Annotated in this window: 48 protein-coding genes, 2 tRNA genes and 5 pseudogenes (2 of these 55 running past the window's edge); 28 read left to right on the forward strand and 27 right to left on the reverse strand. The window is 59.5% G+C overall.

Going from position 1 to position 57,671, the window contains the following annotated elements:
- The 4 genes from kaiC to ACMDCM_RS10010 all read left to right on the forward strand — a co-directional run.
- A protein-coding gene (kaiC, locus tag ACMDCM_RS09995; RefSeq protein WP_412773423.1) for a circadian clock protein KaiC crosses the window boundary here: on the forward strand, positions 1 to 849 show its 3' portion. 636 nt of this gene lie to the left of the window's left edge; the window shows 849 of its 1,485 coding nt (coding positions 637–1,485); its start codon lies beyond the left edge, outside the window; its stop codon occupies positions 847 to 849.
- 48 nt (positions 850 to 897) lie between these two features.
- A complete protein-coding gene (locus tag ACMDCM_RS10000; protein ID WP_412773424.1) occupies positions 898 to 2,781 on the forward strand; it encodes a response regulator in 1,884 nt (627 codons plus the stop codon).
- 286 nt (positions 2,782 to 3,067) lie between these two features.
- Positions 3,068 to 4,054, forward strand: a complete 987-nt coding sequence (locus ACMDCM_RS10005; protein WP_412773425.1) for a cytochrome c oxidase assembly protein — start codon at positions 3,068 to 3,070, stop codon at positions 4,052 to 4,054.
- Positions 4,032 to 4,493: a copper chaperone PCu(A)C gene (locus ACMDCM_RS10010; protein WP_412773426.1), complete on the forward strand. Its 462-nt coding sequence runs from the start codon at positions 4,032 to 4,034 to the stop codon at positions 4,491 to 4,493. The genes ACMDCM_RS10005 and ACMDCM_RS10010 overlap by 23 nt, the downstream gene beginning before the upstream one ends.
- 112 nt (positions 4,494 to 4,605) lie before the next feature.
- On the opposite strand, the gene ACMDCM_RS10015 is transcribed toward ACMDCM_RS10010, so the two are convergent.
- Positions 4,606 to 5,295 carry an SCO family protein gene (locus ACMDCM_RS10015; protein ID WP_412773427.1) on the reverse strand — a complete coding sequence of 230 codons (690 nt, stop codon included), beginning with the start codon at positions 5,293 to 5,295 and terminating at the stop codon, positions 4,606 to 4,608.
- Positions 5,296 to 5,576: 281 nt separating this feature from the next.
- On the opposite strand from ACMDCM_RS10015, the gene ACMDCM_RS10020 reads away from it, so the two are divergent.
- A complete protein-coding gene (locus ACMDCM_RS10020) occupies positions 5,577 to 6,782 on the forward strand; it encodes a cytochrome c oxidase assembly protein (RefSeq protein WP_412773428.1) in 1,206 nt (401 codons plus the stop codon).
- 468 nt (positions 6,783 to 7,250) lie between these two features.
- On the opposite strand, the gene ACMDCM_RS10025 is transcribed toward ACMDCM_RS10020, so the two are convergent.
- Positions 7,251 to 8,606, reverse strand: coding sequence for an MFS transporter (locus ACMDCM_RS10025; protein ID WP_412773429.1), 1,356 nt, complete (start codon positions 8,604 to 8,606; stop codon positions 7,251 to 7,253).
- A gap of 853 nt (positions 8,607 to 9,459) precedes the next feature.
- On the opposite strand from ACMDCM_RS10025, the gene ACMDCM_RS10030 reads away from it, so the two are divergent.
- On the forward strand, positions 9,460 to 10,221 hold the full coding sequence (locus ACMDCM_RS10030) for a Crp/Fnr family transcriptional regulator (protein ID WP_412773430.1): 762 nt from the start codon (positions 9,460 to 9,462) through the stop codon (positions 10,219 to 10,221).
- 175 nt (positions 10,222 to 10,396) lie between these two features.
- Here ACMDCM_RS10030 and ACMDCM_RS10035 read toward each other — a convergent pair whose 3' ends face one another.
- From ACMDCM_RS10035 to ACMDCM_RS10055, 5 genes are all read right to left on the reverse strand, one after another.
- On the reverse strand, positions 10,397 to 11,584 hold the full coding sequence (locus ACMDCM_RS10035) for an FAD-binding domain (RefSeq protein WP_412773431.1): 1,188 nt from the start codon (positions 11,582 to 11,584) through the stop codon (positions 10,397 to 10,399).
- Positions 11,585 to 11,733: 149 nt separating this feature from the next.
- Positions 11,734 to 11,976, reverse strand: coding sequence for a class I tRNA ligase family protein (locus ACMDCM_RS10040; protein ID WP_412774721.1), 243 nt, complete (start codon positions 11,974 to 11,976; stop codon positions 11,734 to 11,736).
- A 179-nt stretch (positions 11,977 to 12,155) separates the two neighbouring features.
- The gene (locus ACMDCM_RS10045; RefSeq protein WP_412773432.1) at positions 12,156 to 13,262 is read right to left on the reverse strand and encodes an AAA family ATPase; all 1,107 of its coding nucleotides are present in this window, start codon (positions 13,260 to 13,262) and stop codon (positions 12,156 to 12,158) included.
- A gap of 65 nt (positions 13,263 to 13,327) precedes the next feature.
- Entirely contained in the window at positions 13,328 to 14,410 is a 1,083-nt protein-coding gene (locus ACMDCM_RS10050) for an ABC transporter substrate-binding protein (RefSeq protein ID WP_412773433.1), read from the reverse strand.
- Positions 14,411 to 14,442: 32 nt separating this feature from the next.
- A complete protein-coding gene (locus ACMDCM_RS10055; protein ID WP_412773434.1) occupies positions 14,443 to 16,758 on the reverse strand; it encodes a TonB-dependent receptor in 2,316 nt (771 codons plus the stop codon).
- A gap of 116 nt (positions 16,759 to 16,874) precedes the next feature.
- Here ACMDCM_RS10055 and ACMDCM_RS10060 point away from each other — a divergent pair, with 116 nt between their 5' ends.
- Together ACMDCM_RS10060 and ACMDCM_RS10065 are read left to right on the forward strand one after the other, a co-directional pair.
- A complete protein-coding gene (locus tag ACMDCM_RS10060) occupies positions 16,875 to 17,744 on the forward strand; it encodes a winged helix-turn-helix domain-containing protein (RefSeq protein WP_412774791.1) in 870 nt (289 codons plus the stop codon).
- On the forward strand, positions 17,720 to 18,022 hold the full coding sequence (locus ACMDCM_RS10065) for a hypothetical protein (RefSeq protein ID WP_412774722.1): 303 nt from the start codon (positions 17,720 to 17,722) through the stop codon (positions 18,020 to 18,022). The genes ACMDCM_RS10060 and ACMDCM_RS10065 overlap by 25 nt, the downstream gene beginning before the upstream one ends.
- 113 nt (positions 18,023 to 18,135) lie before the next feature.
- Here ACMDCM_RS10065 and ACMDCM_RS10070 read toward each other — a convergent pair.
- Positions 18,136 to 18,360: pseudogene (locus ACMDCM_RS10070) on the reverse strand (CopG family transcriptional regulator); the annotation flags it as partial.
- A 401-nt stretch (positions 18,361 to 18,761) separates the two neighbouring features.
- Positions 18,762 to 18,865: transfer RNA gene (locus ACMDCM_RS10075), tRNA-Arg, on the reverse strand.
- Between the two features lie 223 nt (positions 18,866 to 19,088).
- On the opposite strand from ACMDCM_RS10075, the gene ACMDCM_RS10080 reads away from it, so the two are divergent.
- Positions 19,089 to 19,880: a lytic transglycosylase domain-containing protein gene (locus ACMDCM_RS10080; protein ID WP_412773435.1), complete on the forward strand. Its 792-nt coding sequence runs from the start codon at positions 19,089 to 19,091 to the stop codon at positions 19,878 to 19,880.
- A 119-nt stretch (positions 19,881 to 19,999) separates the two neighbouring features.
- Here the strand turns inward: ACMDCM_RS10080 and ACMDCM_RS10085 are convergent, their stop codons facing one another.
- On the reverse strand, positions 20,000 to 20,182 hold the full coding sequence (locus ACMDCM_RS10085; RefSeq protein ID WP_412773436.1) for a hypothetical protein: 183 nt from the start codon (positions 20,180 to 20,182) through the stop codon (positions 20,000 to 20,002).
- 392 nt (positions 20,183 to 20,574) lie between these two features.
- Here ACMDCM_RS10085 and ACMDCM_RS10090 point away from each other — a divergent pair, with 392 nt between their 5' ends.
- Positions 20,575 to 21,099 carry a hypothetical protein gene (locus tag ACMDCM_RS10090; protein WP_412773437.1) on the forward strand — a complete coding sequence of 175 codons (525 nt, stop codon included), beginning with the start codon at positions 20,575 to 20,577 and terminating at the stop codon, positions 21,097 to 21,099.
- A gap of 53 nt (positions 21,100 to 21,152) precedes the next feature.
- On the forward strand, positions 21,153 to 22,517 hold the full coding sequence (locus ACMDCM_RS10095; RefSeq protein ID WP_412773438.1) for a hypothetical protein: 1,365 nt from the start codon (positions 21,153 to 21,155) through the stop codon (positions 22,515 to 22,517).
- A gap of 130 nt (positions 22,518 to 22,647) precedes the next feature.
- Here the strand turns inward: ACMDCM_RS10095 and ACMDCM_RS10100 are convergent.
- Positions 22,648 to 23,079 (reverse strand): annotated as a pseudogene (locus tag ACMDCM_RS10100) (IS5 family transposase); the annotation flags it as partial.
- Positions 23,040 to 23,441 carry a transposase gene (locus tag ACMDCM_RS10105; RefSeq protein ID WP_412773439.1) on the reverse strand — a complete coding sequence of 134 codons (402 nt, stop codon included), beginning with the start codon at positions 23,439 to 23,441 and terminating at the stop codon, positions 23,040 to 23,042. The pseudogene ACMDCM_RS10100 and the gene ACMDCM_RS10105, both read right to left, overlap by 40 nt.
- 520 nt (positions 23,442 to 23,961) lie before the next feature.
- Between ACMDCM_RS10105 and ACMDCM_RS10110 the strand changes: the two genes are divergently transcribed.
- Positions 23,962 to 24,159 (forward strand): hypothetical protein, encoded by a 198-nt coding sequence (locus ACMDCM_RS10110; protein WP_412773440.1) that lies wholly within the window; start codon positions 23,962 to 23,964, stop codon positions 24,157 to 24,159.
- Positions 24,160 to 24,490: 331 nt separating this feature from the next.
- Here the strand turns inward: ACMDCM_RS10110 and ACMDCM_RS10115 are convergent, their stop codons facing one another.
- The 7 genes from ACMDCM_RS10115 to ACMDCM_RS10145 form a co-directional block, all read right to left on the reverse strand.
- On the reverse strand, positions 24,491 to 25,774 hold the full coding sequence (locus ACMDCM_RS10115; protein ID WP_412773441.1) for a DUF2130 domain-containing protein: 1,284 nt from the start codon (positions 25,772 to 25,774) through the stop codon (positions 24,491 to 24,493).
- Between the two features lie 119 nt (positions 25,775 to 25,893).
- Positions 25,894 to 27,510 (reverse strand): AAA family ATPase, encoded by a 1,617-nt coding sequence (locus ACMDCM_RS10120; RefSeq protein WP_412773442.1) that lies wholly within the window; start codon positions 27,508 to 27,510, stop codon positions 25,894 to 25,896.
- A complete protein-coding gene (locus ACMDCM_RS10125) occupies positions 27,507 to 27,893 on the reverse strand; it encodes a hypothetical protein (protein WP_412773443.1) in 387 nt (128 codons plus the stop codon). Before ACMDCM_RS10125 ends, ACMDCM_RS10120 begins: the two co-directional genes overlap by 4 nt.
- Before the next feature lie 73 nt (positions 27,894 to 27,966).
- Entirely contained in the window at positions 27,967 to 28,737 is a 771-nt protein-coding gene (locus ACMDCM_RS10130) for a metallophosphoesterase (RefSeq protein ID WP_412773444.1), read from the reverse strand.
- A complete protein-coding gene (locus ACMDCM_RS10135; RefSeq protein WP_412773445.1) occupies positions 28,734 to 29,321 on the reverse strand; it encodes a hypothetical protein in 588 nt (195 codons plus the stop codon). Before ACMDCM_RS10135 ends, ACMDCM_RS10130 begins: the two co-directional genes overlap by 4 nt.
- A gap of 168 nt (positions 29,322 to 29,489) precedes the next feature.
- Positions 29,490 to 30,059: a hypothetical protein gene (locus ACMDCM_RS10140; protein ID WP_412773446.1), complete on the reverse strand. Its 570-nt coding sequence runs from the start codon at positions 30,057 to 30,059 to the stop codon at positions 29,490 to 29,492.
- Positions 30,059 to 30,385, reverse strand: a complete 327-nt coding sequence (locus ACMDCM_RS10145; protein WP_412773447.1) for a hypothetical protein — start codon at positions 30,383 to 30,385, stop codon at positions 30,059 to 30,061. Before ACMDCM_RS10145 ends, ACMDCM_RS10140 begins: the two co-directional genes overlap by 1 nt.
- 158 nt (positions 30,386 to 30,543) lie before the next feature.
- Here ACMDCM_RS10145 and ACMDCM_RS10150 point away from each other — a divergent pair, with 158 nt between their 5' ends.
- Positions 30,544 to 30,753, forward strand: coding sequence for a hypothetical protein (locus ACMDCM_RS10150; protein WP_412774792.1), 210 nt, complete (start codon positions 30,544 to 30,546; stop codon positions 30,751 to 30,753).
- A gap of 31 nt (positions 30,754 to 30,784) precedes the next feature.
- On the opposite strand, the pseudogene ACMDCM_RS10155 reads toward ACMDCM_RS10150, so the two are convergent.
- A pseudogene (locus tag ACMDCM_RS10155) lies at positions 30,785 to 31,074 on the reverse strand (IS66 family transposase); the annotation flags it as partial.
- Between ACMDCM_RS10155 and ACMDCM_RS10160 the strand changes: the two are divergent.
- Positions 31,075 to 31,357: pseudogene (locus tag ACMDCM_RS10160) on the forward strand (DUF2130 domain-containing protein); the annotation flags it as partial.
- 245 nt (positions 31,358 to 31,602) lie between these two features.
- On the opposite strand, the gene ACMDCM_RS10165 reads toward ACMDCM_RS10160, so the two are convergent.
- Positions 31,603 to 35,547: an ATP-binding protein gene (locus ACMDCM_RS10165; RefSeq protein WP_412773448.1), complete on the reverse strand. Its 3,945-nt coding sequence runs from the start codon at positions 35,545 to 35,547 to the stop codon at positions 31,603 to 31,605.
- A 238-nt stretch (positions 35,548 to 35,785) separates the two neighbouring features.
- On the opposite strand from ACMDCM_RS10165, the gene ACMDCM_RS10170 reads away from it, so the two are divergent.
- Positions 35,786 to 39,463, forward strand: a complete 3,678-nt coding sequence (locus ACMDCM_RS10170) for a DEAD/DEAH box helicase (protein WP_412773449.1) — start codon at positions 35,786 to 35,788, stop codon at positions 39,461 to 39,463.
- A 150-nt stretch (positions 39,464 to 39,613) separates the two neighbouring features.
- Here the strand turns inward: ACMDCM_RS10170 and ACMDCM_RS10175 are convergent, their stop codons facing one another.
- Complete coding sequence (locus ACMDCM_RS10175) at positions 39,614 to 41,239, reverse strand: type IV secretory system conjugative DNA transfer family protein (RefSeq protein WP_412773450.1); 1,626 nt, start codon at positions 41,237 to 41,239, stop codon at positions 39,614 to 39,616.
- A 346-nt stretch (positions 41,240 to 41,585) separates the two neighbouring features.
- Between ACMDCM_RS10175 and ACMDCM_RS10180 the strand changes: the two genes are divergently transcribed.
- Both ACMDCM_RS10180 and ACMDCM_RS10185 read left to right on the forward strand, forming a co-directional pair.
- A complete protein-coding gene (locus ACMDCM_RS10180) occupies positions 41,586 to 43,205 on the forward strand; it encodes a DUF2130 domain-containing protein (RefSeq protein ID WP_412773451.1) in 1,620 nt (539 codons plus the stop codon).
- Complete coding sequence (locus ACMDCM_RS10185) at positions 43,198 to 44,145, forward strand: ParB/RepB/Spo0J family partition protein (protein ID WP_412773452.1); 948 nt, start codon at positions 43,198 to 43,200, stop codon at positions 44,143 to 44,145. Before ACMDCM_RS10180 ends, ACMDCM_RS10185 begins: the two co-directional genes overlap by 8 nt.
- Positions 44,146 to 44,657: 512 nt before the next feature.
- Here the strand turns inward: ACMDCM_RS10185 and ACMDCM_RS10190 are convergent.
- Both ACMDCM_RS10190 and ACMDCM_RS10195 read right to left on the reverse strand, forming a co-directional pair.
- On the reverse strand, positions 44,658 to 45,971 hold the full coding sequence (locus ACMDCM_RS10190; protein ID WP_412773453.1) for a hypothetical protein: 1,314 nt from the start codon (positions 45,969 to 45,971) through the stop codon (positions 44,658 to 44,660).
- Positions 45,968 to 46,258 (reverse strand): hypothetical protein, encoded by a 291-nt coding sequence (locus ACMDCM_RS10195; protein ID WP_412773454.1) that lies wholly within the window; start codon positions 46,256 to 46,258, stop codon positions 45,968 to 45,970. The genes ACMDCM_RS10190 and ACMDCM_RS10195 overlap by 4 nt, the downstream gene beginning before the upstream one ends.
- 141 nt (positions 46,259 to 46,399) lie before the next feature.
- Here ACMDCM_RS10195 and ACMDCM_RS10200 point away from each other — a divergent pair, with 141 nt between their 5' ends.
- Positions 46,400 to 47,062 carry a hypothetical protein gene (locus ACMDCM_RS10200; RefSeq protein WP_412773455.1) on the forward strand — a complete coding sequence of 221 codons (663 nt, stop codon included), beginning with the start codon at positions 46,400 to 46,402 and terminating at the stop codon, positions 47,060 to 47,062.
- Between the two features lie 36 nt (positions 47,063 to 47,098).
- On the opposite strand, the gene ACMDCM_RS10205 is transcribed toward ACMDCM_RS10200, so the two are convergent.
- A tRNA-Arg gene (locus tag ACMDCM_RS10205) sits at positions 47,099 to 47,175 on the reverse strand.
- A 230-nt stretch (positions 47,176 to 47,405) separates the two neighbouring features.
- Positions 47,406 to 48,884 (reverse strand): ATP-binding protein, encoded by a 1,479-nt coding sequence (locus tag ACMDCM_RS10210; protein ID WP_412773456.1) that lies wholly within the window; start codon positions 48,882 to 48,884, stop codon positions 47,406 to 47,408.
- Positions 48,885 to 49,198: 314 nt separating this feature from the next.
- On the opposite strand from ACMDCM_RS10210, the gene rpmH reads away from it, so the two are divergent.
- The 10 genes and pseudogenes from rpmH to ACMDCM_RS10260 all read left to right on the forward strand — a co-directional run bounded on the left by rpmH (position 49,199) and on the right by ACMDCM_RS10260 (position 57,193).
- A complete protein-coding gene (rpmH, locus tag ACMDCM_RS10215; RefSeq protein WP_006609582.1) occupies positions 49,199 to 49,333 on the forward strand; it encodes a 50S ribosomal protein L34 in 135 nt (44 codons plus the stop codon).
- Between the two features lie 22 nt (positions 49,334 to 49,355).
- A complete protein-coding gene (rnpA, locus tag ACMDCM_RS10220) occupies positions 49,356 to 49,691 on the forward strand; it encodes a ribonuclease P protein component (RefSeq protein ID WP_412773457.1) in 336 nt (111 codons plus the stop codon).
- 73 nt (positions 49,692 to 49,764) lie between these two features.
- Positions 49,765 to 51,597, forward strand: coding sequence for a membrane protein insertase YidC (yidC, locus tag ACMDCM_RS10225; protein ID WP_412773458.1), 1,833 nt, complete (start codon positions 49,765 to 49,767; stop codon positions 51,595 to 51,597).
- Between the two features lie 155 nt (positions 51,598 to 51,752).
- Entirely contained in the window at positions 51,753 to 52,406 is a 654-nt protein-coding gene (yihA, locus tag ACMDCM_RS10230; RefSeq protein ID WP_412773459.1) for a ribosome biogenesis GTP-binding protein YihA/YsxC, read from the forward strand.
- The gene (locus tag ACMDCM_RS10235; protein ID WP_412773460.1) at positions 52,403 to 52,792 is read left to right on the forward strand and encodes a DUF423 domain-containing protein; all 390 of its coding nucleotides are present in this window, start codon (positions 52,403 to 52,405) and stop codon (positions 52,790 to 52,792) included. Before yihA ends, ACMDCM_RS10235 begins: the two co-directional genes overlap by 4 nt.
- A gap of 89 nt (positions 52,793 to 52,881) precedes the next feature.
- Positions 52,882 to 53,778 (forward strand): acetylglutamate kinase, encoded by an 897-nt coding sequence (argB, locus tag ACMDCM_RS10240; RefSeq protein WP_412773461.1) that lies wholly within the window; start codon positions 52,882 to 52,884, stop codon positions 53,776 to 53,778.
- A complete protein-coding gene (locus ACMDCM_RS10245; protein WP_412773462.1) occupies positions 53,775 to 54,485 on the forward strand; it encodes a pyrimidine 5'-nucleotidase in 711 nt (236 codons plus the stop codon). The genes argB and ACMDCM_RS10245 overlap by 4 nt, the downstream gene beginning before the upstream one ends.
- Positions 54,486 to 54,554: 69 nt before the next feature.
- Positions 54,555 to 55,399: pseudogene (dapD, locus tag ACMDCM_RS10250) on the forward strand (2,3,4,5-tetrahydropyridine-2,6-dicarboxylate N-succinyltransferase).
- A 67-nt stretch (positions 55,400 to 55,466) separates the two neighbouring features.
- On the forward strand, positions 55,467 to 56,636 hold the full coding sequence (dapE, locus tag ACMDCM_RS10255) for a succinyl-diaminopimelate desuccinylase (RefSeq protein ID WP_412773463.1): 1,170 nt from the start codon (positions 55,467 to 55,469) through the stop codon (positions 56,634 to 56,636).
- The gene (locus ACMDCM_RS10260; RefSeq protein WP_412773464.1) at positions 56,633 to 57,193 is read left to right on the forward strand and encodes a phosphorylase family protein; all 561 of its coding nucleotides are present in this window, start codon (positions 56,633 to 56,635) and stop codon (positions 57,191 to 57,193) included. Before dapE ends, ACMDCM_RS10260 begins: the two co-directional genes overlap by 4 nt.
- Positions 57,194 to 57,337: 144 nt before the next feature.
- Here the strand turns inward: ACMDCM_RS10260 and truA are convergent, their stop codons facing one another.
- Positions 57,338 to 57,671, reverse strand: partial view of a tRNA pseudouridine(38-40) synthase TruA gene (truA, locus tag ACMDCM_RS10265; RefSeq protein WP_412773465.1) — the 3' end only. Its footprint extends 404 nt past the window's final position; only the last 334 of its 738 coding nucleotides appear in the window; the start codon falls outside the window, past its right edge — the gene reads right to left on this strand; it ends in the stop codon at positions 57,338 to 57,340.

A 57,671-nucleotide genomic window follows, 5' to 3' on the forward strand; every position in this document is an offset into this window, starting at 1 on the left:
CGCACGATCGAGGTGCTCAAGATGCGCGGCAGTCACCACGCGGAAGGAGAAGCTCCATTCACGCTGCTGGAAAATCAGGGCGTCGTCGCGGTGCCGCTGTCGTCGCTGCGTCTGGAGCAACAGTCGAGCATTGTACGGGTGACAAGCGGCAATCCATCTATCGACGAAATGTGCGGCGGCGGCTTCTTCCGCGACAGCGTCACCCTGGTCAGCGGTGCTACCGGCACGGGCAAGACCCTGCTGGTGACCAACTTCCTCGCCGGCGGGGTCGCGGCTGGAGAGAAAGCGTTGCTGTTCGGCTACGAGGAGAGCAAGGGGCAACTGTTTCGCAACGCGACCGGCTGGGGAGTCGATTTTGCGCAGATGGAGGCCGAAGGAAAACTCAAGATCATCTGCCTCTATCCCGAAGCTCAGAGTCTTCCCGACCATCTGCTCACGATCCAGGCTCTCGTCGACGAATTTCAGCCGAGCCGGATTGCCATAGACAGCCTCTCCGCCCTGGAACGTATCGCTTCCGACATCGGATTCCGCGAGTTCCTGATCAGCCTCACGTCGTTCATCAAGAAGCGGGAGATTGCCGGGCTTTGCACGGCGACCAGCAAGTCACTCATTGGCGGCGAGAGCGCGAGCGAACAGCATATCTCGACGCTGACGGACTCGATCATCCTGCTGCGCTACATCCAGAGGAAAGAAACGATGCACCGGGGTCTGATGGTATTGAAGATGCGTGGCAGCGAGCATGCCAAGGAAATCCGGCGATTTACCATCGACAGCACCGGCATGCACCTGGGCAGTCCATTCGAAGAGGTGCCGAACGTCTTCACGGGCGGAAATATCGCAAATCAGTAGAGGGACGTCGACTGTCTTCCATGTTGCAAGGCGATTTCGACCAAAAACATGCCAAGCCTCCTCCCGAGTAACAATATCGATCAGACCGACATCAGCTTTCTTATTGAGAAGAACGCGGATGGTATCATCGTCGTCGATGATGACGGCGTCGTTTTGTTCGCCAACCCCGCGGCCGAACAGCTTTTCGCGCGTCCCGCTGATGAACTGGTTGGCACCTCGATCGGCATTCCGTTTCTGGCCGGTGAAACGACAGAGATCATCGTACACCAGCCAAATGGGAGCCGGATCTCTGCGGAAATCCGAGCCGTCGCGACGGCTTGGAATCATCGCCCCGCTCGGCTTGCCAGTCTTCGCGACATCTCCGCTCGCAAGGCCACCGACGAACGGTTACGGCATTCAGCCAAGATGGAAGCCATCGGGCAACTCACGGCGGGGATCGCTCACGATTTCAACAACGTGCTCACCGTAGTGCTCGGTAACATTGAGAACGCGCAGCGGAAAATCGGAGCAACGGACGGCGGGCTCGCACGAGCGCTCGAGAATGCCATGCATGGCGCACGGCGCGCAGCGGTGTTGACAGAACGCCTGCTGACATTTGCCCGTCGCAAGCCGCTTGAGCCCAAGGTGTTTGACCCGAACGTGCTCGTGTCCGGGATGTCCGATTTGCTCCAGCGCACGCTTGGCGAAACCATCAGCGTACAGACGGCGCTCGCTGCCGATGCTTGGAGCGTGGATGTCGACCCGGCGGAATTGGAGGCGGCGATTCTCAACCTCGCGGTCAACGCTCGCGATGCCATGCCGTCCGGCGGCAAGCTGACTATCGAAACCTCGAATGTGGAACTCGACTCCGCCTACGCCTCCACCAACATCGAAGCTCTTGCCGGACCTCACGTGCTCATCTCCGTCACAGATACGGGGAGCGGGATGGCACCCGATGCGCTCAGGCGGGCTTTCGAACCGTTCTTCACGACAAAAGCAGGCGGACAAGGGACCGGCCTGGGGCTCAGCCAGGTCTATGGCTTTGTCGCGCAGAGCGGCGGTCATGTGAAGCTCCACAGCGAACCTGGCACCGGCACCACGGTCCGCATCTATCTGCCGAAGGCGCAGCAGCCCCAAACTGTCGCGGGACGGCAAGGCGCAACACTGACGGAAAGGATGCAAGCTCCCCAAGGCCGGCCAGGTGAAACGATCCTGATCGTTGAGGATGACGACAATGTCCGCAGCTATGCGGTCGGAAGCTTGCGCGAGCTTGGATACGCGGTGCTGGAAGCCATCGATGCCGCATCCGCTCTCGATATTCTTAAACGGAATACGAGAATCGATCTCCTGCTTACCGATCTTGGCCTTCCTGGCGGCATTGACGGGAGGGTCTTGACGGAACGCGCCCGAGGCCTTCGCGCCTCGTTGAAGGTGCTGGTTATGACAGCTTATGCCGGTACAGCGCTGGTCCATGACGGCCGCCTCGATCCGGGCGTCGAATTGCTCAGCAAGCCATTTTCCTTCAGCGGGCTCGCCGCGCGGGTTCGCCAAATCCTTGACAATCGTCGGGATCCCCCTCGCCTTCTTATCGTGGAAGATGAAGTGCTGTTGCGCATGTTTGTCGTCGACGCACTCACAGAAGCGGGATGCCTTACGGAGGAGGCGGGCAACTTCGCGGAGGCCATGACCAAGATGCAGGACATTGGAGATTCGCTTGCAGGAGCGATCATCGATCTTGGTTTGCCGGACAAACCCGGAGATGAATTGGCGCTGGAAATACGCAAGCTGCGTCCCGATCTTCCGATTGTGCTTGCGACTGGACTGGCCGATGAGCGCGTGTATCGGCAGTTTGGTTCAGACGGCCATGTTCGGGTTCTTACAAAGCCGTTCGAGCCAATGAGGTTAATCGCCACGCTACGCGACCTTGGGATTCAAATCGGAAAATCTGCGTGAATATCGAGAACCGCCGTGGCGCGCGCTACCGCGGCGGCAACGCATCCACCACCAAGATGGTGACGAACGCAGACCAACCTCTGAAGACGCGGAGCATGCGAACTCATGCGCCTTGGCTTTTCGGATCATCGCACGGAATCGAGAACGCCCGCTGAAAACGTCGCAGAAATGCATATTCGGCGTCGTTGGCTCGATTTGCCGCCGCATCACAATTTAATGATCGGAAAACGTCTCCGACCTTCCCGATCTTGCACGAAGATCACAAAAGCGCTAACCGCTCTTCGTCATGACTCAGGCTGAAAACCATAGTCCCTCCACTATCGTTTCGAGTGCAGCCGTCGGGGCGTATGGGAGCGTGTATTTCGCCATTGCAATAGCTGCATGTATCCTGTGGTGGCTTACCCGGAACCATGCGTCGCTCCTGCCGCTATGGGCACCTTGGGAATTTTCCTGGTTAGAATTCCTGTCCGCGTGGCTGACGATCTATTGGTACATTCGCGGCGTTACTTCGATAACGGCCGCTGAACGTCCCTCTCTCCTGCGGCGAGTATCTTTTTTTGCCGGAATGCTCGTGATCTATGCAGTGCTCGAGACTCACTTCGAGTACCTGGCCGAACATCAATTCTTCTTCAACCGTATCCAGCATGTCGCCATGCATCATCTCGGGCCATTGCTGATTGCCCTGAGCTGGCCGGGCGCAGAAATTAAACGCGGTATGCCCGCCTCACTGCGACGTGTTGTCGAGCATAGAATCCCAATCAGAATCGTTCATATTCTTCAGCAGCCGATATTGGCGGCATTTCTGTTCGTCGGGTCATTCTTTTTCTGGCTCATTCCCTCGATCCATTTCCACGCCATGATCGACCCGCGTCTTTTTGCGCTGATGAACTGGACGATGGTGATCGATGGCATCCTGTTCTGGTGCCTAGTGCTCGATCCACGTCCATCGCCTCCGGCGCGCGTATCGTTCGGCTGGCGCGCCGCGCTTGCCACGGTGGTCATGTTCCCGCAAATTCTCGGTGGCGCGATCATCGTGTTCAATCGACATGACCTTTATACGTTCTACGATCTCTGTGGGCGCATCTATCCCAATATTGGAGCGCATTATGATCAAACCATTGGCGGCCTGATCACCTGGATCCCACCGGCGATGATGAGTGTGGTCGCTCTCGTGTTGGTCCTGAACGCCATGCGGTTGTCGGAAGAACGGAATCTTGCCAATGACACCAAAAAGATGGGTCCTCCCCTTAATGCCAGCCCGTGGACGGGGTAATAAAACGATTGTTCTTGGCGGCGTGGCCGCGCTCGCCTGTCTCATCTTCGCGGCGAGCACGGCGGCCGTTGCGAACGGTATCACCATCGATAAGCCGTGGCTGAGGTTCATCATCAAGGATCGGCCGGCTGGCGGCTATTTCACCTTGCACAATGGTACTGATCGAAACGTCGAACTGACCGGTGCGTCCTCCATCGGCTGCCGCATGATGATGCTACATCAGAGCAAGGAAATCGGCGGTGTGGAGAAGATGCTTCCTGTCAAAAGCGTCACCGTGCCGGCGCATGGCACTTTGAACTTCACTCCCGGAAGCTATCACCTGATGTGCATGAACCCAAAAAGTACAGTCATAGTCGGTAGGACCGTGCCTGTTATTTTGAGATTCGCAGACGGCACGACGATAAGCGCCGACTTCCCCGTAAAAGGGCCCGACCGATAGAGCGTTTTCAAGCGGAGTGGCTTACCGGTTCGCTTAAAGAAAACGCGTCAAATCAAAAACACAGAGCCCGCTTCTGATCTAATCAGAGGCGGAAAGGCTCTGGTGCGGCCGATCAGATCGTATCCTCGATCCACTGCCACAAGCTAAAGCGGCCGGACTGCGATACCAGTTGCCGCAGGTCAGCGGTCATACCGGTGAGCTTGGCATTCGGTGCCGCGAGACCCGTAAACAAGAGTCGCATCGCGCCGTTCCGGTCAAATACATAAACTGCTGAACCGTGAGTAACCTCGGGAGGATTACCATTGCTTGCCGGCTGCACTGAATAGGCAACGCGATAGCGCTTGGCAAGGGTAGCGAGCTGATCGGGTGTGCCGCGCAAACCAACGACCTGCGGCGCAAACGCGGCCACATAGCTTTTCAGTACGGGCAATGTATCACGGCCGGGATCTACCGTGACAAACAACACCCGCACATCATCCACCTTCTTTCCGAGGGTCTTGAGCATGGTGCCGATGTCAAGCAACGTTGTCGGACAAACGTCGGGACAAGATGTATATCCGAAATAGAGCAGAACGACCTTACCCTTGAAGTCTGCCGACGTGACCGTTTTGCCGTCCGATGCGCGCGTCATCGTAAAATCGAGCGACGGAAGAACGCCGGTCATATCGGTCGAATTCCAGGCTTTTGCCTCGGGCCCCGCGATCAGCAGCGCCGCGAACAGACCAGCGGCAAATATTGTACAGATCGTCTTGCGCACCGAGCACCACGAATCCGGTCTCTGCGAGACCGTCAGATTTGACATGAACCTCTCCTGCGCAACGTGAACTCCCAATTAACCGCGGCAGTCGATCCAATCAGCCGTTCGACGCGCCTATCGGTACGGGGTCGTACCCTTTGATCTATTTAAGGGGTAGAACATCTTCACCTCGTAAAGCGATAGGCCAATCAGTGCAAAGCCCTGATGAGCGGTGAGGATCAAAAGACCGTGTTATTGGCCTGCTAACCCGCATTTGCATTGCTTCACCCCCACTTCGGGGTTTACGACGCGTCCGGGGCTGCAATCACCAGCGCGAGCATATGCCATTGTCCAGCGTCGCCGACTGTCCTTCTCAAAAACGCCGATTGCCGTATTTTCTTCGCAAGCCGATTTTGTGGCTATGCGCAATCGCCATGATCCTCGCGTTGCTGGCTGAATTGAGTTGGATGCAGTTCACACGCGAGGGCCTCGTTTGGCATAGCCGGACGTTCAATCAGGTCATCATTATTCTTGCGGCTGCCTTGGTCTGCGCTATCTACGCAATCGGAGTAGCGCGCGGTGCCACATCGAACTTTCCGCAGCGGCGCTGGCGTCACGCTGCTTTTGCTGTCGGCATCGGAACGGTGCTGTTGGCATTTGAGGCGCCGCTGGGCACGTTGGCACGGCAACTCTTTTTTGCGCGACAGCTACAGGATCTGCTGCTCGGCGTTGTAGCCCCTATCCTGATCGTGCTCGCGATGCCCAGGAGAGCGCTTATCGCCGGCATTTCTAGAGAAACGCCGAGTAACGCGTCTCCTTTCGAAGTCGATGACACCGAACTGCAAGCCGATTCTTTTTGGTGGAACGCGGCCGCAACGGCATTGTCTATCGGGGTCCTATATATGTGGCTCTATCCGCCGTTTCAAAACGCGACGGTCACAAGCTTGCCGATCGAATTGGCTTTAAATGGGATGACTTTCGGCGCTGCACTTCTGTTCTGGGGGTTCATCCTCGATTTTCGCCCGCTCCCGGCGGGGGCAGGCTACGGTAGCCGCCTCATGATGTTGTGGATCATGTCCCTCTCGCATATCGCAGTCGGCGCATACTTAACGATAAAAACAGAAGTCCTCTATTCGGCGTATGGAATGGGCGAGCGGCTTTTCGGCATCAGTTCGCTCACGGACGAGGTAACCGGCGGTTTCATTATCTGGGTTCCGAGCGCGCTGCTCTGCCTCGCCGCAATCATCATGGTGATCCATCTATGGGGACTGCATGAGGACCGGGTCTGGGCAAAATATTCAGGATGGTCATCCTCGAATTCTGCCGCCCTGTTGTTTCCGACTACCGGCGAGCAACTCATCACCCTGGCGCGGCCAAAAAATCGGGCGATGGCTATAGTTGTGATCAGTTTCGTCATAGGGGTATTCGGTTTTACGATTCTCGGAGGCATCCTCAATCACATCAACAACGGACGCCACACCGCCGCCCGTGACGTCCTGATCGGACAACATCTGGTGGCGGCACATTCGACGGCTGGCCACTCAATGGAATGAGACGAGAACTGAGCTCTGCCGGGGAGCTTAACCAAAAAGGCAACCGAGCCCCGTTGCCGGATCCCTCCCTTCATGCCTAATCGGACGTCTGCCGCACGACCGGAACCGACCACGCCTTCGGCATATGTGAGATGCCGCAGGCGCCAACCACCACGGCCAAAAAAGCGCGTCTTCGCCATATCCGCGCAATGACATCTCGCAGCCGTAGACGCTGTTGCTGTGTCTCTTACAGCCGCCATCTCAATGCAGCGCGCCGAACCCGCTATGCCGGATGTTTCCTTGCTTGCTGGCGTGATCGCGCTCGTTCACCGCTCTTGCGTGCACGGCCGTAATTAAGGTGCACCGGAGTCGCCGACGAAATGAGAGCTAGAGCCTTTCCGCTTCTGATGGAATCAGAAGCGGGCTCTATGATTTTGATTTGACGCGTTTTCTTGACGCGAACCGGTAGCCACCTCGCTTGAAAACGCTCTAAGCCGCGCTGGTAAGTTCTTCCACCTTCGCTGGATCGAAGGATTTGGAATCGACTTTGAGATAGGCAAGCTTTTCCTCTGCGATCACAACAGCATCGGCCACGCCCGGTATTTGCCGCAGCTTGTCGGCAAGGCTCTCTGAGCTTGCGGCCTGGGCCTCAGAGATCCGCACGAGATGCGTTATCAAATAGCTAGGACGCGCCATCGTCGCCGTGGCGGCCAGCCATAGAAGCGCAAGGACGGTCGATAGTATGAATACACCGGTGTCGCCCGCATTCTGGTGCATCCACCCGCCTGCGGCGCCACCTACGAAAATTCCCAGGAATTGCGAACTCGAATATACCCCCGCCGCCGTGCCCTTCGCGTCGGGGGGCGCGGTCTTTGTGATGAGCGAAGGCAGACTCGCCTCCATGATGTTGAAGCCCGAAAAAAAGATCGTTATCGCCGCGAGCAGAACATAGACATCGTGGCCGTTGAAAACGAGCATGATCTGACTAACTGCGAGCATCCCCACGGCGCTTATGAACACGGTTTTCATGCGCCGGTATTTTTCGGCGACGATGATCGCCGGAACCATCACCACGATGGATAGAAGCAGGACCGGCAAATAGACGATCCACTGGCTGCGGCTCGTCACGTTGAGCCCTTCGTGCAGGAGTTCCGGCACGACGAGGAAACTCGCCGTCAGCATGGCGTGCAAGGTGAAGATACCAAAATCAAGGCGGAGCAGCTCCGTATTTTTCAGCACGGATCCCAGCATAGCTGGCACCGTCTCGGTATCGCGATGCAGACTCAGGCGACGCGGGCTTGGCACGATGAATAGAATGATGCCAATGCCGAGCAACGCCAAACCTGCCGTCAGCCAGAAGATCCCAGCGATACCGGCAAGACCAGCGACAATGGGTCCCGTGACCAGAGCAATCATGAATGAGGTTCCGATGGTGATACCCACCATCGCCATTGCCTTGGTCCGGTTTTCTTCCGAGGTAAGGTCCGCCACCAGAGCCAGGATGACCGAGCCAACCGCACCTGAACCTTGCAATACCCGTCCGATAATCACACCGTCGATTGAGTTTGAGACGGCTGCGACTGCACTGCCAACGCCAAATACCGCGAGTCCCAACACAATTATGATCTTGCGGCCGATCTTATCGGACAAAACACCGAAGGGTATCTGCAGAAGTCCCTGGCTCAAGCCGTAGATGCCGAGCGCCAGCCCGATCTTGTACGCCGTTGCCCCTGAAAGATCGCGCGCGTAAGCAGCAAGCACCGGATAGATCATGAATAGGCCGAGAAGCCTTACCGAAAAAACTGCGGCAAGCGAGGCAGCTGCACGAAATTCCCGTTTATCCATGATATCTGTTTCGCGAAGAGAAAGCCTGAGTATCACCTTAAGAAGCTTCGAGCACCTCTTGGACCGTCTCGAATATGTCCTCAGCGGTCCCCTCTATTCTGTCACAGATCCGGAAGACCCTGGCATGAACTGTTTTTCCGATGGCGCGTGCGGCACGGAGCAAAGGCCTTTTTAGACGCCGACGTACTACGCATCTATACAAGTCGATTCAGTTGCCTGCCAGGCAATTTCCTCAATCGAGGTAGACAGCAGGATGAGGATCACGTTTCGGGCTTCTCCTTTGACTGCTCCCTTTTACTGTCAAGACAGAGCGAACGCACCATTTGCTTCCCGTTGATGGCCACCGCTCATATCAACGAAAATTGAAGCGCAGATCAGTACGAAATCGCACCGCGTTCCGTATCGGCCAAGCGAGCGACCCAGCGCTGGCTTCCGGCGTTACGGCGGTGCCGTTCGATTTCTCCGGCCTCCGCGGCGACCGACGTGCGGCGGCGAGCCAGGCGGGCGCGGCAGCGCCTTGATAGAGTGGCTCCGCTTTCGGAATTGAGGCCGCGGCGGGCGCTCAGGCCTGGCTAACCGAACATGGGCTCGGATTAGCCGCCACCGATTGTACGTTATCGTACCTGGCGATCCAGCGTTCGCGATCGCACGTGGCTGCAACCCTTCGTACTCCGGCATTCCCATGCTTTTAGGTTGATGCGAGAGGGGCTCTGACAAGCAGCCGAGCGTCTCGCGGCAAGATGCTGCCGCTTTATGTCCAGGCAAGCCTTGCCTGAGTGCGCAACAGACTCTACGCTTTGTCGCTGATGCTTACGCCTATTATCTCCGGGCAGGGCAACCGAAAGAGCGAACGGTGACAGAGGTTCGGAACAAGCTGCTTCGTCTCATTCCAGACGACGAGCTCTCTCGCATTATCGGACTTTGCGAGCGTATTCCGCTTCGGCCGCATCAGGTTCTTCATCACCATAGGCTGCCGATGGAGCATGTCTACTTCGTCGAAAGCGGACTGGTGTCGGTCGCAGCGTGCGTAGGTCACGAAGAATTCGTTGAGGTCTGGTTGATCGGGTCAGAAGGATTGGTCGGCGCGCCGGTCTTGCTGGCGCCTAAGACTGTGCCTCTGCACCGTAGAACCGTCCAGGTGAACGGCGAAGCGCTACGAATCAGGACGGTTGATTTCTCGAAGATTCTCGACGATCTCCCTCACTTGCGTTCAGTCGTGGAACGATATCTCGCCGCCGTTCTGGTGCAGACCTCGCAATCGGGAGCTTGCAATGCCTACCATGGTGTCAGGCAGAGGCTTGCCCGCTGGCTGCTTGTTGCTCGCAATGCTCTGGGCAAGGACGAGATGCCGCTCACGCATGTAATGCTAGCCGAACTACTCGGCGTCCGGCGCGCCAGCGTGACTGAGTGCCTTGAAGTCCTCCAGAAAGCAGGGATGATCTCAACCAAGCGAGGCTGGGTGACGGTGGAGGACGCTGTTGGATTAACGAAGCTGTGCTGCGATTGTTTTGGCCTAATTGAACGCGAATATCGCCGCCATCTGCTCTCGGCTGATCATACCGACTCCCGTCCTGAGGAGGACGCCGCGATCACCAATACGGTTGCCCGGAGATGATTAGAGCGTTTTCAAGCGAAGTGGCTACCGGTTCGCGTAAAGAAAATGCGTCAAATCAAAATCATGGAGTCCCGCCTCTGATTCCATCGGAAGCGGAAAGGCTCTAGCTGTGTTCTAGCGTCGTGGGCGTAAGACAGAAGCGACTTGCCGGCGTACGGATGCGTTGGGCCAGCAACTAATAACGGGGAAGCGTCAATGGGTCGGTCAGGAGACCTCGCATGGCAAGCTTCGCAACAAACGGCAACGCCATCAGGCGCGTGACCTGATTGCGGACGAAGATACCCCATCTTGTCTTCGGCGCGAAAGAACTGGCGAACCTCTCGGCGGAGCGCTGTTTCCCGGCCATGACGGATTGGAGCATGCTCTCATACACCTTGAAGGCGACGCGGTAATCGCCCTCCGCTTTGCTCAATTCCCCTGCCAAAATATAGGCAGCGCCCATCGCCAGCGACGTCCCCTGCCCGGCCAACAGCGAGGGGCAAGAGCAGGCATCCCCGACCAACGCCACCCTTCCGGCCGTCCAAGACGGCATGCGTATCTGGCTGACGGAATCAAAATACAGATCGTCTGTGTCGTCCAAGGCTTTCAGGATTGCAGGGCACTCCCACCCGTCCCGTCCGAAGACCTCGCGCAGAGTCTGCTTTTGCGCCAGCGTGTCGTGCGGAGCGATTTTCAATCTCTCCTCCGTCGCGAACACAAAAAAGAACACTGTTCGGTCCCCGCGCAGGGCATAGCGTGAGACCTGGCGGCCGGGCGGCGCGTAGCCGACGTAGGCGCGGGAATCGCGGTGAGGATAGCCGGTCACCACGAAAGACGCAGTGTAGTATCCGAGGTATTTCTCGAAGCGCTCTTCGGGACCGAACACGATCTCGCGGACGGGCGAGTGCAGGCCACCGGCGCCGATGACGAGATCGAAATTTTCGGCCGGTGCGTGCCTGAACGACACGCGCACACCGTTTTCATCCTGCTCGATGGCGGTAATCGTATCACCGAACATCGTGCGCACCTCTCCATGGAGCGAGTCATAGATCAGCCGCGCCAGATCGCTGCGCAGGATGCTCAGGAAGCGATCTCCCAGCACGGATCTGATGGCGTTGGCGCTAAAACCACCGGCTTTCCGGCCGTGCTCATCGACGATGCGGACCTCGTCGACGTCGTAGGCATCACCGTCGAGCGCAGGCAGCAAGCCCATTCTGTCGGCTACCTCGAATCCCAGCCCCCAAAAATCCACAAGATAGCCGCCGGTGCGCAGCGTGGGCGCGCGCTCAATAAGGACCGGCTCGAAACCATATTGGCGAAGCCAGTACGCAACGCTCGGGCCGGCGATACCTGCACCCGATATGAGAATCTTGCGATTGTTCATCACACGCGGTTAGCCACCTGAAAGAGCCCGGCTTAGACCGAGAGTATGAAGCGAACCGCGGCGGTCGGTCAAATTGCCCCGGCGCTCCCGCATTGCCAATCATCGACTTTCGGGCCGCCCCGCTTAATCTGAAATCGCGGAACACGGCGTTATAAGATAGGCGGGAGCGGGTTGGTATACGCCTCGCATTGATCGCCCCTCGCACACCTCGAGCCGCAACAGGGACATGTCCCGATCACGTATCGATCCGGCAGGAAGCGCGCATCCTCACCGCTTTCCGAAGCCCAAACTACGATAATTTTATTATCTTCATGGCACCTCACCTCTTCAACGAACCCGCGCGGCACCAGTCTGAAGCGGTGGAGCCGGCATATCGTTGATCCTTCTCCCATCAATGCGCAGACATCCCGAACTGCATTGATGATCGACGGCCTCCGATCGGCTTTAATATGATGTGCTTTTACCGGTTCGCGACTTCCTTACAAGCTCGGATTGCAGCTCCAGGAGATCCTGCTCAACGCCGCAATGCGCTCGATTCTCCGACAGCGCACAACCGGGGAAACGCTAAAGGTCATGCAACCGCTGCGTTCCGGACACCTCGATCGGCTCCTCCGCCGCCGCCGATGGCGGCGTAAAGCTGCGCCAATGGTGTCGGCTTGGCGACCGAGATATCTGATCCGCGTTCACGCAGCCAGCGGTTGGCCGCCTCCACGGACAGCGGTCCGAATTCCAGTTCCGAAAGGCACCGGCCCGGACGCACGACCGCCGGGTGCATCGTGGCAAGCGGCTCGTTGGTGGTAATCAGCACCATGAGGTTGAGGCCCTGTCCCATCAGGCCGTCGGTGAGGTTGAGAAGACGGGACAGACCCTGGCCGATCATGGACCGCGCCTCCGTCGTCATCAGCTCGCCGGCATCCTCCAGGATAATGAGCTTGCTGCGCTTGGCCGCCAGCGCCCCAGCACGCCCGCCACCAAAACGCGCAACCTGGAACACATAGGTCGGCGCGCCGCCGACGAAACGCTCGGCATCGGTGATGAACGCGGCATCGCACCAGGATTGCCACTCCCGCAAAAGCGCGCGCAGCGCATGGGTCTTGCCGGTTCCCGGCTGGCCATGCCAGAGAATCAACCGTTCCTTCGGACATGACCTGAGCGCGAACAGCCGCTCCATTCCCTTCGCGACGCTGCCGTCGTAGTTACCTGACAGCTCGGCCCAGCGCGGCGCCTCCAGTCTGCGCATGAACGGCATCGGGTACTTGTCGGGATCGGCCGCCCAGAACGTCACCGGCACCATCGGAGTTTCTTCACCGCTGTCGATCTGCTTGATCAGGGCGGCGGAGACACGTCCGACCGCCTCGGCATCGTTACCGGCGGTGAAAATCTCGGCCCAGCCGTCCACGATTTCGACAAGGGAGATCAGATCGGTGTCGTGTCGCAGGATCAGGCTCTTGCGCTGGCCTTCCCAGATCTCGCTGGCGTGGAGCGCCTTCCTGAACTCACCCAGCAAATCGAGCGACCAGCTATCGAGCGTCAGCTTTTCATGAACAATATGCGGCAGCGGCTTGCCTTGGACTTCGCGGAAGAAGAATGCCACCGGGTTGTCATGAACCCACGGCTGAACGCGCCAGTAGACTCCCGCTCCCGCCATGTTGCCGCTTTCGGGTATGCTGTTGTCCATGTGGCTCGTCCTTCCTGACAGGTGTTAGAACTTGGCGATGAGCGAAACCGGGTCGTTCGGTGGTCTTAGGGCGCTGCACGAAATCTTTCATATCCGGCCGATACGCTATTTGCAACTATATACAGCGCGGCATCGATCTCGTCATCCGTAAGATTGTGATGATAGGCCTGCGCGTAAATCTCGCGATAGGCGGCGCGGGTCGTATGCGGCAAGGACGGATGCAGAATTTCGGCGAGCCAGACCAGCGTCAGGGTTCGATCAACGAACTCATTGTTGAATGATGTCCTTGGCATCAGATACACGCGCTTATCGCGGACGGCGCGAAGCGCTTGCCAGAGGGGATTGCCGTAAATGCTGCCGAGATTGTCATCGGCATCATCGCCCGGAGAAACGATCACATCGGGATCGTAAAGCAGGATCTCTTCGGGGTCGGCGGGCCCATGATAGGGGATCTCTCCCGCCGGATTGATGCCACCGATTTGTTGAAGCAAGACGTTGAGAAAATAGCTTTTCTGGCCCACCCATAATCTGCCGTCGTCGTACATCCCCATCGGCAGCACCTTTATCGGCGCTCCGGACGGCAGCAGGGCCTCCAGCTTGCGGCGCCTGGCCTCGGCGTCCCGCCACAGGCCGGCGGCGCGCGCTTTCCGACCGGACACTCTCCCCAGAATGTCCCATATCGTCTTCAACCGATCCGGCGACTCCCAATCAAGCTCGACGAGCCCCGGATACCCCGTCTTGCGCAGCGGTTCGGACTGGCTCTGCCAGGCAATAACGGCGTCAGGATTGACGTGCAATACCAGCTCGGGATCGGGAATGGCCCCATTGACCCCGACCAGCGGCAATATCGCGATCTGCGGAAAAAACTGTCCGAAGAGACCCTTCTCGGTCCTCCGGCGCACGAACTTCGAAACGGCCGCCACATGATCAAGGCCTTGATCGATCGCGGCATAGGATGTGAGAACCGGTGCGAGAACCGCCACGCGACGCGCGCCTTCAAACCCGGAATGCGGCGTATCGGCGCGAGCCATCGATGCGCCGGACGCAACAGAACTTCTCGTAACGTGCGGCGGGACCGCGCCGACAATCATGCCGAACAGACCAACGGCGACAAAGAGAAGTGAAACGCCGGGTCCGTTTCCCACCATGTCCTGCCTTTATCCCATGACCCATGTACCGATCAAAACTTGACCTGACCGGAAAACGAGATGGTTCGGGGTGCGCCAACCAAATTAGGAGTCATCCAGTATGCATGATCCGTCAGGTTGGCGACGTTCATCCGCAAGATCAACTCCTGGCCCGAGGGGATCCTGGTCCGATAACGCAGTCCGAGATCCTCGGTGACATATGACTTGATGAATGCCGAGTTGATCTGATCGACCGCCTGCGGACCGTAGTAATAAACGCCACCGGTCAACGTCAATCCCGGGATAAATGGCAGATCATACTCCATCGTCATTTTCGCCATCCGGTCCGAGACGCCGACCGGGCGTTTATCGTCAGTAATCGGACTTGAGGTTTGCACCACGCGCGAGTCCATCAGCGTGACACTGCCCAGGACTCGCAGATCCGGCATGATCTTGCCGGTCGCGGTGAGTTCGATGCCCTTGTGTATTTCGCGTCCGTCCTGAACGTATGTCAGCGTGCCGTCCCCATTATTTTGAACAAACTGATTGGCTTTGTTGATCTGGAACAGAGCTCCAGTCAGCAGCATCCCGCCGACGTTGGCCTTGGCCCCGAGTTCATACTCGTCGCTGAGGTATGGAGGCAGAATCTGGCCTGCGTTTGTAAACGTAGGAAGCGCCGGCACGATTGCGCCCTGCTGAAAAGACTGGCTGTATGTGACGTAGGTCGAAGCCCACGAAACAGGCTTAAAAACCAGAGATGCGGTGGGCGTCAGCTTCGTTTGGGCTTGATCAGATTGCAATGCGAAAGGCGGAGTCCTGTTGAAGTCCGTTTCGGCAATCCTCGCGTAATTTCCCCCAATCAGTGCGGACCACTGATCGTTGAACCTGATGTCGTCGCCAATAATCATATTGGTTTGAGTGACAGTATAAAATTTGTACCAGGTCCCATAATATGAAGTCGAAGCCGCATTCGGTGGAAATGGAGGTTGATTAATATAGACCGGCCCTGCTCCAATATTGAAAACGGGGTCAATAAAGTCGGTATTCCCCGCTTGCATGTCGAGGGATGTCGAGTTGCCGTAAGCGCCGAATGTAAGTTTGTGTTCGACGGAGCCAGTGTAGAAATTGGCATCGATAAACGTATAGCCCGAGTGCGTATTGTTTCGTGAAGCCGAGCCAAAATAGAGGTATTGATCGTAATTACCGTGATTGTCGTCCCAATAGTTTTGTCCGTAAGGCGCCCCGCGGTCCAAGCTGGTCTCAAACGAATACGCGGCCCGAACAGATATGACATCGTTGAGATGCGATGAGAATGAAACCTGGGCCCGGTCAACCGTGTCTGAGGTGCTGGCCCATTGTTGCAGCCACAGCTTATGTGGATCCGGAACACGAGTGTAGTCGAAATCGCCGCCGGGATACCAAGTTGGGGTGACTCCCCGAATCAACTGGTCCTGATGTGACCCAACGAACTCGAGCTTTGTATCGGGAGTGATGTTCCATGTGAAAGCGCCGGTGATCAGCCCCCGCCGGATCGACTGGAAATCGACTGGCGTCGAACCGTCCTGACCGACAATGTTGAGCCGGTAACCGAACTTCCCTTCCTTGTCGATGGGGCCGCCGATATCGAGGTGCGTAAAGCCCTGCAGATAGCCGTAGTCTCCAACAGTCAGGCTGTAATAGGGAATCGGCGTCGGCTTCTTGTAGACAAAATTGACCATTCCGCCGACATCGGTGCCGCCGTAGAGAAAGCCTGTCAGGCCAGTCAGCACCTCGACGCGTTCTTTGTCCTCCAACGGCGTTATCCCAGAGAAACCATCCCTCATCCCATCGATGGCTTTGGCGGTTAAAGCGAAGCCTCGCAACATTGTAGATGGAGATCCATATCCGGCGAACGAGGTGGGTGGTCCGGCTACGGGACTGTACTTGAAAGCGTCTTGCGGCTGGGCGGCAAGTCGGTTTTCAAGGAAATCTGTCGACAGCACGTTGACCGAGTATGGGACATCAAGAATCGGCTTCTGCCCGAACGGGCCGAAGTTGGTGACTGTCGCGGGCCGGTAGCCTTGCGCCTCGCTGCCCTCGCGCGTGCGATAGGCTTCCGCCGCCGCTGCGGCCTGCTGCGCGGCCACATCGACCGGCGGCATCCGCCGGTGCTCCCCCCGCCGGGCTCGCCGCGGCTTTGCGTGTTGATTCGAAGCCGATCGTGGGATCACCGACGCCGGCCGATGAGCCGGCGGCTCGACAACGACGGGCGGTAACGCAGGCTGCGATTGCTGTTCCTGACTGACTGCCGCTCTGGAAAAAAGCAGGCTCATTGCCGTCGCACAAAGAAGCACGGCGCCCCGCGCCTGCCGTTCTTGAGATTTAAGCACCGAAGTCCCCCTTCTTCATGCACTATCTTGCGGGCGCGCTTGTCCGCCGGCGCACGACATGGTCGCGGCCTCTTCGCTAGCTGGATTTCGATTGGACGCTTTACTGCGAGCGGAGAGTGAATGCGTCTATTCAGCGTCTCTCACCGACCGCAACCCACCTGACAAAGGGCGAATCTGCGGAGAACCGCTATGCTGCTCTATTCGCGCTGCCGTCTATCTTCCGCCACGCCGGTCTCCCCGAAGATCCCCAAATCGCTATATTTGATGAGATACCGCGTGACATTAGGGTTGGAATTCCGGATGTAAATGGAAAAAATCACACTATTTTCGGATGCGGCTGCGCGAAAAGAAAGCGACGGATGCCCCTGAACACATTTCTGCGTCTCGAATTCACGAAGCCAGCCGCGTATTGCTCCGGCATCGGCGGCTATATAGCCTCGCTTCTCGAGGCTGTCGCCACATTCGGGTCGGTCTCCGCGGCCGCGCGCGTTATGAAAGCCGATCCGCCTTTCCTGCGGAGGATGGTTCGCTGCATCAATGAAGACTTTGGAGGCATCATCGTCCTTAAACGGGGACGTTCGGGAGGCGCCTTTGTGACGGGCAAAGGTCTGGCGCTGCTGCAACAGTACAGAATGATTGACGAAGGTATTCGACGAGTCTTCGCCGAGGACCTGCGTGAAATTGAGAAGCTTATAGGCAGCGACCCGCAAATGCCGCGACATTTGATGGAATATGACCGCTGGAGACAACTTTCGCCGCCTAAAACTGAAAACTCCAAACGTCGGGCGCAGGCGACGAAATCGACGATCGTAAATTCGGTCCCGCTATCAGTTCATGTCTATCTGGCGCTTTTCTCGGAAAAACTATGGATCGGCGAAAGAAGCATGATCCTGCTTCGGGCGATGCCGAGCATGGATCAATCGCAGCCGCCGCACGCGCGACGGATTGGACCTATTATCGCGTGCAGAAGAGGATTAGATCGCTGAACCGGGATCTGGACGAAATCGTTCTCACCCACCGCGGGCGCGGTGGCGCGATTTTGACGACCCGAGGCGCGGAACTCGTCGAACGTTTTTACAAGATCCAACGCGGTATATACGACAAATTTTCCAGCGAGCTTGCATTCGCGGCGCATCTTGCCGGCGGTGATAAGAAGGGCAACAAAATTTCTCCTCGCGACGCCCGATGGATGGAAGCCAGAGCCAAGCTGGGCGCGTGTGACGATATATGTATTCGAAGCGGAGTCGGAATGGCGAGCCGTTGATCCCGCCGGAACTAACGCCCAACAGTCGCTTCATGCGAGCACCATTCCGGTGTCTATTTGCGTTCATGAGGATCCGATAAATCCGACGCGACTTTCGCGTTGCTATATTATTGTCATGGGTCTGGCGTTGATCCGTCGACACCGTCCCCGATCTCCTGACACAGCTTCGGTCCCCTGGCGAGTCGACGCCCGAGCGTTTCCAAAAACTTGTCATATCGCTCGCCGCCCTTGGCGTGGGCGGCAGCCTGGGCCATTTCCGGCAAGGACGCGGTCGATGTCAGCCAGGCGCGGATGAAGATGGCGAAGGCTTCATTGGCGATGCCCGTATCGCGCTCCAATGCCCATAAGGGATTAATTCCATCGCCCATACTCGACCTACATGGCGCACGCCATGCTTCCGGCTTCTCTTTGACGGTTCATGCTTCGTTATCGCCGTCGCGGCTGTTCGCTGTCGCGCATTCTTTTCTTGCAGGTTAGGTCCATGCCCTCGGCTTTCTAGTCGCCGCCGGGCTTGCCCTGTTCAACAGGTCGATTAGCTTGCAAGATGCCCCTACCTTTCAGAAGGGACGCCAGAACGGCGGTACAGAAATTGCCAAGTTCCTCAAATTAGGACTCATGCTCGTGTTATCGTCGGTTAACATTGGGACCGAATAATTCACCCATCAGCCACGCAGTTTAGTATGCGGCTATATGACAACCAATATTTCCCAATTGGCTGAGTGCCCATTATTATCCCGACTGGCGCGCCCGAAGAGATTCGAACTCCTGACCCCCAGATTCGTAGTCTGGGAAAGATCATTGAAATTATTGTAGCTCGTTACCGTAAGAACAGAAAATCATCGCCGCGCATTACTTATGCCACCTTTTGCCGTTACCGAATAGAACGACGAAACGGGACGTTGGCTTGGTCTTGTAAGCGGGCGGAAGCGGCCGACGGTCCGGCTCGATCCACGGGCCATCCTTCGGGGCCGGGAGTAGTCACCTGATGCCACGCCCGATCTTCGACTTTGGGAAACGTTAAGGCATTCCGCCATACCACTGCCGGGGTCCTGTCTCCCGGATCAGTATGTCCCGAACATCAAAACGTTTCGCCTCGCACCTGCGCCGCTGGCGGCGCCGCGGAACGCGGGCGTGTCAGAAGATCGCCAAGGCGCCACGATCTGTCCGGATCGCAGGCGCTGTGGCGGTCGTGCTCGCCACCGGCGTGACGACGAACCTCATTTATCAGATAGTCCGTAAACCGGCCGAGTTGTTCTTCTTCATCGGTCACAGACTCGACAAGGAGCCCGCCGAGACGTGGCGGCATTACGGACAATTGTTTCGGACATATGCGACCCGCTCGATCTCGCCGGAATTGTTGGCAGCGCTCGCTCAAGTTGAGAGTTCAGGCAATCCGGTGGATCGGACCTATTGGCGCTGGCAGTTCAGTTTCAATCCTTTCAAGATCTATCAGCCGGCATCCAGCGCCGTCGGCCTATTCCAAATGACTGATCCTGCCTATTCGGAGGTCGCACGTTTCTGCATCCGAGCAAGATTGGTCGAAGATACTGGTTGTGGTTTCGGCCCCTATATCCGCGTCATACCCAGCCATGCCGTCGAGCTGGCATCAATATATTTGGACCGGAACGTAGCTGCCGTCCTCACCCGGGCGGGCAACGTACCGGCTAACGAGCGGCAAAGGCAGGATCTTGCCGCCTTCATCCATCTCTGCGGCGGAGGCCCCGCCACCGCATACGCACGACGTCACTTCCAGATGAACGCTACCGAACGATGCGGGGACCATCTCGTTGCGGCGTACATTTTCAAGGTCGATACGATGAGACGACGATTTCAACGCCTTGCCGCCAACGACGTGTGAATAGGCGTCGGAGAGTGACCCCTCCCGCGCCAAGCAGATCAATAGCTTAGCGCGCCGATCGGCGTCCGGACCCCGCGCCGATTAACACCAAAGGTACCGTGTGGACGTTTCCTCCCTGACTAGGGGCACTCGTTGTTCCGCGTCCGCTTGGATATTGAGTGATCAGTACGCGCGACCACGGCCCCGATGAAATCGACGATTGCATCGGCGCGCGTACAGTGGCGAAAGCCGCGTCCGACGCCGGGCTGTTTCGGATATTCGCCGGCGAGATGCAGATCGGAGATCACGTAGACGCGACGCAATTGGCCAACCCCCTTCACATCTTGGGCGCACCGTCTAACGGCGTGAACTTCCCCGTGGTTTCGCAAGACGCTTCCTGCCCTCTATGGCCCGGCAAAGCACAATAACTCCTCGCTCACGCGAGAGGCAGCATCTCGATCCATGCGTCGTCCCTTGGTCAACGCCATTTGACCAGCGCGCTGCGGTCGTTACTGCGCCGCTAAGGCAGGCAGCCCGCGAAATCGCCCAAGGTCGGTGCTGTCATCCATGGCAGGCCACTGATGCGATTGTGCAACACTACATAAAAAGTGGCAAACTCTACCTGTCGCTACTCTTACACTTTCCAGGGATTGTGCAACTTTAGCGGGATATTTTCTATTTTTTTGGGCGGCGCTTACTGCCGTTGGAGGACAACATGCCAGTCGGCGACAAGGAAGCGGCAGTCGTCGCGTGCGTCAACGCGGCGCTCAAAGCGCGCGGCTACAACCCGCCATACGATACTAGCCAGAAAATGAATGGTGTCCCGATTTATGGCTACCAACCGGAAACGATGATCATGTTTCATCGCAAGGTTAGAACGTGCCTGGCCGCAAAGGGCTACACTTACACGTATAGAGAAACGCTCGCTTACATGAACCAAACACTCGTCATGACGCTTGCGGAAATCTACGCGGCGATCGACGTGAAGACCACCGCTCCTGCGCCTGCCGGCGCTGCAGAAGTAGCTTTCCAACCGGTGTCAGACGGAGGCGTAGCGCCCCAGCGCACGACGAAAAAGGCGGCGAAGGCACCCCGAGCAAGGGCCAAGCCCGGACGGGCGGGGAAGAAGGCCGCCAAGAAGAAAGCCGCTAAGAAAAAGCCTGCATCCAAAAAGAAAACCCCAGGCAGAGCTGCGGCAAAAAAGAAGAAGGCCGCTAAGCGGAAGGGCAAGAGGAATTAGAGGGACTGCATTCGAGAACTTCAGTTTGACCGATTAGTTTGTAGGAGGCGCCGATGTTACGGGCTGTCTATGCTTGTTCTATCGCATTAATCGCTTCTCTGTTTCACGTGTTGCCGACAGCTGCCGCTAGTCTACTTCCGGCGCAGGGTGACATCTGCAGCGCCATTCCCCCGCCGGGGCAATTGACGGCAGTATCTAAGAGACTGGTTGCAAACTACGTGCTTGCCGGCAATGCAACGGCGATCAAGCGCGTTTTCGGAGATCCAGTCCTCTGGAATTCGATCTTCACGATGGGCGAGGACCAATTTTGCGCAACCTCATCGGTCTGTCGCGGCGTAACAGGTGATGCCTGCAAGAAAGAGGTGGACGCGTGCAAGCTTTCGCGCGCCTCCGCGTTGATGGGCGCGGAAACTCTCCTTGACGGCCTAGCCGCCGACTCTTCGAGCAAGAACCCAAGCTTCAGCATGAGCCCAGCCTTGGTAAGATTCGACAGCGCTGCGCGGATGCGAGCCTATTTTTCCACCGCCGCCGACAACGGCATCGAATGCGTCGCACCGAAATCTGGCAAGATGCCGCAATCTCCGGCCGTTGCCGATACTTCGCCGCTTCGTGTCAGAGGCCTATCGAACGATTTGCTTACGGATCGCAGCGCACCCTCGTTTTCTTCGACGAGCCAGGCCACTTTGACAGCGACCGGCGACCACAGCACTCCTACCCAAACCCAGAACTTCAAAGCAACGGGCGCGATCGGCTACGCCTTCCAGGGTGATCTGGCCACGGCAGTTCCGTACGTGTCCTTCAACCAGTCGATAACCGATGTCACCGGCAAGCCGGTCACAACGGATCCTAGCAGTTTCGTCGCCGGCGGCATGATGTTCACGGGTACCATTCCCGGCGACGTCCTGGTTCAAACAATTGCCGCAAAACCGCAATTTCTGGAGAACACTAAGAACTACAGCCAAATAGGCAGTCTAACCCTTGTCTATAAGCCTTTCACTGGCTTTGATGTCTCCAATGGAGGCTTCAATCTCAATGATCCGAGGCCGCTGCCATTCTGGCCTTCGGTATACGGCGAAGTCTTGTTCGACCTTCGCTCCGACATTGGCCAATACCTCGATCGAGGCAACGATTCCGTGCAGAGACTCCTGAACCAAAACTACGTTCGCGCGGGTACGTACTTTGGATTTTCTCTGACGACAGATCCAAGTGGACCATCGTTCACGCTAACTGTAGCGGAGACCTATCTCCACGGCTTTACCGGCTCTGTCCGCAACCTTGACCTGTTCCATACTCAGTTGACGTACAATTTCGACGCAAAGAAGTACGTCGGCATCACAGTGGCCTATACGAAAGGCAGAAACGAAGATACCGCGCTTCCTACGCAGACGTGGACAGTGGGACTGAGCGCAAAATACTAGCTCGCTCTGCGAACGTAGCGGGTAGTTTCCGCGGGAGGCAATTTGGCAAGTGGGGGCATCAGCCAGCGGCGCACAGTCCAAACGTCTCGGACATAGGCGTGTGGCGTGTGCCTAGGATTAGGCTCAGGACTCATTGATTGAGATAGAATGCAACTGATGCGGCGATGCAGATGGCGGAGAAGAAGGTGTGAGCGCATCGGTCGTAGCGGGTGGCGATGCGGCGCCAGTCCTTGAGCCTGGCGAACAGGTTCTCGATCTTGTGACGGGAGCGGTAGAGCATTTTGTCATAGGCGAGCGCGCGCTTGCGGCTTCTGGTTGGCGGAATGCACGGCTTGACGCCTCTGGCTTTGAGGGCGGCGCGGAACCAGTTCGAGTCATATCCGCGATCGGCGATCAGCGCCGTGGCCTGCGGAAAAGCGTTCAAGATCAGGCGTGCGCCCTTGTGATCGCTCATCTGGCCTTCGGTCAGCAGCATGACAAGTGGTTTGCCGCTCTCGTTGCAGACGACATGGAGTTTGGAGTTCAAGCCGCCTTTCGTGCGGCCGATACACCGGGGAAGAACCCCTTTTTTAACAAACTCGCGGCCGTGCGATGCGCTTTCAGGTGCGTGGAATCGATCATAATGCGCTCGGGCTTTGGCCCTTCCGCCGCGAGGCTTGCGAAGATGCGGTCAAACACGCCGAGCCGGCTCCAGCGAATGAAGCGGTTGTACAGCGTCTTGTGCGGACCGTAGCCTTTCGGCGCGTCCTTCCATTGCAGGCCGTTGCGAATGACATAGACGATGCCGCTGACAACGCGGCGGTCGTCGACCCGCGGCACACCATGCGCCAACGGGAAATGCGGCGATAACCGCGCCATCTGACGCGCGCTCAGCAAAAACAAATCACCCATCAAAGCCCCCCAGTCCGGAAGCCTTTGAATCATGCCTCAATCCAAATTAATAGGTCCTGAGCCTAGGCGTAGCTCCTCCGGCTAACGCCGGTGTCCGATCAAAACAGGGAGCAGTTCAGGTCGGGACCTCTGCCGCCTAAGGCGAAGCGCGCCATTATCATGAGTCCCGCGCTGGCTCGCGGCCTTTGTCGCCGATGCGAGCTCGATTCCTCAATGAGACGCTGCTCACCGCGGTTTGCGCGGAACAGCTAAATTATAGATGTAAATGCTGATCGAAAAATGACCCCCGTCGGCGTCATGGTGACCCCGCCAAGCCATTGTTTTATTGTGTCGGACTTAGGGGACCCTGCGCCGAAACGCCGAAACACAGCCGCGAGTTTCGCGCGCGCCGAGGAGGTCGCATGGATAAGCTGGTGGGCGCCAAAGATAGACTAGACCTTGACGGTGGCTTTGTTCGCGTCCGTGGAGCACGGGAGCACAATCTCCGCCGAACCTGACTGCACGCCCGGGCAGCGGCTTTATTATGGGAACGAGTTCGGCACTGCCCCGAGCTGTGAACATCAGCGTCAACAAGCGCGACAACAACATTCCGCAATACGCGACTGACACGACCAAGGTAGCCCACACCGCCATTGCCGCCTACCTGAAGCAGAACAACATCGCTTCTGCGCCTTGGCTCTATTACAAGCTGGTCAACGTCCAGTACTATCCGTACGACAAGGTCATTTCGACAGTGACGCCGAACGGATAGCCGCGAGCGGCGCGGCCACGATCGCGCGGCCGTCTTGAGCTCGCAATTGCGCGAATTCCGAGAAACCCTCGCGAACGCGCTTCTCCGCGTCCTCGTCCGGCTGTGCGGCGGCTCATCGCTTCCGCGAACTTGACGCCGATGGTCGGGTTTGGTGGGACGAGGATGCAAACAACATACCATCCTTCAAGCAATTTCTTTCCGAAGTACGCCCTTTCCGCGTCGCTCGCCCATCAGCCCGTCGCTCTCCAGCCCGACGACGACTGAATCAGGACTTTAAACCCGCAGCAACGACGACTTCTTCAACGGTATCGGCGCAAAGCGGTCCGTCATTCTAGCTTGAGCCGTTTTTACTGGCTGCTCCATCTTCAATCATGAGGATGTCGAGGCTTTCGATCTCCTGCATAGCACGGCCGGCGATGCCCTGGAGGTCGCCGTAGAGGCCGGCGGTGGAGTCGAGAACGCCCTTGAGCTGTTCCTCGCGCTTGGCCCACATCCTCATCATGGTCTTGCGCTCGCGGTCGAGGTCGGCCTGCATATCGGTGAACTTCTCGACGATGGCGTCGATGCGGTGACGGAAGCGGGGTCCGGTCAAATATTGATAGACCAGCTCCATCTTGGTCTGCTGGCCGACCGCGGCCTGGCGGCTGCCGGTGAGATTGATCAGCGATTCGCGCAGTGCAATGGCCAGCGGAATGGCGAAGCGTGGCTCGGAGACCCAGACGTTATCAACGAGGTCGAACGTCTCGACGCCCTTGGGCAGGGTAGCCGAGATGATCAGCGCGATCTCGGCTTTGGCGGCGCGCTGGTCGTCGCGCAGCTTGGCGAGCCAGCCGTCGCTCCAATTTTTGGTTCGCTTGGATTCCCAGAGGATGGCGCCGCAGCTCTGTCCTGCGGGACCGAGCACGCGATGAAGGACGTCACCGCCGAATTCGCCCTTCGGTACCGGCTCTATCAGGTCGCGTGGGAAGCGTCCGCGCAGAAGCGATTCCAGTTCTAGTTCGAGCGCCTCGCCCTGCAGTTGCTGTGAGCCCTGACTTGCCTTGCGCTGCAATTCCTCGATCTGGCGCTGCATTCCCGCGATCTGGGCTTCCTTCTCGGACACTTTCGATTTAAGCGATTCTTCTGCTTCGAGCTTCGCCTTGTCCCGAATGGTGGTCAGGTTCTCCTGCACCTTTTTCTCGACCGTGAGCTCGATTTCCCGCTTGGCATCATCAAGCTCGCGGGACTTACGCATGATCTCGGCCTGGGCCGCCTGGGCTTCGGCCAATTTGGCGTTATTTGCGGTCAGGTTCTGTTGCAACTCGGCGAGTTGCCGGTCGCGTTGTTCGAGATCATTGGCCAGCGCGGTGCGGGCTTTCTTCGCCTCGGTTTCGACGATGGACGCACGCTCGGCTTTCAGCCTGGCTGCGACCTGCTCATCAATGGCTTCCCTGGCTTTGGCGAGATCGTCCTGGGTCTTTTTGAGTGCCGCTTCGCGCCTGCCGAAGTCAGCTTCCTTCGCCGCGAGCTGCTGCTCGAACTGCCGTCTCGTCTCGGCGACAAGTGGCGCTGCGAGGGATTCGGTCAGTTTGATTTCGGCATGGCAGTTCGGGCAGACGATCTGGGGTTCGGTCACGGCGTTGGTCCTGTGCATGTCGGTGCCGAATGTAGCTGGATTCGCGAGATTGCCTAAGCTGGGGGTGCCGGACGTCGTGGTAGTCGGGACGGCAACCATGCGTGATGAGACTGTCTCGCTCAATTCCTGGCCGCGCGAAGATCACGTTCGCGTAGGATGGCCTCGACCAGCCTGCGCAATCGGCGGACCGAGCCGCCGCGCCAGCAAGTGGCAATGGCCATTCGCTCGGTGCCATCGAGCGCGGTGACCCATCTGCTGTCGAGACCACGTTCGCCGACGAGGTCGGCGGTTACCGCCGGCAGCAGCGCGTCGAGATCGCTCGCGTCGGGTTTCGGGAAGGTGATGACTCTGAACCTGTCGCGGATTGGCGATGGCAACGGATCGAGGCTGTTGGCGGTCGCGATATAGTTGACCTGGCTGAGATCGAGCGTGATCTGTAGCGCAGGATCCGGATAACGGGCATTGGTTTCGGGTTCGAGGAATCCGAGCAGGCAGTCCCACAGCCGACCGTAGTCGGTACGAGTGCCGGCCTTTTCGAGCTCATCTAGCAGGACCAGCGGATTGGCGTGTTTCGCTCGGCCGATCGCCAGGAATGGATGACACGGTTCTGCCGAGTACCAGCGCCGGTCGGTGCCAGCGAAGACGGCGCCATCAGAGCGTGAGGCATCGGTGCGCCACACGCTCACACCCAGCACTTCGCCAAGCCGGCGCGCAAAACGCGTCTTGCCGCCGCCGGGATCGCCGACCAGCAGCAGCGGCCGCAACCGCACCGTCGCCCGGCCGACCAGGTCGGCAAGCACGAAGTCGATGACATCAAGAGCATACGGAAATTCGAACATCAGGATCTCACGTACCTGATGCAACGGCGGCGACTTCACCAGCGGGAGCGTGACGTTGATCACCGATTTGAGCGGACCGATAATGTCCTTTAGCTTGATATTCTTCATCTCCTCGTCGGTGAGGCGGGCGACGACAAGACGATCTTCCGGAACAGCCACACAAGGGGCCGCGGTCTGGCTCTCGACGCCGTTGGCTTTTTTCCTCTGCTCTGCCTGTTTTTCTTCCTTTTGCTTCGCCCTGTCCTCGACCAGCTTCCAGATCGAAGCCTTGGCGGCCTCGACCCGGTGCTCCGCCATTCGCGCACCGACAATATCCGCGGTGTAGGCTGCGGACCGGTCATGACGGCTCAACAGAAGGCCGCAGCTGGGAAGGGCCGCCCAGCCATAGCAGAACTGCTCAAGATCCGAGCACAGCTCCTCGTCATCGCTGCTGCGCGCAAAGCCAGTGAGCGCCATCAATAGGCTCTTGGCCACGCGCCGGTGTTCGCCAAAATGACGGATGTCGGTCGGCACCGGCAACGATAGCAGCCGCACGCAATCGGCCAGGGACCGCAGATCCGTCCGGTCTTCGCTAACCGCCAGACGGTCGAGCTCGCTGGCAAGCAGCAGGCCGAGATCAGTCGCGAGGTCCTGGTCGGATTCAGTCTCGCGGCCGGCAAGCCAGCCGGTGGTAAGCGCGAGATCCGGGCAAAGCTCGGTGATCTCCGCCGCGAGCCGCTGGTCGATGTGCTTCGCGGCGGTTGACACCAGCATCGCATAGCGCAGGACGCGGGGCAGATTCTTGAGCCCGTCGTCGGCCTCCGAAGAGTCGGCGGCGGCGCCAGTTGTGATCGCATCGTGTTCGATCGTCGGCAGATTCGGATCGCTGAGCTTGTCGGCGGTGGGGTCGGTGCTCATGCGTTGCCCTCCGGCTCGTGGTCGTCGCGGGTGTCGTGCGGCTCAATCGTCAAGGACGAGATCAGGCTGGCTTCGCCGGGGTTCGCAGGCGGCCCGAGTCGGTAGAAGCGCGACAGGGTGCGGATCCAGGTTCCGTCGGGATCGGCAAACCACAGCGGCGAGGTGATGATCATGCGATCCTCGACCTGACCAACGAGCCGCACTCCTTGCAGCCTGTGGACTGGTATCCAGTATTCGAGAAGGGGAGCGGTCTGCAGCAGAGAGGGAGAGACCGATCGCGTCCGCTGAAGATGCGCGGCGTCATCGGCCAGCGCTCGCAGCCGGTCGATCAAGCCGGCGGTGATGTGAGAGGGATCAAGAAACGGATAGAGTTGCGTCAGCATGAACACACCTGCAGACTGATGACGTCGACAAACAGCGGAATGAGCGGGATGGAATGGTCGGGGTAGGACGACGTCAGGGATCGACCTCGACGACCAATTGACCGTTGAACCGCGGGTTCTCGGCCCCGTAGCCATGCGGGTTCGCGACAATTCGGGTTCGTCCGATCCGGTAATCGCTGGAGTTATGGACGTGGCCGTGCACCCAGAGAGCGGGCTGGTAAGCTTCGATCAGCATGGAGAGGTCAGAGACGAAGGCCCCGGTCAACAGGTCGCTGTGGTAACGGGGCAGGACTGAGTCCCAATGCGCCGCATGATGAGTGACCGCCACGGTCGGCTCAGCGAACGGTGTCGCCAGTATTTCGGCGAGGAATGCCTTTGACTCGTGATGCAGCCGCGCCGCCTCCTGCGGTCGAAATCGCAGCCACGGTTCTTTCTGCCAGCCGATCAGGCGATGGTCATTCATGCCGTGGGCGCAGGCGTTCATCACCTGCGGGACATTCGCCGCGCCGAAGATCGCGTGGTCGGTCCACAGCGTTGCACCCGCAAAGCGCACGCCGCAAATTACGGTGTTGTCATCTTCCAGCAGGTGGATGTTGAAGGAGGCTGCCCGTTCCCGGGCCAGCGCCAGCTCATCCGGCACAAAGCGGCGGTAGTACTCGTGGTTGCCCATCACCATCACGATGGGGATGGCCAGCGGCACGATCTGCCGCAGGTGCTCGAACGCGCGCACCGCGCCCTCGCAGGTGTCGCCGGCGACGATGACCGCGTCGACACCGTCGGCAATGGTGATCGGCTTGATTGGCGCCACGTCGATGTGAAGATCGGAGAAGATCTGAAGCTTCATGCGCGGTCTCCCATAAAGAGGGCATCGCCATAATCGAGCGAGCGATCACCTTCCGGCACCTGAGAGCCCTGAGCCGTCTCCTTCGTCCTCGTCTGCATGGCACGGCGCAGGTTGAGTGCAAGCCACGACCGCGCCAGGTCCCGGGCAAAGGGATGATCCAAGGGAACGCGGCGCAGGATGTGCGACAGCACCAGAGCGGATGCCGCATCACCGCCAAGCGCATGCAGCGCAACAGCGCTCATCGCGAGATCGACCTCGAGCGTGACAGCCGTGATCGGCAGGCAATGAAGCGCAATCGCGATGCTGGCCGCGGCATCGCCGCGCATGCCGCTGAGCCACTCGCGCCTCTTGATCAGGCTGACCTTCTCCAGGGTTGCCCGCAACCGCAGATGCTGCGCGTCATTGAGCCGGTCCCCCGGCATCGTGCGCCACCATTGTAGTGGTGTGACGTCGTCCAGATCGAACGGCCATGAGATATCCAGATCCGGGCGAGCAGCGGGCCGGGCTGCATATTCACGCGGCAATGTGATCGGCGACGGTGCGGTTGGAGCGACTGTAACCAAGCTGACGTCGGAGGAACGCACGACAAAGCTCTCCTGTTCGCGCACAAGGTGTTTGCGCGTTAATCCCCTCAAGGGATGGGTTGATTGAGAGAGAGGAGCAGCTCCGGTTACGGAGCTCTCGCCTTGCCACGCGGGGCCGTGCACTGCCTCATCGGGCCACGCCCCGCCACGCCAATGGCGCGCCGGATTCTATTCCAGCTTGACCGAGAACCTGCCGAATTTTGGCCGCCAGTCGCCGAGCCCCTCGCGCATACCGGCGATCTCGAAGATCTCGACGACCTCATTCGGATTGAGCAAACCCGGCAAGAACTCGATGTCGGCGACGACATGCCAGGCTGGAAATCGCGGCCGTGTCCGCATCACTTTGGCGTCATTCACATTGACCGCGAACCGCAGCCGGAAGGCCTTGTCATCCCACAGTGACGTTAAATCGCGCGGTCCATCGTACTGGAGCAGCGGCGATTCTACGCAGGCAAAACCCGCCTTCGCCTGTTTGCCCTTGCGCCGCGTCCTCGCCGCCGCGACGAAAGCAGATTCGATCGCTTCACTCGGAACGCATGGCCTGCCATCCAATAGCCAAAGCCCGCCATGCCATTCGACTTTTGCAATCTGCTCGTGATCGGCCAGCGTCTTGTCACGCTTCTTCGTCAACCGATCGAGGTCGATCTTGACCGGATCGAGCGGATCGGCGAGACGCGAACTGTGCATCAACAGCGGCCGCTCCCCAGTGAGGCGCAGGCGCAGATGTTCGACGGACATTACGTCATCTCCTTGAATGTGGGATCAAACAGCGACGTCGGATGCTCCAGCGCGAGGCGTACGTCGAAGATCTTCGGAAGCACACCCGCGTAGCGAAGCCGGCGCTGATGATTAGTCACCAGACGATGACAACCACGACACAGCGTCGTCAGATCGCCCACCTGCTCGTTGCCGAGGTTCTTATAAGTTCGATGGTGGACCTCGAGCGGGCTCTCGGTGCCATCATTATTGCAAAGTCGGCAGCGGAAGCCCGACGCTTCCAGCTCTGCCAGCCGCGCCGGATTCTCGCGCCAGCAGCGACTCATGATGTAATCGTGGTAGGTCATGTAACGCCTCCGATATTCGCTGGAATAATGTCAGCGAAATGGTCTGAAAGTCAATATTTCGCTGGAAATATTCCAGCAATGTCAGGTTCATGGTTAACAAATCGTTGCGAACTGAATCTGTCTGGCCTTCGCCTCGGCTCATACGAGCCGGGCGAGTAATGGCGGGAGTTGATCAAGCGACGTTGGCTGAAAAGGCAGGAGTGACCCGTCAAGCGGTGAGCGTTGTTGAAACTGATGACGGCGAGAAAATGGACCCGCGTCGCCGAAAGGTTCTCGGAGCGATGCAGCGTGTTCTCGAAGATGAGTACGGCATTGAATTTTTCGCAGCGAGTGAGAATTCGGGCGAGGGAGTGCGCTTTCGGAAGTAAGAGGACAAATCTCTACTTCGTATGTCCTGCTTGGTCTTGGCCTTCTCACATCGCGTTGGCTGAACGACGCCACGGTGGCAGTCGCAGTTTTGGCCGCGGCCATTTCGGCCGCCAACTCGTCCCCGGTCGCCGAGCTCTCGAGCTCCTCCAGCGTCAGCTCAAGCTGATCCAGCAGACGCGCGGTGCGCTCCGAGCGCGGGCCATATCGATCGCGCTTGAGCTTCTCGATCTGCAGTTTGAGGTGAGCGATCAGCGCCTGATCGTCGGACTGCTGGCGTGAACCGTAGCGAGTTCGGCGCGCGTCGCAAGCAAGGCTGTCAATCCGCATTGGCCGCGGCCGGCCAGCAGACCAAGATGGAACTGGTCTATCAATATTTGACCGGACCCCGCTTCCGTCACCGCATCGACGCTATCGTCGAGCGGTTCACCGATATGCGCGATGATCTCAACCGCGAGCGCAAGATGCGAAGAACAACTTAAGGGCGTTCTCGACTCCACCGCCGGACTCTACGGCACCCTCCAGGGCATTGCTGGCCGCGCTATGCAGGAGATCGATAGCCTCGACGTGTTGATGATTGAAAACCGATCATCCGACATCAAGTGAGCACTGCAAAATAATGACAACTCTGTGCCAATTGCGGACTCTAGCGGTAGAGCGGGGCTACACGTCCCGAACACGCGGAGAGCAGTAAGCTAGAAAGCATATTACTCAGCATGTCATTCGGAGTGCAAAACCGTGCCGATCGCATGTTACAGTCACCTGGCGGAAACCGCAGTTCAACAATAACCAGACTGTGGGTGTAGAACGCGACAAAGCGCCGTCTCCAGTGGGAAAGAACTTGTAAGCGATCAATCTTCGTAGATGACGCCGATGGCGAGCCGGGCATGGTCGATTACCGGTGCGTCGATCACGCCTCCCTCGATCTCTTCCATCTGCAGCACAATCGATTGCCCGAGGCCGCCCACTGTTTCAAAGTGCCTGACGTACGGAAACTTGCTCGATACCGGTGCGCCGATCCTCTTCAGAAGCTCGGTGCCGTCCTTCAGCGTGATGGCCGCCAGCTTGCCTTCGTGCTGCGCAATGTCGGCGGGCGAGAGATACAACCCGCCCAGAAGCAGTTGCCCAGGAAGCGCGAGCGGCACCGCACTCTCCTTATCGAGACGATAAACCGCTTTGATCTCGTCGACGATCTTGTCGCGGTTTACCTGAACGGCCTCCTGGCTGCTGACGGGGGGAACACTTTCGACGAGCAGGCAACCCACCACTCGTTGTAGAGAAAAGTCATCGCCGTGAGCGATCTTGGTTGGAGGGCTTTGGCGTGGGTCGGGTGTTTCGGCCGCAAGGGCGTAACTGTCCCCTTGTAGGAATATCCTACGCGCGAGTGTTTCCCCCTTCTTGCGGGCTATTGTCAGATTTCGGTCGCGTCCCGCCCCGGGAGCCGCTTCGACGATGGCGATATAGCCTTTGGGGATAGCAAACCCGAAATTGGCGCTGCGGACAAAGAACAGCGCCTTGTCGTCGAACCACTGCGACGAGAACAGCTCGGTCGTACTTTCCTGCGAGCTTTCCGGCGTCCCCGGTCCGGCGAACGCTGCGAGATTAGGATGGATAGCGAACCGATGGGTGCTCGGCGCGATCGGTGTGAGTGGTGCCACGTTGTCGTTGGCGAGCACCTTCGGAAGCTGGTTATTTGATCTCCACTCGCGAAAGGCCATGTGAACCTGCTCGATCCCCTTGGCGATGGAGATCAGATGGCTCGCGACGGCCTGCACACGACCGTAACTGACGGTGCCTGGGGTGTGATGAGCATCGTTCAAGACTGCGTAGCACTGGCTGTCGGATGCGAGGTCGGGATGGTCGGCGAATCTTACAACCGAGCTGTGCGAGAACAACGCGCTTGGTGGGGTCTTAACCAGGGAACGTAGGTAATTGAGGAAGTCTCCGAGCGAAGGCTTTATCGTGGCGCTCGCATAGGCTGGATAGGCAGGATCATCGAAGAGATCGCGCAGCCTTGTCTCGACATAGGTGCGCGTCGTCGTGGCGTACTGGAGCGCCGCGCCGTGATCGTCGATTTTTACCTGGAACGCCAACCGGTCTTCGTCCAGTTTCCGTTTCGCAGGACCCAGTGCGATCGTCTCCCTTTTGGCGTTCACGCCATGAATGCTCTGGTGCTTGAATGCGCATTTGGAGTGGGCCTCTGCAGCGACCATCATCGCGAAATTGCGATCATATGTCGTCAAGACCGGTTGTGCTGTGTCGGCGGCCAGAGCCACAATGACGTCAGCCAACTGCCTGCGGTTGTGTTCGTCGAGAAGCTCCTGAGGATCGTCGAGCAGGAGAAGCTCAAGCCCACCGCGACTCGCGAGCACATATTCGCGGAACGCAAGAAAAAATGCGATCAAGCCGGCGCGCAATGCGGACGCATTCGAAATGTGCTGGGCTGGAGCTGTGATCATTCCCGTCCCGGCATGGAGTTCAAGGACGCCATTCGCGCTCATGACAGTTCGCCTGATAGACGGGCCAGACACACCGGGGGCCGTGTATACACGCCCGCGCCAGCGTGCGGCGCTGCTCTCGAGGTTCTTCTGAAGGCTATTGATCTGGGCCGAAGCGAGTGAGCCGAGTTTCTGCAGCTGACCGAGCGCAGACACCGCCTTGTCGTAATTCTCGATGTCTGCTTCGGACTTCCTGCGCCCAGCCAGAACGTTACCCATGCGCGTGCAATACTCGATTCCATCGTTGATGGGGACGGTACCGTCGACGATGCCCTGTAGGGAAGCAAGCTTGGTCGCTAGGGGGGATGCTGGAGTCGGAGAAAGATCGGACTTCTCCGCGTCTTCCTTGCCGATGACCGAGGCGAACAGGGTTACAAGCTTGTCGCGTGCCTCTTTGCGCCAGCTGGAGAAGGCAACCGCCCGCTGGATGCGCTGTACGGCTATGCCAAGCGCTGCCGCGTCGCCGGCAAGTGAACTTGGCAACTTCCACGCGGCAGGGTCGATATGCTCCGGAAGCGCAAGCGCTTGCGTATCAAAGTTCTGGACTGTTTCGGCGCGCAGCGTGAAAAGGGTGCCGGCGAGCGACGTCGTCGTGAACAGCTCGTCACAGAGTGCGCTCCTTAGCAGAGTAACAGGCGACAAAGGCAGCTCCCTATCCCGCTCGTCGCGCAGTGCAGTCGGAAGTTGATCGGCCAGCATCGCCACTCGACTCTTCGCCCATGCCTTGATCGTTTGAGAGAGGAGCTCCGGTTCTTCCTGGCGCGCCTCTTCCATGTGAACTCGTAGGAGTTTGCCAGTCACGGGATCGACGTGATCGAGAAGCGGCCGGTTGCATAGATGGCAATGCGTATCGTCCGAGACGCCCCGCGCGATAGCCCAGGATGCGACAGAGGCGTAAAGCTGTTTGCGCGCTGCCAGGCCGGGATCAGCGAGCAAGGCGCTTAAAGCGTCCGCCTCGGACGCGATGCGGTCGATCAGGTTCGTTGCGAGGTTGATGTCGGCATCGGAGAGCTTGCCGAGTGCGCTGAGACGCGCCGCGCTGTCGAGCTGCCCTATATGCGCAAGCTCGCCGCGGGCGGCCGCTATATTGTTTTCGAGATCGGCGCGGGCCTGAGCATCGTCCGGGTTGAAAGCCTCTCCAAGAACCAGCTTGGCCGCATCGAGCGCTGACGATTTCTTTTTGTTGAAGTGCTGCATAAGCTTGTCGACAGCCTCCTCGACATCTTTACTCGCGGACGGCGCCGGGTAGTCGCATTCAGGCTTCATAGCGGGGAATTCTTCGACGCGGGATCGTAGGTCCCCGACCGTCTCGTTGAAGCGGTCATCGGACTGGGCAATGGCATCTTCAGCGCGCTGACGAAGGCGAGTCTTGATGTAGGAGGCGGCGCGCTCCGAGTGCCGCTCAAGCGATATCAGGTCGGCAAGGCCTGTTAGTTGCGACACTGCCTTACCGAGGTCCGAAGCCTGCCCCAACTGGATATGCTGAAGTATCGCGGGCATCGTTGTGCTGATCGAAAACGCAACCGGGTCGACGCCCAGCGAAGGCAGGTCGGGCTCTGTTTCCGTGACTTTGCCGCGCGACGTCCGGCTCTGCGTGCGCCGCACCGGCGGAAGCTCCGTTCCCTCCTCATCGGCAAAGGTCAGCTCTACCCACGTGTCGACCGGAATCTTCTGATTTGACGATGGCGTATAATTCGATAGCGTCGGCAGCGGTGTGACCGGCGTGAGCGAGTGAGCCGTCGTTGTGTCGCTGTCTTCAGTAATCCGTTCGATGACGCTGTCGAATTCTTCTGTAGCGCTCTCCGGAGACCGCTGGGGACGCAAAATCTTTCCGGTCAGGCACCAGATGACGGAGTTGAGCAGTGAAGTCTTACCCGATCCGTTCCACCCTTCCAGAAGGGTGAGCGAGTCACTGGGCTCGAATGTAAAATCCGGTGGAGCGTTAATCTCGGTACCGTAAGCATGTATCCCCGCAAAGCGATGCGCACGAACGCGAACGAGGCGAAGGCGATGTTTCGCATTGCCTATCGACATTGCACCCGACGGGACGGCTGGTGGCACTTTCCCCACACAGCCGGCGATGGCTTCGGCATCGCTCTCATTCATGCGGCCCTGCCACTTCGAACGGTTTAGTCGATACCAGTTCAGTATGGTTTTGGTATCGGAAGACGCAATTTCGAAAAAGTCATCGCCCACCAAGACTCCGTTACCGTTGATGATGTCGGCGAAAAGACTCTCAAGGGTGTGCAGATGCAGCGCACGCGGCTGCGCTGTCTGTCCGATTGCCCCCGCCCCCATAACGACCCCTACCTATTGCCCAACGGAAAATACCAAATCGGCGACCACCGGTACGCCACTGTGCTTTGCGCAACTATTGAAGTGACTTGTGCTCCCAAGGCGTCAACGAAAATACCAAGGTGGCACCCAAGCCTGCAATTATCATACAAAGTTGCGTTCAAGTGTCATCGCGAAAGTGGGACTTGCGGAAGTCCGTCCCCAACGGCACTCTTGTTCCCGAAGGTAGGGTTTGCGTGCCATGACGTCAGGTGGAAGGTTACAGACAAAGATTTTACGACGGGCCAAGTCGTCTGGCGAATACGCGGTTTATCTCGCTGCGCTGGAATGGGGCCTGACCGATCCTATCGTGATCGAGAGCCGGGATGACTTTAAATCCGAATTCCGCTGGAAAGACCGGCTAAAGCCCTTTCACCACCAGGTCCAAAACCTCATCACTTTTTGCCACCGCTTGCCGGTAACCCTGCTTGCGGACGATGTCGGCCTCGGCAAGACAATTTCCGCCGGGCTGGTCGCAAGCGAGTTGATTGCGCGTAACCGCGTTGCCAAAATTCTCATTGTCGCGCCGAAGCTGCTCGGTCCGCAATGGAAGGACGAGCTGGAGGCAAAATTCGATATCCCGGGCGAGGTGATCATCGGAAGCAAGCTCGCTTCAGCAGAACCCAACGAGGTGGGCGCCATCATCACGACCTATCACTCGGCCTGCGCTCATCTCGACAAGATACCTAGCGACCGCTTCGACATGCTAGTGCTGGATGAAGCGCATAAGCTGCGTAACCTCTACGGCGTCGACCCCACGCCCCAGGTCGCTAAAGTCTTCCATCGCACCCTGCAGCAGCGCCGCTTCCGCTATGTGCTAATGCTGACGGCGACGCCGATTCAGAACCGGTTATGGGACCTTTATTCTCTGGTCGACCTGCTTACCGTTGCGCGCGGTCATGAAAACCCATTCGGAAGCGAAGGCATGTTCGCGCGCCGCTTCATCGCTGACAAGCGCGAGACCGCACGCATCCTGAAACCCGATGCGCGGGAGGATTTTCGCAAAATCGTTTATGGATATATGTCGCGCGTGCGGCGCGGCGACGCCAACCTGGATTTCCCCGAGCGCAAGATTCAGCTGCACAAAGTGGCACCGTCATCGGAGGAGATCGCCCTCATCAACGCCATTGCCAAGCCGATTCAGAAACTCAATCGCCTTGCGCAGATAAGCATCCTGCAAGCTTTGACCAGCAGCCCGCAAGCGCTCATGGCGCAGCTCCAAACCATGGCTCGCAACGGGACTGTACCAATGGAACTGGCCGCAACCGTGCAGGCCGTCGTCACACCCATGCGAACCAGCGCGAAGCTGGAAGGTCTTCGGCAACTCGTCTCCATGCTGCAGCAGCAAAATCCCACGGGCTGGCGTATGGTGGTGTTCACGGGGCGGCGCGAGACCCAGACCACCATCCAGGCTTTCCTTGAAGAGATCGGTCTCAAGGTCGGCATCATCAACGGGTCGTCCGGCCAACGGAACCAGGACACCATTACGCGGTTTCGCGCTAATCCTCCCGAGATACGGGCTATCGTTTCGACCGAAGCCGGTTCGGAAGGTGTAAATCTCCAGATAGCCAATGTGCTTATCAATTTTGATTTGCCGTGGAATCCGATGATTGTCGAGCAACGCATCGGCCGTGTACAGCGCCTAGGCTCCGAACACAAAAATGTCGTCATCTATAACGTCATGCTGGCGGGCACATTCGAGGAATACATCGTTGGCCGCCTGATGACCAAACTGCAAATGGCGACCGACGCCATTGGCGACATTGAATCGCTACTTGAAGCGTCCGGCGTCGGCGATGGCGAGGAAGGCGCGGGGTTCGATGAGAGGATCCGCGAGCTCGTGGTTGCCGCTCTTGCAGGACGCGACTTGGCGGCGGCGGCCGAAAAGATTGCGCGCAGCATCGATGCCGCCAAAAAAACCCTCGAAGAGGAAAAAGCCAACATAGATGTCACGCTTGGAGCGATGGACGGGTACGAATATGTCGGCCCACAGACCCCGACACTCGAAAAGGTTCATCCTTCCATGGAATTCGAGCCCTTCGTGCGCGCAGCGTTCGCCAGTCTTGGTGGCACCGTCAACGATATCGTGCCAGGCGTCATGCGCATTACCATCAAGGGCGCATCGGAGTATGTCCGGCTCCGCGAGGATGCCGGAGCCGAGTACGCCAAGGCGCCGCTTTACCGCCCCGGGAGCCCAGCATTCCTTCGCCTCGTTGACCGGGTAACCGCCTCTGGACTCCATCAAGTGCAAGATGCCGATGACGAACCACGACGAAAAGCAGAGGAGCTCGCGCATGGTTGGGTATCTGACTTCGGCGGTACGCTGCGCGACGTCACGGTGCTGGGCGCGGAACGGCGTTTCGATGGCAGCGCCATTGCCCGGGTGCGCGCGACAACGGGCCATGACAGTTACGAACGCCTTGTAACCATCGCCTGCAAACCGTCCGACCACGTTCAGTCGACGACAGCGCTCGACGCCTTGCCCGAGCTTTTGGAGCAATCCGACGTAACCGGCATCGACGCTGCTCGGATTTTGGATGAAGCGTATCGCGACTCCAATATTGTCGAGTTCAACCGCTTTTATCTTGAACGGCGCGAGAACGAATTACGCGCCGCCGGAAGCGACGCTCGCAAGCGCAAGAAACTCGAAGATGACTTTACGCCACAGATCGATGCGACACTCGTTGCCCTGGATGGGCAGGTGAGCCGCCGCGTGAAACTCAAGGTACGCTACCAACTGGACGGCGCCTCCTATGAGAGCGAACTCGCTATCATGCCATCAAATAGCCGCATCGAGAACGCGCCCGCGCTCGAACAATGTGCACTCGCGGACCTTCGGGTACCCACTGACTGCCTTGCCACCTGTGCGCTCTCCGGCACCCGCGCCATGATGCACCGGCTTGCCCGTTCGGAGGTAAGCGGCCGTTACGCCTTGCCCGAACATCTCCTCCATTGCTCGCTGTCCGGTAAGTCGTTGCTGATTGACGAAGCGGGGATGTCCGACATCACAAATGCTGTCGTCGATCAGACGCTGCTGAAAACATGCGCTGTAAGCGGGCGCAAAGGCGAGCCCATCCATTTCGGAAGGTGCGCCTTCACAAAAGCCGATGTGCTGAATGAACAACTCGGCGAGAGTGAGATTTCGGGCAAGCCCTACCGTATGGACCAAGAGGCCGCGTCCACCGTATCCGGCATGCGTGGCCACACGCTGGAATTTATCCGGTGTCAGGAAACAAAACGCATACTGCTTCCTCGTGAGGCCGAACGTTGCGCCAAGACGGGGAAAATCGTGGCACCAGATATCCTTCAATCTTGCGCCGTAACGGGTAAGCGCGTGTTACCGAGCGAACTCCAAGCATCCTCAGTGAGTGCCAAGCGCGCCCTACCTGAACATCTGGTAAAGAGTAGTCTGTCCGATGCGACATTCCTCGAAGTGGAAGGCGTACGCTCGGCCTATGGAAAATTCTGCGCTCCAGTTGAAGCTAAGCGCTGCCAGTGGAGCGGAGCGGAGACGCATCCCGACGACCTTCGCACCTGCGCGTTGCTAGGCCTTGCCGTTCACTTTCAGTACATCGCGGAGTCATCTGGTCATTTGCAGCCAGTTGAGGAGCTACTGGCAGGCACGCGCCGCACAGCGGATGCGCGCGAACATTGGGACGAGATTCACCCGCATCTAGCGGTAGTTCTTAAAACGGGAAAATGCCGAATTGAGGCTGCGCAATTGTCGCCCGATCGTAGCAAGCTTGCCTTGGTGGCGGAAGTCAAATCCATGTTCGGATTGCGAACGCAGCATGCAGGGGTGCTTTACTCGTTGGACCAGAATGCAGTGCTGGGACGCGTCCCTGTAGTGAAGCGAGACGAAGGAGGAGGTTTTCGTTAGCGGCATTCTGGTCTCCAACTTTACTCGTTTGGTTGATTGTCCATATTGAGCGGCGAGGTGCGGGAAAAGGCGACTTTTATTGAGAACCTGAGAGTCCGCATGACACAAGCGCTCCCAACTCGCCGTCCGTCGAATTCCACCACCTGTTACTCACTCTTCCAGCAGATCCGCGAGGAACGACGCGGTCATGTCCTCGACGTTGCCGCTCTTGACCGCGGTTTCGAGATCGGGCACCGGCGCGCGCGAGTCGTGCGCCGCCGGCCTGGTGGCGCGTTCGGTCCATTGCGTGGCGCGGGCCGAGGCGACGTCGGCGCGTTCGATCGCCGCGGGATCGGCGGCCGGCGTCGGCTGCGGCGGTGCGTCCTCCTCGTCGTCGAAGATCACCGCCTTCTCGATTGCGGTGTCGACCACCTCGACGCCGGGCTCGGATCCTTCGTCCGCATCGAAATTCAAGGCCGCCAGGAAGCGCAGCGTGGCGTCGTTGGTCTGCAGCTTCTCGGCCATCTTGAAGGTGTCGTGGCCATCGACGGTGACGCCGTGTTCGACCTTGCGCATGGTCGAGGGCGCCTCGGAGCGCTGCGCCTCGATGCGGGCGGGGTCGGTCGGACGAGTGTCGGGGCGACCGAAGGCGTCGGTGAAGGCGTGGGCGTCCTCGTCATCCGGCTCGGTCTCGAACTCCAGATCGTCGGGGGGCGGCGGCTCGTCATCGAACGCCGGCGGCGGCATCGTCCGGCTGAGCGGCCGTCCGGGCCGGCCCATGGCGCCTTCGGCCCGGCCGCCGCGGGCCGCAGCGCGCGCGGCCGGCGAGACCAGGCCGGGGACTTCCGAGGGCACCCGGGACTGGCCGGAGCGGGCGGTGGCCGCAAGACCACCTGAGTGTGGCGCGAGGCCTTCGATCTGGCGCACCTCGCGGGTGAACACGTGGGCGTCGTTGATCTGGGCCAGCGTGATCGCGGCGAGCGCGGCGCAGGAGGCGGTGAGGTAGTCGCCGCCGGGCCCGCGCTTTTTGTTGGCGCGCAGCATCGCCACCGCGGCGCAGGCGATCTCGGACTTCATCTTGGCCGGATCGCGCTTGTGCGCCGCCGCCTGCTCGATCGCGGCGCGCTCGGCCTTGGCGCGCTGTTCGACGATCTGGGCGAACTTCAGGTCGCAGAGCTTCTCGGTGATCTTCGGTAGCGTCTCTTCGCGCTTGACGTCGGTCGGGTTCGGCCGCGCCACCGCGATGAAGTGGTTCACCCGCAGTTCCAGCTTGGACAGGTCCTTGCCGTATTCGCCTTCCGGGAAGGCGTGGAAGGTCTTCACCTTGAACAGCTGGTCGTGCCAGGTGACGTAGGCCTCGCCGACGCCGAGCGCGCGCAGGTCGAGCGCCGACAGCCGGTTCACCTTCTCGACCCTCGCCTCCATGCTGTCGTGGTAGGTCGTCGCCAGTTCGCCGGAAGTGCCGGACCAGCCCTGCAGCTGGGCTTTGAGGCCTTCGCCCGCGGAATCGATCGCGATCTTGGCGGTCTGCTCCAGTTCTTCCACCCGCAGGAACATCTTGAACGAGGTGTTGGCGATGATCGACTTCGCCTCCTTGTCGTTCTCCCGCATCATCGCCGGGATATCTTGCGTCGCGAACACGAGGCTGAACCCCAGCGAGCGGCCCTGCGCCGCCATAATCGCCATGCCGTTGACGCAGTAATAACCGATATGCTCGAGGTGTTCGTGTGCGCCAGCCCAATCGTCGAAGGTAAGCCCGCGTTCGGCCATGCGCGTGGCCAAGTCGTGCAGTCCCATTGCTGGCTTTCGAAAGGGAATACGCAACGAGCGACCGGCCTAGGCAATAAAAAACCCAGCCATATGCGCATCGTTGAGAGGCGGGCCAGGTATTGTTGACGCGAACATAGGGCGCAGAAAGTAAATGGTCAATCAAGACTCAACCGCGCCCGGCATCTTCCCGGAAATAAATCCGTCTGCCTCGAACAGCAAGCCGAGCAGACGTGCGGCGGCCATAAGCGCATACAATACTGAAAAGGTTGTCATTTCTGCGCCGATCCGATCATTGCGGTTGGAGGAAAACCAAATTTGTTGACAAAAGCGGGATTGAATAGGATAAATTAGGACCTATTTTTGGAGCGGCATGATGCCCCCTCAAGCCTCCCTCTTTGAAGCTAAAGCGCTGATCCCTGCCAGCAAGATGTCACTCGTGGCGGAAGCCTGTCCGACCTGCGACCAGCCGATCCCCCACGATCGCTTCGACGAGATCAAGGCAAGGATCCAGTTGCGAGAGCGCAAGCGCGCGGACGAAATTACTGCGCGATTGCAAGAGCAGCATTCACGCGAAAAGGAAGTTGCGATCGAGCAAGAGCGCAAAGCATTCGAAGGGAAGGTGGCGGAAGCTCAGCAAGCCGGGCGCCTCGCGGCCGAGATCGAAGCCGCAGACCGCATCGCCGCGGTTGAGCAGACGAACCGCGCCGTCCAAGCCCAGATCCGCGCCGAACTCGTTGCCGCCCACGAGGCGACGGCGGGCGCTACCGCCGTCATCGAGCGGATGAAGGAGGAGTCTGCCGACCGCGAATGCGCAATCCGCGCCGAGGCCAAGCAGGCCGCGGATATGGCCGCGCAGGGAAAGCTCGAAGACAGCGAACGCCGTCTGCAGGAAATGGAAGGCGCGTTGAACCAGCGTATCGAGGCCGCAGACGCCGCCAAGACGAAGGCTGAGTCCACTGTCGCTGCTCTCGAAACCGCACTGGCGAAGCTGCGCGATGAGCACACGACCGCTATTGCAGATATAAAGCAGGTGGCGGCCGAACGCGAGGCCGCTATCCGGCAAGAGCTCGAGCTTGCCGCCGTCGCTGCCGTTCAAGAGCGGATCGAAAACCTTGAGAAAGCGAAGACCGAGGCCGAAATGGGCGCCGCGACCGCCACGCGCCAGGTCGAACAGCTCCAACAGGCGCACCGGGATCAGCTGCAACAGGAGCGCGATGTCTGGCAGAAGGCCGTCGACAATGCCGTAAACGCAGAGAAGGCGGCTGCCTTCGATGAGCGTCTCAAGATCCAGACCAAATTCGAAGAGCTCAAGCGCGCATACGAGCAGAAGACCGCCGAAGAGCTCGGTGAAGGTGCCGAGATCGATCTCTTCGAAGCCCTCAAGGCAGAATTCGAAGGCGATCGAATCGAGCGCATCAATAAGGGGCAGCCCGGCGCCGACGTCCTCCACACCGTCATGCATAACGGTAAGGAGTGCGGAAAAATCATCTACGATTCCAAGAACCACAAGCAGTGGCGCACCGAGTTCGCGACCAAGCTGGCCTCGGACCAGATGGCCGCGAAAGCCGAACATGCCGTCTTGTCGACCAGCAAATTTCCGAAAGGTGCGCGCCAGCTCCATGTGCAAGATGGTGTGATCTTGGCTGGCCCGGCTCGGGTTGTCGCATTGGTGCAGGTGATCCGCCGCCATCTGGTGCAAACCCACACCTTGCGCCTCAGCAATGACGAGCGCGTCAAGAAGACCGCGGCGCTCTACGATTTCATCACGTCGGAGCGCTGCGCTGACATGCTCGCGCGGATCGACGTCCACACCGACGCTCTGCTCGATTTGCAGGTCAAAGAGAAGAAGGCCCACGATGCGGCCTGGAAGAAACAGGGCGAGTTGATCCGCTCGGTACAGCGTGTCCGCTCCGAATTTACAAACGAGATCGATGCCATCGTCGGCACCGCCGACTTCGGTAAGGCTGATTTCGGCGGAGCCGATGATGAATAGCGCTGCCGAAGACCGCAGCCGTGTCGTCGTCAATCTTCAAGAACGCCGCCTCGACCGCACGGTGCTGCGGACTTATCGAACGAAGGCCGATCTCGACGAAATAGTGCCTAACGACAAACAGCCGCGTCTTGGCCCCAAGATCGACGAGGAACTCCAGCGTCAGATCGAGGCGAACGGAGGACTCTTCGAGCCGCTGCTGGTCGAACCGCACCCGCAGTTGGTGGGCAAGTTCCGCATCATCGACGGGGACCGCAGATGGTCCAACTCGAAGGTGTTGGTCGAGCAGGGCAAGGACGAATACCGGCAGGTCCCAATCGAGGTGACTGACCGCACACTGAGCGAGGAAGACCGGTTACGAGTCTGGATATACATCCACCGGCAGCGCAAGGAGTGGGACGCCAAGGAAAAGGAGATGGTCGCCTACCGGCTTGTGGACTTGATGGGGCGGGCGAGCGCCGCCAACATCCTCGGAATTACCGTCCGCGAGCTCGACAAGCTCGTGGACGTATTCGAGCTATCGGAGAAATTCACTAGCCTTCGCGATCCCGGCGCGGCCATCACGTGGGCAAGGGAACTAATGGGCGTCAGCAAGAAGCTCCTCACGCCAAGTGTCGTCGAGGCCGTCCTCAAGAAGGTCAATCAGAAACGCATCACGAACTCCAAGGATCTGCGCAGGCTACGAGCGATCCTGCCGGATCCTATTGCCAAGGCGCACTTTCTCGCTGATGCCGGCGACCTCGAGTCCGCGGCGCTGCGACTCGGCACGGCCAAGCCGGCAGAGAAAGATGTGGGGCTGGCCGGCGAGATCGACGCCGTCGTTGCGGCGGTGAAAGCGGTGCCATGGACCACCCTTCAGGAGATGAAGGGAAACGCTGAGCTGCTGAGGAAAATTGACGATGCGGAGGCAATGTTCCGCTCGCTGCGCAGGGCGCTATCCTAACCTTTGGTGCGAGAGCAGTCATGAACGATGCGAGGAAGGTTCGGGAGATCGCTCATTGTCCTTGTGAGGTCGAGCCAATTGGCGATCTCGATCCGGTTAATGACTGACATCGGCGCCCCCCTTTAGCCGCCTGCTCCATCACGTCCCAAGCTGCCCGATGCTCATCAATGCAGACCTGCTTGATGTCCGCGATGACGTCCTTGTCCATCACGGCAAAGCCACGCGGTCGCCGCCACGCAGGCCTATGCCTGACCTGACGGGGCTCCAAAAGGGGCTCAATTTCAGAATTTTCCGCTTCTCGCCAAGAGCGGGGGATACTCAGCAGCGACGTAAAATTACGACTGGCAGCGCAGTCCGCCCGTGCAAGCTCCGTGGATCACGGTGCTCCACCGTGATGCTCCGCTGCCAAAAGTCATGGATCAGGAAACTACTGACTTTGAAGGACCTTTTCGCTGTTAAGAATCAGTGGGGCGAGAGTGGAGCTCTCGCCCCCGTTAATTAGGATTTGCCTTTCACGCGACCCTATCGTTTGCAATGAGGCCGTTCTTACGCTTTCGCGATTTTTGTCGCGCCAACTGCACCCGCTCCGAAATCTCCCTGGCGCCGCGCATGTAAATTTTCTGCGTTGTGCTCTTGCTCGCGTGGGCCGCACCGCTGGCGAGGTCATCATGCGCCGCTCCGGCAGCAGTGGCTTCTGTGATGCCAGAGGCGCGGTTATCCATATTCCAGACGTTCTTAGGCACTTCTGCCTGATTTGCGTAACTTCGCCAGTGCTTTCCGAAATCGCGATGGTCGCTCCACGGAGTACCGTCCGTGCGGCATGCTACGGGACGATCCGAATCCAAGGCTCCCCAACTCTCAAGACATATCGTGACGAGTTCGCATTTCTCGATCGCATGAGCAACGAACTGGGCGGTTTTCGATGTCCTGACACGGAGCAACTTCTCCTCATTGAGAATCATGCCGATAGTCATGCCATGCCACACCTCCTTGCCTCGACGGATCTCGCCTGACTTGAGAACATAACTAGCGGGCTCGATACGCCATTTCCCGATAATATCGATCTGCCGCAGGAAGCATTCATACTGCAACGCTTGCACCATCGCGGTCGAAGAGTCGCCCGAGTCCAACGCCTCACAGACGATCGCCTTAGCTTGCTCGAAAGTCATGGTGACGCCACGGGGCGGATTCTTTGCGAAGCGCATTTTCGTCATGGCCTTCAGTAGGCGCTCGCAATGAATGGGAAAGTAATTTGCTTCGATACCATAGCCGAGCAGGATCTTGATCTGCCCGATGGCTCCGTAGGCCCGTCTCACTCGCTCCTCTCCACCCTCTTTCACAGGTTTTCTCCAGGCACGGTAGCAGGTTCGAAAGTACTTTGGTGCAACGAGGTCGATCCGACGCAGCCCGATGTCGTTGCGAATGATTTTCAGCGAGTCCTGATAAGAAAGCTTGGTGTTAGCCTGCAAATCCGCAAATCCACTTTCCTCGTCACTTTCGTAGAGATCGCACAGGCTGCCGAACGTCCCATTGAACTTTGGCTTCAGGCGCTCCCTATCATTGTGTGTTCCTTCATCAAGCCATAGCAACATCGTCTCCTGTTCGCGCCGGCAAAAATCTTCGATTTTTTGCTTCGCGTCCGGGGCGACGAGATCAACATGAATGCGCACGGTCGCCGGTTTATAGTCGGCGAATTGCGGCGCCTCATCTTTCACCCAGTACAAATCAATACGATCTTTGCGTTTGATCTGCTTGAGCCCAGGGGCGTTGATAGAAACTTCCCTTCCTGCAATGAGAAGCTTCCCGCTTCGGGTCCTTCGTTTCATCGTGGACCGAGTTTGTCCGGACCGTCATCAGGATAATCCTCGTCGAACACCGCGAGCCCCTCGCGGCGATCGAGAAACTTTAAGATGGCAGGCACGTAATGGAGGCCCCGGACCGCCGCTCGGGATGTAGGCATGCCCTGTCGCTGGAACATACGGCAAATGCTGGGCCAATGATGCGCCTCTTCGCCGAGGACGATCTCCGCCAGCAACGCATCATCAGCATATAGCGGCGTCGGGATAATGATTTTTCCCGCGCCGATCACCCGATATTGCAGATTTTTAGCCATAGCCATCTCCAGTGGAGCAAATGCACCACTCGAATATGAGTTGCACGATACATCCACTGGAAAGACGGATGTGGTATGGTTAAAAACCGTTAGAGATTCGGAGTATGAGAATTGTTCACGTCGCTCGTCACATCTCGCAAGATGGCCGACATCGTTGGAGATGCCCTAGGGATCACCCGCGAAAGCGCGCAACTACATTTAAGGGTTATCCGGGAAAACGGCGGAATCAGCTTCAGTGGTTACGGAAGAAGCGCCGCTCTGATGACAGGGCTTGATACCGCTCGTCTCGTTCTTGCGATTGTTGGAAGTACGTATGCCAGAGATTCGAGCAACGTCCTTGGCCGATTCCAGAACCTTCGACCTGCCACTAACCTGCAAATCGGTAAGACGCTAGAAGAAGTATTAGCTCATCGTATCGAGCAATACCCGGACGAGCGCAACAACCTCTCCACTCTCAGGCAAGATCCAGAGTACGGCAAGCTACCACAAATTGCGCTAGAACTACTTTGGGCCGGCGGCATTCACCGGGACGACTTTCCACCCCAAGCGATCATGTGCTGGCACAACGCCATAGGAGAGGTTTCCAGCCTGGAAGTATTTGTGCCCCCCGAATTCCGCGCGAGGCGCCGAAAGCCCATTTTCGCCAAACATTATGATGAACGGCACGAAGTTTTGGCCGCATATTCCGGCGTCGGCATCATCCACTCGCGCATTGTTACGGTAGATGCCCTTATACGGATTGCAGAAGCCATGTGGGCGGAAGCGCGCGGCCCTTACGGTAACGCTTATGGTAACACTCGGTAACACCGAGCGTCGAACCTGACTAAGTTATTGATTTAATGGCGCGCCCGAAGAGATTCGAACTCCTGACCCCCAGATTCGTAGTCTGGTGCTCTATCCAGCTGAGCTACGGGCGCGTTTGTCGCGGAAATCGCGGGTGCAAAAAGCAACCGCGTTCGGGAACAAGCGTCCCGAAGGCGGCCATAGCTAACGGCTCCCGCTCGGCATTGCAAGCGGCGCGGCTGCGCCAAAAGCACGGCACGACGAGAAATCGTATCGGAACATCTCGATGATCGGCGACAGGGCACCGCTCTCCAACCTTGGCAGGAAAGCGAAATCCCGATGCCCCGGCTACCCCGGAATCGGGCTACGCTCGCGCGCGTTCGTTGCGAATTGTCTGCAACTCGACCGGGCGGTCTGGAATTGAGATCCGGAACGTCGCGCCGATGGTGCCTTCCACCAGATGGATATCGCCGCCGTGCGCGCGCACCAGTTCCGCCGCGATCGCAAGGCCCAGGCCGCTGCCGCCCGGACGCGCCGATCCCTGAAAAGCCTCGAACAGGTGATTGCGCGCCTGTTGCGGAACGCCCGGCCCGGTGTCGGACACCTCGATGATCGTCACCGCGCCTTCGCGGCGGCCGGTGATCCTGATCTGCCGGGTCGCCGCATCGCCCTGCGGCTGGCTCTCCAAAGCCTGCGCAGCGTTGCGCACGAGATTGAGCAGAATGCGGAAAAGCTGATCCGGATCGGCATCGATCGTGAGGCCGCGCTCGATCGCGTTGATCCAGGTGACAGCCCCTTCCGTCGCGAGTCCTGCCGATTCGCGCACCTCGTGGACGACCGGCTCGATCGCTATCATCCTCCGGTCGGGGGCCGCCTCCTGCACGCGGCCATAGGACAATGTCGATTGACAGAACGCGATGGCGCGCTCCAGCGAGCGCATCAGCTTTGGCGCAAACCGCTGGACCCGCGGATCGGGCACGCTGGCCAACTGATCGGACAGCAACTGCGAGGACGCCAGCAGATTGCGGAGGTCGTGATTGATCTTTGAGACCGCGAGGCCGAGCGCTGCGAGCCGGCTCTTCTGATGCAGCATCGACACCAGGTCGCGCTGCATGTCGGAAAGCTCTCGCTCGGCGACGCCGATTTCGTCACCGCGCTGCGACGGCGATATGATCCGCGCCACGCTCTCGGGATTTTGGTGAAAGCCCACGAGATTCGCGGTCAGGCGCCGCATCGGGCGGACAAACAGGTAGTGCAGCGCCAGATAGACCAGCGCCGCGGTCAGAACGGCGATCGCCAGCGAGACCAGCAGCAGATTTCGCGAAAAACGGTACATCGACTGGCGCAGCGGCAGTTCGTCGGTGACAACTTCGATGAACTGCGCGCCGCGCGGCCCAGGTCCGATGATGCGGATCGCCTGGTTGCCGCTCTCCAGCATGGTTTCGAAGGAGCCGATAATGGCCGACCATGGCGTCATGGAGCGCATATCGATGACATGGTCGATCGCGGCCGGCAGATCCGCGCTGGCGAGCAGGCGACGCTGCTGGCCCATCTTGATGGCGACGGCACGCGCCCCGATGCTGCCAAGGATTTGCCGCGCGAGCGAATCGGGCACCATGCCCGACGGCGCCGCATCGAGCACCAGCGCAGCCGTGTTCGCGGCCGCCAGCCGGTCGTTGAGACGGTTCACCCGGAAGTTGGCGATCGAGGGGACGTAGATCAGGACTTCGGCGATCATCACCAAGGGAATCGTCAGCAGCACCAGCTTGCCGGACAGGCCGAGCCGACCGCGCAATGACAAACGCGCCGCCCGAATACGGAGTTGTTCGATCGCCTGTGACACGACTGCCTCCGCGGACCTGCGGCAAACTGACAGTGATCCGATTGTTCCCGACTCGCCCGCGCCGGCAACCTGCTCAAACACTATACCAATATTATAGGCCCGGTTGGAGATTTGGCCAATCGGCCGGGCCCGGGAAACGCCAAAGGGCAAGATTGACGAAAACAGGCCGCTCCCGTATAAGCCGCGCCAACTGTCCGCAATGGCCCGGTTTTCAGTCGGGGCGGCTCGTTCGGACCGAAAACGGCTTGGTTCGGGTCGACATTTCCGGACTTAACCTCAACATCAGGCGACTTGCCCGGTCAGCGGAGATTCCCGTGAAGCGGACTTATCAACCCAGCAAACTGGTGCGCAAGCGCCGTCACGGCTTTCGCGCCCGCCTCGCGACCACCGGGGGCCGGAAAGTGCTTGCCGCACGGCGCGCGCGGGGCCGCAAGCGCTTGAGCGCCTGAGCAAATCTCTCGAGACATCACCATGGAACGGTTGAGGCAGCGGGCGGACTTCCTCGCCGCTGCCAGCGGGCTGCGGGTGAATACTCCCGCTTTCGTGGTGCAAAATCGCCGCCGCAACGACGACGGCCCGATCAGAATCGGCTTCACGGTGACCAAAAAGAACGGTACCGCGACCGAGCGAAACCGCATCCGCCGCAGGCTTCGCGAATTGGTGAAGCGCGTGGACGCCGTATCCATGCGACCGCACGGCGATTATGTGGTAATCGGCCGCCGTGCGGCGCTCGACCGCAGTTTTGCGGTCATGCTCGATGATCTGCGGTCGGCGTTGCGTATCCTCGATCGGCGGCATCCAGGATGATCGCGGCGTCAAGATCGGCGGCATCGACGGCGTATCGAGCTGCAACCCGAACCGAGTGACGAGACCCTGAACGATGTCTGACAATCGCAATACCATCATCGCTATCGTTCTATCGGGCCTCGTCCTGATCGCATGGCAGTATTTCTACAACATCCCGCAGATGGAAAAGGATCGCGCCGCGCAGCAGGCGCAGAGCCAGTCCGCCAAGTCCAAACCCGAGCCGGCGAAGAATTCGACCGCACCCGATCATGCAGAAGCGCAGTCCACGGTGGTTGCCCGAGACGTTGCCCTCGCGGCCACGCCACGCGTCAAAATCGAAACCTCTCGTCTCAGCGGAAGCATTTCGCTGAAAGGCGCGCGCATCGACGATCTGTTGCTGACCAAGTTCCGCGAGACGGTCGACCCCGCCTCGCCTGCGATCGAACTGTTTTCGCCCTCCGGCACAGCCAATCCTTATTATGCCGAGTTCGGGTGGGTTCCAGCCGCGGGATCGACCGTAAAGCTGCCGGATCAGAACACGCTGTGGCAGCAGGAAGGGTCTGGCGAACTGACGCAGTCCACCCCTGTCACGTTGAAGTATGACAACGGCGAGGGACTGACCTTCCGCCGCACCATCGCGGTGGACGACCACTATCTGTTCACGATCAAAGATAAGGTCACGAACACCGGCAGCGCGCCGGTGTCATTGTACCCGTTCGGACTGATTTCACGGCACGGCACCCCGGCGGTTTCCGGCTACTATCTCTTGCACGAAGGTCTCATCGGGTATCTCGGCGATCAGAAGCTGCAGGAATATACCTACAAGAAGATCGACGAAGCCAAATCGGTGAGCTTCAAGGTCACCAACGGCTGGCTCGGCATCACCGACAAGTACTGGGCCGCGGCCCTGCTGCCCGACACGAGCGCACAATTGCAGGCGCGCTTCTCGTCCAATCAGACCGGCTCGGTCAAGACCTACCAGACCGACTATCTGGAGGATGCGCAGACCATCCCGGCCGGCGGCACCGGTTCGGTCGACACGCGCCTGTTCGCCGGCGCCAAGGAGGTCAGCGTTGTCGGCATCAATTTTCCGTTCGTCCAGCTCGGCGGCTACAACAAGCAACTCAACCTCAACCATTTCGACCTGCTGATCGACTGGGGCTGGTTCTACTTCATCACCAAGCCGATGTTCCTGGCGCTGGATTTCTTCTTTCATGTGTTCGGCAATTTCGGCGTCGCGATCCTGGTCGTGACGGTGCTGGTCAAGCTGATCTTCTTCCCGCTCGCCAACAAGTCCTACGCCTCGATGGCAAAGATGAAGGCGGTTCAGCCGCAGATCACTGCGCTGAAAGAACGCTTTCCCGACGACAAGATGAAGCTGCAGCAGGAGATGATGGAAATCTACAAGAAGGAGAAGATCAACCCGATCTCGGGCTGTCTTCCGGTCGTCTTGCAGATTCCGGTGTTCTTCTCGCTGTACAAGGTGCTGTTCGGGACCATCGAAATGCGTCACGCACCGTTCTTCGCCTGGATCAAGGACCTGTCCGCGCCCGATCCGACCCATGTCTTCAATCTGTTCGGGCTGCTGCCCTACGATCCCTCGGCGGTGCCGTTCATCGGGCACTATCTGGCGATCGGCGCGTGGCCGATCATCATGGGCATCACGATGTGGTGTCAGATGAAGCTGAACCCGACGCCGCCCGACCCGACCCAGAAAATAATCTTCGACTGGATGCCGGTGATCTTCACCTTCATGCTGGCGGCATTCCCGGCCGGCCTCGTGATCTACTGGGCCTGGAACAACACGCTGTCGGTGATCCAGCAGAGCTTCATCATGCGCCGTAACGGCGTGAAGGTCGAGTTGTTCAATAACCTGAAGTCAACGTTCCGCCGCAAATCCTCCGACAAGCCGGCGAAGACGACGTAGACCGATCTTCGCCTCGCCGTCATTGCGAGAGTCTTTGCGGACGAAGCCATCCAATGCCAGGCGAGAACCTTTCAGGATCGATCCGCGCAGCGCAAATCCGGCGTGAGCCGATTTCGTCGCGAACGCGCGATGCGACGTCAGGAAAGTCCCTTCGCATGACCACCGGCCTGGATGCCGAGCTGATGGAACGGGGCCGCAGACTGTTTGCCGGCGACTGGAAATTCATCTGGGCCTCGCCGTCGATCAAGACGTTGCCGCCGATGGCCGGCGTCGAGATTGCCTTTGCCGGGCGTTCCAACGTCGGCAAGTCCAGCCTGATCAACGCGCTGACCGGCCGCAACGCGCTGGCCCGAACCTCCAACACCCCCGGCCGCACCCAGGAGCTGATCTTCTTCGAGGGTCCGAAAAATGCCAACGTCCGGTTGGTCGACATGCCCGGCTACGGCTTCGCCTCGGCGCCGAAAGCCAGAATCGCATCATGGACATCGCTGATCCATCAATTCCTGCTCGGCCGGGCCAGCCTTGCCCGCGTCTACGTGCTGATCGACTCGCGCCATGGCATCAAGGACACCGACCAGGACATCCTGACCACGCTCGACCGGTCCGCGGTCAGCTACCAGATCGTGCTGACAAAGGCCGACGAGGTGAAGGCCGGCGGGATGGCCGAGCGCATCGAGGCGACCAGGGCGCTGCTCGTCAAACATCCGGCGGCGTTTCCGGATGTGTTGGCCACCTCCTCCCGCACCGGCGCCGGCATGCCGGAACTGCGCGCCGCGATGGCGCTCCTGATTGGAGAACGTCAGCGATGACACAATTCGGCTGGTTCCGTATCATCGTCATTGCAGCCGGATTGATGGGCGCCGCCGGAGTCATCCTCGGAGCCGTCGCCGCTCACGTGACGACAGGCGGAACGCTGGTCCTGTCGGCCTCCTCGATGCTGCTGTTTCACGCCCCGGCCGCGATCGTGGCGGTGCTTCTGGTCGATCGGCAGATTGTTCGCCCGCGTCTCGGATTGATCGCCGCCGCCGGCTTTGTCGCGGGCGCGACCCTGTTCAGCACCGATCTGACAGTGATGCAATTCCTTGGACACCATCTTTTCCCGATGGCCGCGCCCTCCGGCGGATCGATCATGATCCTGAGCTGGTTCTTGCTCGCGATCGCCGCCGCGTGGCCGTGTCCGGAATCCCGTGGCTGACACACGCGGCCTTGCCCAAAGCTGACTTTGCGTTGTTGCACCGATCAGCTAGAACGGCTCCGTCCCCCTCTTCCCAAGAGACCCTCCTCATGTCCGATGCCTCCCGTATCAGCCCGCTCGATCAGGCGCGCATCCTGTCCGAGGCGCTGCCGCATATGCAGCAGTATGACGAGGAAACCATCGTCATCAAATACGGCGGCCATGCCATGGGCGCGGAAGATGTCGCCCGTCAGTTCGCAAGTGACATCGTGTTGCTGGAGCAGACCGCCATCAATCCGGTGGTGGTGCATGGCGGCGGTCCGCAGATCGCCACCATGCTGCAACGGCTCGGCATCAAATCGGAATTCGCTGCGGGCCTGCGCATCACCGACGCGGCCACCATCGAGATCGTCGAAATGGTGCTTGCGGGCTCGATCAACAAGCAACTGGTCGGCTACATCAACGAAGCCGGCGGCAAGGCCGTCGGGCTTTGCGGCAAGGACGGCAACATGGTCACCGCCTCCAAGGCGACGCGCACCATGGCCGATCCGGATTCGAACATCGAGAATGTCGTCGATCTCGGTTTCGTCGGCGAGCCCGAAAAGGTCGACCTGACGCTGCTGAACCAGTTGATCGGCCATGAACTGATTCCGGTGCTGGCGCCGCTGGCCACCTCGAAAGGCGGGCAGACCTTCAACGTCAACGCCGATACCTTCGCCGGCGCAGTGGCGGGCGCCCTGAAGGCCAAGCGTCTCCTGCTCCTGACCGACGTGCCCGGCGTGCTCGACAAGTCGAAGAAGCTCATTTCCGAATTGTCGGTCAAGGATGCGCGCAAGCTGATCGCCGACGGAACCATTTCAGGCGGTATGATCCCCAAGGTCGAAACCTGCATCTACGCGCTCGAACAGGGCGTCGGCGGCGTCGTCATCATCGACGGCAAGACCCCCCATGCGGTGCTGCTCGAACTCTTCACCGACCAGGGCACGGGGACGCTGATCCACAAGTGAGCGACGCGCGACGATTGCAAGGCGGCTTCAGCCACATCGACACCTGGGTGTTCGATCTCGACAACACGCTGTACCCGCATCACGTCAATCTCTGGCAGCAGGTCGACGCGAGGATCGGCGAGTACATCGGACAGTTCCTCAAGGTCGGTCCGGTCGAGGCCCGGCGCATCCAGAAGGACTACTACAAGCGCTTCGGCACCAGCATGCGCGGCATGATGACGGAGCACGGCGTTTCCGCCGACGACTATCTCGCTTACGTCCATCAGATCGACCACTCGCCGCTCGAACCCGATCCGGCGATGGGCGCGGCGCTCGAAATGCTGCCCGGCCGCAAGCTGATCCTGACCAATGGCTCGACCGCCCATGCCGGCAAGGTGCTGGAGCGGCTCGGCTTCGGCCACCACTTCGAGGCGGTGTTCGACATCATCGCGGCCGAGTTGGAGCCGAAGCCGTCGCCGCGGACCTATCGCCGCTTTCTCGAACGGCACCATGTCGATGCCGCAAGGGCGGCGATGTTCGAGGATCTGGCGCGCAACCTCGCCGTCCCGCATCAACTCGGCATGACCACCGTTCTGGTCGTTCCGGACGGCACGCGGGAGGTCGTGCGCGAGGACTGGGAGATGGAGGGACGCGGCGCGCCGCACGTCGATCACGTCACCGACGACCTGGCCGGGTTTCTGGCGGGGCTGACGGCCCGCTCGGCTTGACAGGCCCGTCCCGGTCCAAGAGAACACCGCTTAGACACCTGCACGCGCAGTCAAGCCACAGGAAATCCGATGTCACTCGCCTCCCTTGAGTCCACCATCAACGCCGCCTTCGAGGCCCGCGACACCGTCACTCCGGCGACCAAAGGCGAAGTGCGCGAGGCAGTGGATCAGGCGCTCGGCCTGCTCGACAAGGGCGAGGTCCGTGTCGCCGAGCGCGCGGCGGACGGCAAGTGGACCGTCAACCAGTGGCTCAAGAAGGCCGTGCTGCTGTCGTTCCGCCTCAACGACATGACGACGATCCCCGGCGGCCCGGGCAAGGCCGCGTGGTGGGACAAGGTGCCGTCGAAATTCGAGGGCTGGGACGAGAAGCGGTTTCGCGACGCCGGCTTCCGCGCCGTGCCGGGCGCGATCGTCCGCCGCTCCGCCTTCATCGCCAAGAACGCGGTGCTGATGCCGTCCTTCGTCAACCTCGGCGCCTATGTCGACGAGAGCACGATGGTGGATACGTGGTGCACGGTCGGCTCCTGCGCCCAGATCGGCAAGCGCGTCCACATCTCCGGCGGCGCCGGCATCGGCGGCGTGCTGGAGCCGCTCCAGGCCGGCCCTGTCATCATCGAGGACGATTGCTTCATCGGCGCGCGCTCGGAAGTGGCGGAGGGCGTGATCGTGCGCAAGGGGGCGGTGCTGTCGATGGGCGTGTTCTCGGCGCCTCGACCAAGATCGTCGACCGTGAAACCGGCGAGGTCTTCATGGGCGAAGTGCCCGAATACGCCGTGGTGGTGCCGGGCGCGCTGCCCGGCAAGCCGTTGAAGAACGGCCAGCCCGGTCCCTCCACCGCCTGCGCGGTCATCGTCAAGCGCGTCGACGAGCGAACCCGCTCCAAGACCGGCATCAACGAACTGTTGCGGGATTAGAGCATGATTCCAAAAAGTGGGAACCGGTTTTCGGATGAGATCGTGCTCCATCAATAACGGACCACCTATGGCAGCCGACGCGCTCTCCATCGCCCGCGATCTGGTCCGTTGCCGGTCGGTGACGCCCGCGGATGCCGGCGCGCTCGGCGTGCTGGAGACGCTGCTCAGGGCGGCCGGGTTCGAGGTGCACCGCGTCACCTTCAGCGAACCGGGCACAGCCGACATCGACAATCTCTATGCCCGCATCGGCACGAGCGGTCCCCATATCGCGTTCGCCGGCCATACCGATGTCGTGCCCTCCGGCGAGGAAGCTGCGTGGACGCACGGCGCTTTTGCGGGCGAGGTCGTCGATGGCTTTCTCTACGGGCGCGGCGCGGTCGACATGAAGGGCGGAATCGCCTGCAGCGTCGCCGCCGCGCTGGATTATCTGGCGGCGCATGGCGGCCATCCGGGGAAAGACGGCAACGGCTCGATCTCGTTCCTGATTACCGGCGACGAGGAAGACATCGCCGTCAACGGCACCGTCAAGCTGATGCAATGGGCGGCGGCGCGCGGCGAAAAATTCGACCACTGCGTGCTCGGCGAGCCCAGCAACGTCGCGGAGCTTGGCGATTGCATCAAGATCGGCCGCCGCGGCTCGCAGTCCGGCACGCTTTATGTCGACGGCGTGCAGGGCCATGTCGCCTATCCGCATCGCGCGGCGAATCCGATTCCGGATATCGCCGCGCTGATCACCGCGCTGGTCAGCGAGCCGCTGGATCAGGGCAGCGCCCAGTTCCAGCCGTCGAATCTGGAGTTCACCTCGGTCGATGTCGGCAATCCCGCAACGAACGTGATTCCCGGGCAGGCGCGCGCGAAGTTCAACATCCGCTTCAACGACCATCACAACCAGGAATCGCTGCGCGCGCTGATCGAGGCGCGGGTCGCCAAGGCCGCGGGCAACCGCATTCGGACCCGCATCGTCTGGGAGCCTTCGAATGCCGACGTGTTCGTCACCAGACCGGGCCCGTTCACCGATCTCGTGGTCGCGGCGATCGAGGAGGTGACCGGCCGCAGACCTGAGCTGAACACCGGCGGCGGCACGTCGGATGCGCGTTTCATCAAGGACTATTGTCCGGTGATCGAATTCGGCCTGGTCGGGCAGACCATGCACCAGATCGACGAGCGCACGCCGGTGGCCGATCTCGACAAGCTGACGCGAATCTATCGCGGCGTGCTGGATCGCTATTTCGCATGAGCGGCGAAATTCTCGTGCTCACCGCCATCGAGGACGAGCTCGACAAGGCGCGCGCGCCCGACGGCGTCAGGGTGATCTATACCGGCGTCGGCAAAGTCAACGCGGCCAGCGCAACGGTGCTTGCGCTGCTGACGCTCCGCCCGGCGCTCGTCATCAATTACGGTACCGCGGGAAAGATCAACGAGACACTGCAAGGTCTGGTGGAGGTGTCCGGCGTGGTCCAGCGCGACATGATGGCGATGCCGCTGGCGCCGCGCGGCCGCACACCATTCGCGCCGGAACTCGATCTGTTGAACTCGGGTCAGGCCGGCGTCGTCTGCGGCACCGGGGACAGCTTCGTCACGACATCGGATCCGTGGCTGATCGAGAACCGGATCGACGTCGTCGACATGGAATTGTTTGCGATCGCGCAGGTCTGCCGGCGGCACGGCCTGCCGTGGCGTGCGTTCAAGTTCATCACCGACGACGCCAACGACCTCGCGCATCAGGACTGGACCGCCAACGTGAAGGACGGCGAGAGCCTGTTCTGGGAAGCGTTGAGCCGGATTCGTTTCTAGAACAGGTTTGCTTCAGACGGAATCAGAAATCCGTCATGCCGGCCATCCACGTCTTTCTCCGGCGCGCCGCTGTGAAGACGTGGATGGCCGGGACAAGCCCGGCCATGACGGAACAGGGTATCTCCATCAAAACCTAAACCTGCTCTAATAATCCACCCGCACCAGATACAATCCGTCGGGCGGGGCGACGGGACCGCAGGCCTCGCGTCGGCGCGCGGCCAGCGCACTGGACAGGTCGTCGGCGCTCCAGCGGCCATGCCCGACCCACACCAGTGATCCCACCATCGAGCGCACCTGGCTGTGCAGGAACGAGCGCGCCGAGGTGATGATGGCGACGGTATCGCCGTTCCTGACGACGTCGAGTTGATCGAGCGTCTTCTCCGGCGATTTCGCCTGGCATTCGGTGTCGCGAAACGTCGTGAAGTCGTGCTTGCCGATCAGCCGCTGCGCCGCCGCGTGCATCGCCTCCGCGTCGAGC

Origin of the sequence: Nitrobacter sp. (assembly GCF_047149785.1) — a bacterium.
In the GTDB taxonomy this organism is placed as follows: Bacteria; Pseudomonadota; Alphaproteobacteria; order Rhizobiales; family Xanthobacteraceae; genus Nitrobacter.

Excerpts from the sequence above, each read along its gene's own strand:
- ACMDCM_RS10050 (WP_412773433.1), bottom strand. The coding sequence starts at position 14,410 with ATGGTGGGAAACGGACCCGGCGTTTCACTTCTCTTTGTCGCCGTTGGT.
- rnpA (WP_412773457.1), top strand. The coding sequence starts at position 49,356 with ATGGAACGGTTGAGGCAGCGGGCGGACTTCCTCGCCGCTGCCAGCGGG.
- ACMDCM_RS10000 (WP_412773424.1), top strand. The coding sequence starts at position 898 with ATGCCAAGCCTCCTCCCGAGTAACAATATCGATCAGACCGACATCAGC.
- ACMDCM_RS10235 (WP_412773460.1), top strand. The coding sequence starts at position 52,403 with ATGACACAATTCGGCTGGTTCCGTATCATCGTCATTGCAGCCGGATTG.
- ACMDCM_RS10200 (WP_412773455.1), top strand. The coding sequence starts at position 46,400 with ATGGCCGACATCGTTGGAGATGCCCTAGGGATCACCCGCGAAAGCGCG.
- ACMDCM_RS10015 (WP_412773427.1), bottom strand. The coding sequence starts at position 5,295 with ATGTCAAATCTGACGGTCTCGCAGAGACCGGATTCGTGGTGCTCGGTG.
- ACMDCM_RS10040 (WP_412774721.1), bottom strand. The coding sequence starts at position 11,976 with ATGGGAGAAGGATCAACGATATGCCGGCTCCACCGCTTCAGACTGGTG.
- ACMDCM_RS10180 (WP_412773451.1), top strand. The coding sequence starts at position 41,586 with ATGCCCCCTCAAGCCTCCCTCTTTGAAGCTAAAGCGCTGATCCCTGCC.
- ACMDCM_RS10090 (WP_412773437.1), top strand. The coding sequence starts at position 20,575 with ATGCCAGTCGGCGACAAGGAAGCGGCAGTCGTCGCGTGCGTCAACGCG.
- ACMDCM_RS10095 (WP_412773438.1), top strand. The coding sequence starts at position 21,153 with ATGTTACGGGCTGTCTATGCTTGTTCTATCGCATTAATCGCTTCTCTG.
- ACMDCM_RS10105 (WP_412773439.1), bottom strand. The coding sequence starts at position 23,441 with ATGATTCAAAGGCTTCCGGACTGGGGGGCTTTGATGGGTGATTTGTTT.
- ACMDCM_RS10175 (WP_412773450.1), bottom strand. The coding sequence starts at position 41,239 with ATGGGACTGCACGACTTGGCCACGCGCATGGCCGAACGCGGGCTTACC.
- ACMDCM_RS10165 (WP_412773448.1), bottom strand. The coding sequence starts at position 35,547 with ATGGGGGCGGGGGCAATCGGACAGACAGCGCAGCCGCGTGCGCTGCAT.
- ACMDCM_RS10130 (WP_412773444.1), bottom strand. The coding sequence starts at position 28,737 with ATGAAGCTTCAGATCTTCTCCGATCTTCACATCGACGTGGCGCCAATC.
- ACMDCM_RS10025 (WP_412773429.1), bottom strand. The coding sequence starts at position 8,606 with ATGGATAAACGGGAATTTCGTGCAGCTGCCTCGCTTGCCGCAGTTTTT.
- ACMDCM_RS10150 (WP_412774792.1), top strand. The coding sequence starts at position 30,544 with ATGGCGGGAGTTGATCAAGCGACGTTGGCTGAAAAGGCAGGAGTGACC.
- ACMDCM_RS10045 (WP_412773432.1), bottom strand. The coding sequence starts at position 13,262 with ATGGACAACAGCATACCCGAAAGCGGCAACATGGCGGGAGCGGGAGTC.
- ACMDCM_RS10170 (WP_412773449.1), top strand. The coding sequence starts at position 35,786 with ATGACGTCAGGTGGAAGGTTACAGACAAAGATTTTACGACGGGCCAAG.
- ACMDCM_RS10120 (WP_412773442.1), bottom strand. The coding sequence starts at position 27,510 with ATGAGCACCGACCCCACCGCCGACAAGCTCAGCGATCCGAATCTGCCG.
- ACMDCM_RS10260 (WP_412773464.1), top strand. The coding sequence starts at position 56,633 with ATGAGCGGCGAAATTCTCGTGCTCACCGCCATCGAGGACGAGCTCGAC.
- ACMDCM_RS10140 (WP_412773446.1), bottom strand. The coding sequence starts at position 30,059 with ATGTCCGTCGAACATCTGCGCCTGCGCCTCACTGGGGAGCGGCCGCTG.
- ACMDCM_RS10005 (WP_412773425.1), top strand. The coding sequence starts at position 3,068 with ATGACTCAGGCTGAAAACCATAGTCCCTCCACTATCGTTTCGAGTGCA.
- ACMDCM_RS10190 (WP_412773453.1), bottom strand. The coding sequence starts at position 45,971 with ATGAAACGAAGGACCCGAAGCGGGAAGCTTCTCATTGCAGGAAGGGAA.
- dapE (WP_412773463.1), top strand. The coding sequence starts at position 55,467 with ATGGCAGCCGACGCGCTCTCCATCGCCCGCGATCTGGTCCGTTGCCGG.
- ACMDCM_RS10145 (WP_412773447.1), bottom strand. The coding sequence starts at position 30,385 with ATGACCTACCACGATTACATCATGAGTCGCTGCTGGCGCGAGAATCCG.
- ACMDCM_RS10035 (WP_412773431.1), bottom strand. The coding sequence starts at position 11,584 with ATGAACAATCGCAAGATTCTCATATCGGGTGCAGGTATCGCCGGCCCG.
- ACMDCM_RS10080 (WP_412773435.1), top strand. The coding sequence starts at position 19,089 with ATGTCCCGAACATCAAAACGTTTCGCCTCGCACCTGCGCCGCTGGCGG.
- argB (WP_412773461.1), top strand. The coding sequence starts at position 52,882 with ATGTCCGATGCCTCCCGTATCAGCCCGCTCGATCAGGCGCGCATCCTG.
- ACMDCM_RS10010 (WP_412773426.1), top strand. The coding sequence starts at position 4,032 with ATGCCAGCCCGTGGACGGGGTAATAAAACGATTGTTCTTGGCGGCGTG.
- yihA (WP_412773459.1), top strand. The coding sequence starts at position 51,753 with ATGACCACCGGCCTGGATGCCGAGCTGATGGAACGGGGCCGCAGACTG.
- ACMDCM_RS10195 (WP_412773454.1), bottom strand. The coding sequence starts at position 46,258 with ATGGCTAAAAATCTGCAATATCGGGTGATCGGCGCGGGAAAAATCATT.
- ACMDCM_RS10185 (WP_412773452.1), top strand. The coding sequence starts at position 43,198 with ATGAATAGCGCTGCCGAAGACCGCAGCCGTGTCGTCGTCAATCTTCAA.
- yidC (WP_412773458.1), top strand. The coding sequence starts at position 49,765 with ATGTCTGACAATCGCAATACCATCATCGCTATCGTTCTATCGGGCCTC.
- ACMDCM_RS10125 (WP_412773443.1), bottom strand. The coding sequence starts at position 27,893 with ATGCTGACGCAACTCTATCCGTTTCTTGATCCCTCTCACATCACCGCC.